The sequence below is a fragment of the Methylophaga sp. SB9B genome (genome assembly GCF_004832235.1).
GTDB classification, from domain to species: Bacteria; Pseudomonadota; Gammaproteobacteria; order Nitrosococcales; family Methylophagaceae; genus Methylophaga; species Methylophaga muralis.
The window spans coordinates 1-57,671 of record NZ_SSXS01000011.1; the positions used below are offsets into that span (position 1 = coordinate 1).

At 44.7% G+C, this 57,671-nt stretch carries 49 protein-coding genes, 1 pseudogene and 1 riboswitch (1 of these 51 running past the window's edge); of the genes and pseudogenes, 13 read left to right on the forward strand and 37 right to left on the reverse strand.

Annotation, left to right across the window (positions count from 1 at the left end; all coding sequences use genetic code 11):
- Positions 1-86: 86 nt before the first annotated feature.
- The gene (locus E8Q33_RS11665) at positions 87-1,211 is read right to left on the reverse strand and encodes a hypothetical protein (protein WP_136554926.1); all 1,125 of its coding nucleotides are present in this window, start codon (positions 1,209-1,211) and stop codon (positions 87-89) included.
- Positions 1,212-1,517: 306 nt separating this feature from the next.
- Here E8Q33_RS11665 and E8Q33_RS11670 point away from each other — a divergent pair, with 306 nt between their 5' ends.
- Positions 1,518-3,077 (forward strand): hypothetical protein, encoded by a 1,560-nt coding sequence (locus E8Q33_RS11670; RefSeq protein WP_136554928.1) that lies wholly within the window; start codon positions 1,518-1,520, stop codon positions 3,075-3,077.
- Positions 3,078-3,228: 151 nt separating this feature from the next.
- On the opposite strand, the gene dcm is transcribed toward E8Q33_RS11670, so the two are convergent.
- Positions 3,229-4,674, reverse strand: a complete 1,446-nt coding sequence (gene dcm, locus E8Q33_RS11675) for a DNA (cytosine-5-)-methyltransferase (RefSeq protein WP_136554930.1) — start codon at positions 4,672-4,674, stop codon at positions 3,229-3,231.
- A gap of 169 nt (positions 4,675-4,843) precedes the next feature.
- Between dcm and E8Q33_RS11680 the strand changes: the two genes are divergently transcribed.
- A complete protein-coding gene (locus E8Q33_RS11680; RefSeq protein ID WP_211116152.1) occupies positions 4,844-5,830 on the forward strand; it encodes an HNH endonuclease in 987 nt (328 codons plus the stop codon).
- 137 nt (positions 5,831-5,967) lie between these two features.
- Here the strand turns inward: E8Q33_RS11680 and pqqA (E8Q33_RS16555) are convergent, their stop codons facing one another.
- Positions 5,968-6,039, reverse strand: coding sequence for a pyrroloquinoline quinone precursor peptide PqqA (gene pqqA, locus E8Q33_RS16555; RefSeq protein WP_081443609.1), 72 nt, complete (start codon positions 6,037-6,039; stop codon positions 5,968-5,970).
- A gap of 231 nt (positions 6,040-6,270) precedes the next feature.
- Here pqqA (E8Q33_RS16555) and E8Q33_RS11690 point away from each other — a divergent pair, with 231 nt between their 5' ends.
- The gene (locus E8Q33_RS11690) at positions 6,271-6,963 is read left to right on the forward strand and encodes a plastocyanin/azurin family copper-binding protein (protein WP_247870074.1); all 693 of its coding nucleotides are present in this window, start codon (positions 6,271-6,273) and stop codon (positions 6,961-6,963) included.
- A 132-nt stretch (positions 6,964-7,095) separates the two neighbouring features.
- Here E8Q33_RS11690 and E8Q33_RS11695 read toward each other — a convergent pair whose 3' ends face one another.
- From E8Q33_RS11695 to pqqA (E8Q33_RS16560), 3 genes are all read right to left on the reverse strand, one after another.
- Positions 7,096-8,970 (reverse strand): PAS domain-containing sensor histidine kinase, encoded by a 1,875-nt coding sequence (locus E8Q33_RS11695; RefSeq protein ID WP_136554934.1) that lies wholly within the window; start codon positions 8,968-8,970, stop codon positions 7,096-7,098.
- A 10-nt stretch (positions 8,971-8,980) separates the two neighbouring features.
- Entirely contained in the window at positions 8,981-9,193 is a 213-nt protein-coding gene (locus tag E8Q33_RS11700; protein WP_136554936.1) for a hypothetical protein, read from the reverse strand.
- Positions 9,194-9,791: 598 nt separating this feature from the next.
- The gene (pqqA, locus tag E8Q33_RS16560) at positions 9,792-9,863 is read right to left on the reverse strand and encodes a pyrroloquinoline quinone precursor peptide PqqA (RefSeq protein ID WP_081443609.1); all 72 of its coding nucleotides are present in this window, start codon (positions 9,861-9,863) and stop codon (positions 9,792-9,794) included.
- Positions 9,864-10,380: 517 nt separating this feature from the next.
- On the opposite strand from pqqA (E8Q33_RS16560), the gene E8Q33_RS15675 reads away from it, so the two are divergent.
- Both E8Q33_RS15675 and E8Q33_RS15680 read left to right on the forward strand, forming a co-directional pair.
- Positions 10,381-14,925: a glucoamylase family protein gene (locus E8Q33_RS15675; protein ID WP_211116153.1), complete on the forward strand. Its 4,545-nt coding sequence runs from the start codon at positions 10,381-10,383 to the stop codon at positions 14,923-14,925.
- A gap of 8 nt (positions 14,926-14,933) precedes the next feature.
- Entirely contained in the window at positions 14,934-18,989 is a 4,056-nt protein-coding gene (locus E8Q33_RS15680; RefSeq protein ID WP_211116154.1) for a GH36-type glycosyl hydrolase domain-containing protein, read from the forward strand.
- Positions 18,990-19,070: 81 nt separating this feature from the next.
- Here the strand turns inward: E8Q33_RS15680 and pqqA (E8Q33_RS16565) are convergent, their stop codons facing one another.
- On the reverse strand, positions 19,071-19,142 hold the full coding sequence (gene pqqA / locus E8Q33_RS16565; RefSeq protein ID WP_081443609.1) for a pyrroloquinoline quinone precursor peptide PqqA: 72 nt from the start codon (positions 19,140-19,142) through the stop codon (positions 19,071-19,073).
- A 121-nt stretch (positions 19,143-19,263) separates the two neighbouring features.
- Positions 19,264-20,340, reverse strand: coding sequence for an NAD(P)-dependent alcohol dehydrogenase (locus tag E8Q33_RS11725; protein ID WP_069296692.1), 1,077 nt, complete (start codon positions 20,338-20,340; stop codon positions 19,264-19,266).
- Between the two features lie 734 nt (positions 20,341-21,074).
- Between E8Q33_RS11725 and E8Q33_RS11730 the strand changes: the two genes are divergently transcribed.
- The 6 genes from E8Q33_RS11730 to E8Q33_RS11755 all read left to right on the forward strand — a co-directional run bounded on the left by E8Q33_RS11730 (position 21,075) and on the right by E8Q33_RS11755 (position 28,956).
- A complete protein-coding gene (locus E8Q33_RS11730) occupies positions 21,075-23,249 on the forward strand; it encodes a glutamine synthetase III (RefSeq protein WP_069296691.1) in 2,175 nt (724 codons plus the stop codon).
- Between the two features lie 173 nt (positions 23,250-23,422).
- Complete coding sequence (locus tag E8Q33_RS11735; RefSeq protein WP_136554938.1) at positions 23,423-23,671, forward strand: type II toxin-antitoxin system Phd/YefM family antitoxin; 249 nt, start codon at positions 23,423-23,425, stop codon at positions 23,669-23,671.
- Complete coding sequence (locus tag E8Q33_RS11740; protein ID WP_136554940.1) at positions 23,661-23,960, forward strand: type II toxin-antitoxin system RelE/ParE family toxin; 300 nt, start codon at positions 23,661-23,663, stop codon at positions 23,958-23,960. The genes E8Q33_RS11735 and E8Q33_RS11740 overlap by 11 nt, the downstream gene beginning before the upstream one ends.
- A gap of 101 nt (positions 23,961-24,061) precedes the next feature.
- Positions 24,062-24,283 carry a hypothetical protein gene (locus tag E8Q33_RS11745; RefSeq protein ID WP_136555048.1) on the forward strand — a complete coding sequence of 74 codons (222 nt, stop codon included), beginning with the start codon at positions 24,062-24,064 and terminating at the stop codon, positions 24,281-24,283.
- A 321-nt stretch (positions 24,284-24,604) separates the two neighbouring features.
- Complete coding sequence (gene amt / locus E8Q33_RS11750) at positions 24,605-28,030, forward strand: ammonium transporter (RefSeq protein WP_136554941.1); 3,426 nt, start codon at positions 24,605-24,607, stop codon at positions 28,028-28,030.
- Between the two features lie 250 nt (positions 28,031-28,280).
- Positions 28,281-28,358: riboswitch (cyclic di-GMP riboswitch) on the forward strand.
- A gap of 13 nt (positions 28,359-28,371) precedes the next feature.
- Entirely contained in the window at positions 28,372-28,956 is a 585-nt protein-coding gene (locus E8Q33_RS11755; protein ID WP_136554943.1) for a VPLPA-CTERM sorting domain-containing protein, read from the forward strand.
- Between the two features lie 286 nt (positions 28,957-29,242).
- Here the strand turns inward: E8Q33_RS11755 and E8Q33_RS11760 are convergent, their stop codons facing one another.
- The 29 genes and pseudogenes from E8Q33_RS11760 to E8Q33_RS11895 all read right to left on the reverse strand — a co-directional run bounded on the left by E8Q33_RS11760 (position 29,243) and on the right by E8Q33_RS11895 (position 56,711).
- Entirely contained in the window at positions 29,243-29,962 is a 720-nt protein-coding gene (locus E8Q33_RS11760; RefSeq protein ID WP_136554945.1) for a hypothetical protein, read from the reverse strand.
- 120 nt (positions 29,963-30,082) lie between these two features.
- Positions 30,083-30,745 (reverse strand): DUF2971 domain-containing protein, encoded by a 663-nt coding sequence (locus tag E8Q33_RS11765; RefSeq protein ID WP_136554947.1) that lies wholly within the window; start codon positions 30,743-30,745, stop codon positions 30,083-30,085.
- 44 nt (positions 30,746-30,789) lie between these two features.
- Complete coding sequence (locus tag E8Q33_RS11770; RefSeq protein ID WP_136554949.1) at positions 30,790-31,596, reverse strand: hypothetical protein; 807 nt, start codon at positions 31,594-31,596, stop codon at positions 30,790-30,792.
- A 98-nt stretch (positions 31,597-31,694) separates the two neighbouring features.
- Complete coding sequence (locus E8Q33_RS11775) at positions 31,695-32,327, reverse strand: cold shock and DUF1294 domain-containing protein (RefSeq protein ID WP_136554951.1); 633 nt, start codon at positions 32,325-32,327, stop codon at positions 31,695-31,697.
- A gap of 82 nt (positions 32,328-32,409) precedes the next feature.
- A complete protein-coding gene (locus tag E8Q33_RS11780) occupies positions 32,410-32,811 on the reverse strand; it encodes a hypothetical protein (protein ID WP_136554952.1) in 402 nt (133 codons plus the stop codon).
- A gap of 115 nt (positions 32,812-32,926) precedes the next feature.
- Positions 32,927-33,385 (reverse strand): ATPase, encoded by a 459-nt coding sequence (locus E8Q33_RS11785; RefSeq protein ID WP_247870075.1) that lies wholly within the window; start codon positions 33,383-33,385, stop codon positions 32,927-32,929.
- Positions 33,386-33,418: 33 nt separating this feature from the next.
- Entirely contained in the window at positions 33,419-33,664 is a 246-nt protein-coding gene (locus tag E8Q33_RS11790; protein WP_247870076.1) for a hypothetical protein, read from the reverse strand.
- 109 nt (positions 33,665-33,773) lie between these two features.
- Positions 33,774-36,722 carry a DUF748 domain-containing protein gene (locus tag E8Q33_RS11795; protein WP_136554954.1) on the reverse strand — a complete coding sequence of 983 codons (2,949 nt, stop codon included), beginning with the start codon at positions 36,720-36,722 and terminating at the stop codon, positions 33,774-33,776.
- 129 nt (positions 36,723-36,851) lie between these two features.
- Positions 36,852-37,502 carry a hypothetical protein gene (locus tag E8Q33_RS11800; protein ID WP_136554956.1) on the reverse strand — a complete coding sequence of 217 codons (651 nt, stop codon included), beginning with the start codon at positions 37,500-37,502 and terminating at the stop codon, positions 36,852-36,854.
- A gap of 141 nt (positions 37,503-37,643) precedes the next feature.
- On the reverse strand, positions 37,644-38,522 hold the full coding sequence (locus E8Q33_RS11805; protein ID WP_136554958.1) for an MOSC domain-containing protein: 879 nt from the start codon (positions 38,520-38,522) through the stop codon (positions 37,644-37,646).
- Positions 38,523-38,638: 116 nt separating this feature from the next.
- The gene (locus E8Q33_RS11810) at positions 38,639-39,595 is read right to left on the reverse strand and encodes a response regulator transcription factor (protein WP_069295854.1); all 957 of its coding nucleotides are present in this window, start codon (positions 39,593-39,595) and stop codon (positions 38,639-38,641) included.
- Complete coding sequence (locus tag E8Q33_RS11815; RefSeq protein ID WP_247870077.1) at positions 39,588-42,173, reverse strand: ATP-binding protein; 2,586 nt, start codon at positions 42,171-42,173, stop codon at positions 39,588-39,590. Before E8Q33_RS11815 ends, E8Q33_RS11810 begins: the two co-directional genes overlap by 8 nt.
- Positions 42,174-42,192: 19 nt before the next feature.
- Positions 42,193-42,993: a cytosine permease gene (locus tag E8Q33_RS16165; RefSeq protein WP_247870078.1), complete on the reverse strand. Its 801-nt coding sequence runs from the start codon at positions 42,991-42,993 to the stop codon at positions 42,193-42,195.
- Positions 42,994-43,192: 199 nt separating this feature from the next.
- On the reverse strand, positions 43,193-43,762 hold the full coding sequence (locus tag E8Q33_RS11820; protein ID WP_069295853.1) for a HupE/UreJ family protein: 570 nt from the start codon (positions 43,760-43,762) through the stop codon (positions 43,193-43,195).
- A gap of 24 nt (positions 43,763-43,786) precedes the next feature.
- Positions 43,787-44,395: an urease accessory protein UreG gene (gene ureG / locus E8Q33_RS11825; RefSeq protein WP_069295852.1), complete on the reverse strand. Its 609-nt coding sequence runs from the start codon at positions 44,393-44,395 to the stop codon at positions 43,787-43,789.
- 18 nt (positions 44,396-44,413) lie between these two features.
- On the reverse strand, positions 44,414-45,118 hold the full coding sequence (locus E8Q33_RS11830) for an urease accessory protein UreF (RefSeq protein ID WP_247870079.1): 705 nt from the start codon (positions 45,116-45,118) through the stop codon (positions 44,414-44,416).
- Positions 45,096-45,605: an urease accessory protein UreE gene (gene ureE, locus E8Q33_RS11835; RefSeq protein ID WP_136554959.1), complete on the reverse strand. Its 510-nt coding sequence runs from the start codon at positions 45,603-45,605 to the stop codon at positions 45,096-45,098. Before ureE ends, E8Q33_RS11830 begins: the two co-directional genes overlap by 23 nt.
- 8 nt (positions 45,606-45,613) lie before the next feature.
- Entirely contained in the window at positions 45,614-47,332 is a 1,719-nt protein-coding gene (gene ureC / locus E8Q33_RS11840) for an urease subunit alpha (RefSeq protein WP_136554961.1), read from the reverse strand.
- The gene (locus tag E8Q33_RS11845; protein WP_136554963.1) at positions 47,332-47,637 is read right to left on the reverse strand and encodes an urease subunit beta; all 306 of its coding nucleotides are present in this window, start codon (positions 47,635-47,637) and stop codon (positions 47,332-47,334) included. The genes ureC and E8Q33_RS11845 overlap by 1 nt, the downstream gene beginning before the upstream one ends.
- A gap of 11 nt (positions 47,638-47,648) precedes the next feature.
- A complete protein-coding gene (gene ureA, locus E8Q33_RS11850) occupies positions 47,649-47,951 on the reverse strand; it encodes an urease subunit gamma (RefSeq protein WP_069295847.1) in 303 nt (100 codons plus the stop codon).
- A gap of 25 nt (positions 47,952-47,976) precedes the next feature.
- Positions 47,977-48,867, reverse strand: coding sequence for an urease accessory protein UreD (locus E8Q33_RS11855; RefSeq protein WP_136554965.1), 891 nt, complete (start codon positions 48,865-48,867; stop codon positions 47,977-47,979).
- 62 nt (positions 48,868-48,929) lie between these two features.
- A complete protein-coding gene (gene urtE / locus E8Q33_RS11860) occupies positions 48,930-49,619 on the reverse strand; it encodes an urea ABC transporter ATP-binding subunit UrtE (protein ID WP_136554967.1) in 690 nt (229 codons plus the stop codon).
- Positions 49,620-49,640: 21 nt separating this feature from the next.
- On the reverse strand, positions 49,641-50,387 hold the full coding sequence (urtD, locus tag E8Q33_RS11865) for an urea ABC transporter ATP-binding protein UrtD (RefSeq protein WP_069295845.1): 747 nt from the start codon (positions 50,385-50,387) through the stop codon (positions 49,641-49,643).
- Positions 50,384-51,574: an urea ABC transporter permease subunit UrtC gene (gene urtC / locus E8Q33_RS11870; protein ID WP_247870080.1), complete on the reverse strand. Its 1,191-nt coding sequence runs from the start codon at positions 51,572-51,574 to the stop codon at positions 50,384-50,386. The genes urtD and urtC overlap by 4 nt, the downstream gene beginning before the upstream one ends.
- A 13-nt stretch (positions 51,575-51,587) precedes the next feature.
- Positions 51,588-52,510 (reverse strand): annotated as a pseudogene (gene urtB, locus E8Q33_RS11875) (urea ABC transporter permease subunit UrtB).
- Positions 52,511-52,631: 121 nt separating this feature from the next.
- Positions 52,632-53,882 carry an urea ABC transporter substrate-binding protein gene (urtA, locus tag E8Q33_RS11880; protein WP_069295842.1) on the reverse strand — a complete coding sequence of 417 codons (1,251 nt, stop codon included), beginning with the start codon at positions 53,880-53,882 and terminating at the stop codon, positions 52,632-52,634.
- A gap of 67 nt (positions 53,883-53,949) precedes the next feature.
- Positions 53,950-54,306 (reverse strand): FmdB family zinc ribbon protein, encoded by a 357-nt coding sequence (locus E8Q33_RS11885; RefSeq protein ID WP_069295841.1) that lies wholly within the window; start codon positions 54,304-54,306, stop codon positions 53,950-53,952.
- Positions 54,307-54,322: 16 nt separating this feature from the next.
- Entirely contained in the window at positions 54,323-55,546 is a 1,224-nt protein-coding gene (fmdA, locus tag E8Q33_RS11890; RefSeq protein WP_069295840.1) for a formamidase, read from the reverse strand.
- Between the two features lie 46 nt (positions 55,547-55,592).
- Positions 55,593-56,711, reverse strand: a complete 1,119-nt coding sequence (locus E8Q33_RS11895) for a porin (RefSeq protein WP_136554969.1) — start codon at positions 56,709-56,711, stop codon at positions 55,593-55,595.
- A gap of 200 nt (positions 56,712-56,911) precedes the next feature.
- Here E8Q33_RS11895 and E8Q33_RS11900 point away from each other — a divergent pair, with 200 nt between their 5' ends.
- Together E8Q33_RS11900 and E8Q33_RS11905 are read left to right on the forward strand one after the other, a co-directional pair.
- Positions 56,912-57,406 (forward strand): hypothetical protein, encoded by a 495-nt coding sequence (locus tag E8Q33_RS11900; RefSeq protein WP_136554970.1) that lies wholly within the window; start codon positions 56,912-56,914, stop codon positions 57,404-57,406.
- A gap of 114 nt (positions 57,407-57,520) precedes the next feature.
- A protein-coding gene (locus tag E8Q33_RS11905; RefSeq protein ID WP_136554972.1) for a circularly permuted type 2 ATP-grasp protein crosses the window boundary here: on the forward strand, positions 57,521-57,671 show its 5' end (the start). Its footprint extends 1,310 nt past the window's final position; 151 of the gene's 1,461 nt are visible here — the first part of the coding sequence; the start codon lies at positions 57,521-57,523; the stop codon falls past the right edge of the window.

Consider the following 57,671-nt stretch of genomic DNA (forward strand, 5'->3'; position numbering starts at 1 on the left):
GGCTGCAGGGTCTGTTCAACTGCACCACGTTTGAACTCCGGACTGTATTTTCTTCTCTTCGACATAAACACTCCTTTTGCCCATTATCAGGCTTCTTTGAAGTGTCCGCAAAATCGGGGTAGAACCCCACCGTCTAAGATGATATGCGGGATTTCATGATCCAGTTTAACCTTTGTCCGCTCTAATCTGAGTAGTTCAGTGATATGTGTTCCCGTCTGAATCATCAGTAATAACATCAACTCTTTGTAAGGCTGATAATCATTTCGGCTGCTGTCAGAAATACGATCAATTAATAGCTGTTGCTCCTCAGCGGTAAACGTATGTCTTTGCGTTGGTTGATGATCTAGCTTGATGTCAGGGCGTTCAATAGTTATACCGAGTCTGTTTTTCTTTATACCAACCCTAAAAATTGCCAGTAAAGTATTTAGCTCTCTTGTGATCGATGAAGGAGAAGGCTTAGCAGTTAAACCTTTCAAAATATTATTCTCACGAGCTAACTCCCTAACATCCACATATTTATGCAGAGCATCATTCAAAGCTTCTTGTGTAAGGACTTGATCACCTGACAAAGTAATAAATTTATCAAAACAAGCTTTAATGCGCTTATCTTCCCGCTTTGATAAATCTAGGCCCTTCTTGCTCTGATAAGATGTCCAGCAGTCACTGAATAGACATTGTGCTTGATATTTTTTGGCTGGCTCCGTCAGTAATTTCCATGCCTGCTTTTGAATTTGTAAATTGGCAGGCAATTCTTGTTCTGAATAATATGGATTAGCTAAAGCGTGATAACTCTCAGCACTGCCATGGTCAAATAACTCTTCAAACACTCCTGCCTCTTCTATCATGGAAGTAACAGCGTGTCTGAACATTGGTGTGTTATCCATCATCACAGATTCATCATCCGCCAGCATGCCAGCTTTTAACTTATTAACTCTTAGATATAGCTCAGCCTTTTTGATTAACTCATTACGTTCGATGATAGGTAAATTAAGCTGTTTGAGAGATGAAATGTATTGTTCATAATCAGCATGTGCCTGTTTCCAAGCGTTAAACAACTGCTCTTCTGTTGCAGCTGAAGAAATAAGCTGCCTTCTGTAGTTCTTTTTACCTTTAAATGTTGGATGACCTCGAAGCTGTTGTGGGATGGAACGGACATATGCCCAGGTTCCATTATTTTGCGTAAGTCCTTTCATCAATATGTTTTTTCCCATTTGTATAAATCCTACTTAAAAAGCTACTTAAACTGGCCTTTAAATTTGCCAGAAAAGTAAGTTATCTATCTGATTTATATAGACATTATAAAGATGAAAAGGTTCCGGCCCCGGGCACCATCAGAAAATATTTAAGCCTCGATACTGAAAAGTGTTGGGGCTTTTTTGTGTTTAGGGATTCACTGTTCGAGACATAGAAGAAGTATCGTTTTATTCATGACTTGCATTTCAATTGCAAAATCGTCTTAACTTAATTTGCTGTATCTAATACACTGCAACTATTTTTCATCAGAATGGCGGCACAACATGCCAATTTTAATAAGTAATAAAATCAAGTCAAAGCTTCCACCTCAGGAAAAATCAGAAATTGAAAAAACTCTCTGGAACAAGTCTAGCGAGATATGTTTCTTGTGCGGTTCTAAGCTAATTGAATCCACGGACAAAATTGTTGCTGACCACGATAACCCTGAAGCTGAAGCTGATGGAGTTACTAATAATACAACGGTCGACAACCTCAACTTGGTTCATGATTCTTGCAATAGCTTCAAAAGAAATCATCCAACAATAGATGTCAGGCCGTATTTAAAACTATTAGTTAAGATCCGTGAGATCGGCTCTGCGGTAAACTACAATGCGATCTGCAATATCTTCGGTTTCGACGTAAAACCTTTAGATTTGGTTGAAAATAATTTAGAGGTAACAATTACGACGGCGTCTGTGGAAAGAACATATCCCGTTTTTACTGAAACAAACAAATCCGGCATACATCGTTTCATTTTTGCCGAATTACCGAGAGCAAATATTTTTAATGATGATGAATGTCAGCCTAGAAACATAAACACTCAACATCTGTGGCAAATTTACAATGATTTAAATAGGAATCCGCTTCATGAAGCTCCTGCATGTCGGATAGTTAAGATCCCGGGATCACAACAAACCTATAAAGCTTTGATGTTTGATGGACAGCATAAAACAGTCGCGTCTTGGATCTCGGAAAAGGAGTTCATTGTTGTCAAGATTTATCTAAATCTGACTAAAGACTCGGCTGTCCGGCTAGTTAACTCAGTACAAGCAAAAATAAAAAAACTACCTCTCTCGCCTTTCGAATTGTCTGCAAAAATGGCAGAAGAATGGCAAGAACGCATTGAAAAATATGAATCAGTTATTGGCACTGATAAAGCTTCTGAAAATGGGTTTATTGCTTGGGTAGAGCAGGATGAGCGCAATAGGGCAAAAGCTGCTTTCACTGATGCTCTATTCCAGAACATATTAGATAAAGATGAATTGCAATTTAAACAGAAAGTGCTTAAACCCGGTCAAAAGCAATCTAGTTCTGAGAAGTACATAACTGAAGCAGCCTTTAGGAATAAAATCCTACAACCTTTATTGCACATAGCACCACTCAAAGAATATTTCGTTGAGAGCCAAGTACTGAGAAATAGAGAAACAGACAATATCATCAAATTACTGAATCTTGTCTATTCTGTTCTCTTCTTAGGTGAAAATGACGGCAAATTAAGCCCTCAAGAAGAAATCAGACTAAAAAGAGCACTCTATCAATCCTCACTTAATTATGTCGCATCATTATTACGCTCGTTGGTTGGCCATCTACTTGTAGTAGAACATCCAAGACAATTACTTGAAAAATCTATAACTTCTGATAATTGGGCTCGAATAGAATCCAGTATTCAAAGACTTTATAAACATCCAGTTTGGACTGCAAGTGAAGATTTAAGCGATAAAATGGCGGCAGTTATGACCTCGCTGAGTAAAAACCAAAATGCTGAAAAAGCTTTCAGCGATGTCGAACTCAAACTTGGTTATGTTGTTGGAGCAGATAATGTTGACGCCAGCTGTTTACAATAACTAATCTACACATTAAGTTTCTGAGTGGCTAACTAACTGGGTTATAGTCCGCCTATCTGATGGTCTTATGGCGAGGTAAAACCAATCTTAACTCTGCCTATAAAGTAGGCTAACTAGTTTTCTTAGTGAAGGTCACACTGATATTTTTTAACTAACTTTTTGAAACAGCTTCCATGATTTTTGGATACATCATTTTTGCTAATGAAGAAAATACCGGCACAACTACTGAGTTTCCGAACTGCCTGTAAGCCTGAGTATCTGAAACCGGAATTTTCCATTCTGAGCAACCTGGCTTATCAAAGCCCATAAGCCTTGCACATTCTCTAGGTGTAAGTCTTCTCGGGCGCTTGTTTTGATTCTGTTTATTCCAAAAATCATCTTCCGCTTGCTGTAGATTCCACCCCATGTGGTTCACAAGAATTTCAGAACCGTCCTTGTGATATCGTGCCGATAATGTTCTGGCAACAACATTTTTATCTTCAGGATCAATCAGTCCGTAACCAAAGCCGTTACCTTTTGCAGCGTGCTTTATTGCGTAGTTATACAGATACTCCCAAAGCTTAGGGGTCAATTGATACTTAGATATATTCACTCCTTCGGAAATCTCATCTTCACTGTGAAGTATAGATTTAAACGAAGGCCTATTTTTGGGCACAAACTGATTTATGGCTTTTAAAGTAAAACCCTCATGCACATTTAGATCTTTACGAAATCCAACGAGAATAATTCGCTCTCTGTGTTGCGGTGTGAACAAGGCACCATCTACAATTTTTGGATCATTACCCTTCGGCGCATCGATATCAGCAACCCAGTAACCTAGGCGGTCCAATGTTTCCGTGATAATTGCAAATGTTTTACCCCCATCGTGACTTTTCAGGTTTTTAACATTTTCCAGAACAAATGCCTCAGGACGCTTGGCCTTGATAATCATCTCAACGTCAAAAAATAATGTTCCCTGTGTTTTGCATTCAAAGCCATGCGCTCTTCCTAATGCATTTTTCTTTGATACACCTGCCAATGAAAATGGTTGACAGGGAAACCCTGCTAATAGGACATTAACCTTTCTAGGAATGGCGTTTCGGATGTGTTCTATTGCCTGAAGCTCAGCAACCTCACCATACTTTTCCTTATTGCTGAGAGTGACGTCCCTAATGTCCGTATTGAAAATATGATTTTCATCATCACAATACCAATTCGCCTTATAGGTCTTTACTGCGTATTTATCCCACTCGCTAGTAAAGATACATTCTCCACCAATGTCTTCAAACCCCTTTCTAATTCCACCAATTCCTGCAAACAGGTCAATGAATGTAAAGTCAGGATTGCCATAATGTTTTGGTTTTGCAGGTAGAATTTTTTTGATGAATTTAACTTCCATCATAGTTAGCGGCTTTAGCAAGCCTTCTGAACGTAGCCAATTCCTGAGACTATCTCTATTCCATTCATCATTAATACTCTCAAGTAGTAATGCTGTACCTTTGAGATCATGAATATCTACAAGCCGACAAACCAAATCAAAATTTTGCTTCGCTTGTTCAATCCTGTGTTTTTCAGCTTCAAGCTTTAGATTTTCAGCTAAGGAGTGGTAAGTGTTCATTCTCATCTCGCTGGGAATTTTAAGCTGAAATTATCACACATTTCACCCAGAGGATGGAAGGTTATTTGGGAAGAAATCCAAACATCATTGAGACCATTTCCATGTCTGAAATCAACTCAGTCATTAAACATGGATTTGTACAATTTTATTATATAAGATGGCCACTTTAATGTTGCATGGATGGGTAATAATGATCCCGAGTTGTCTTTTTTCATCACCTGATTGGGATTTTCCTATATATAAGGTTTTAGCTGACAACGACACTGGTAATTCATTAGGTCATCAAGGTGGAGTGCTAATACCTAAAGATCTAAGACCTTTTTTCCCTGGCTTACTTGGCACTACATCAGCCAGTAGTCCAACTATTGATAGCCGTATCCAAGCTGAACTGTTCTTGGAAAACACTTACTTATCAACAGTTTCTACTAGGTATCAGTTTCAAACATGGGGTGGCACACGAAGTCCTGAATCCAGATTAACGGATCAACTGACTACGCTTTTAAATATAGCCTCAGGTGGAGACATACTCCTAATTCAGCGTCACATAGACTACGTTAACTATTACAAACTTACCTTGGTGCGTAAATCCTCCGCTGAGTATGAGCATTTGCGTGCTTTCATTCTGGGAAAGAAATGGGGGCCATTAGATTACAAAAAACTGCCCGTTTCTGATGAAGACCTAGCGGTTGCTGAAGATGAACAGGCAGATTGTGAGTCGTCAAAATTCAACCTCTTCGATACTGGAGCGAGCATTTCACACTCTCAAACAAAAAAAGTGGCAAGGGCGGTTACTTTTCGCAAGGGAATATTGAGTCTCTACGATGAGAAATGCGCGATCTGCTCTCAGTCTTTTCGGACTCCGGCGGGGCTGATAGAACTTGATGCTGCGCATGTTGTCCCTAGGGGCATGTTTGGTACTGATGATTCAAGAAATGGTTTTGCCCTCTGTAAGCGTCACCACTGGGCATTTGACAAAGGGTTATTTGGTGTTGGGAATGACAGGAAAGTGGTTGTCCCCCATATCGTTGCATCCATACTAGAAAACCATGAACTCGCGGTTATAAATGGCGCTTACATTAACGAAGCAAGTGATAAAAACTTAATAGTTCACCCTGATGCATTCAGCTGGCATAGAAATAATCTACTTATAAACTAGTTATACTGAGATACATATTCAAGCAGATATGTATCTCAAAATGCTTTGATAAAGAGAATATTGATTAATAAATTCAAAATTCCACCCACAAAAAAAGCCCCCTTTCGGGGGCTTCTTCTTTTGCGTTGTTTCAAATCTTAACGATTACAAATGTACATCGTTACTTCAAAACCGAAGCGCATGTCTGAATATTCTGGTTTAGTCCACATGATAATCACCTCCTGATTGTTTCGTTAACTTACGATTCAAATATTACGCCGACATTTAAAAATGCCATAAGGTGAAATGCTGGTCCGGGCTCAGGATTTTGCTTTATGTCTTTGTCCGATAAAAAGCGGGTTGGGTGAACTTATTTAGTGATTTAGTGGGATATCGAACGGACGGTCGTTACTCAGTGTCCTAAACTTGAACAAGATTTTTTTATTAAGAGAGTACACAAGATGTTTAAAGCAACTTCGATATCTACACAGACGAGAAAAATTACCCTTGCACTGACTATGACGTTCGCGGCTGCCACGCTGTTTACGGCTTGTGGTAGTGATGACAATTCGGAAAACACACAAACCCCAGAAACTGAGATGAGCTCAGAAAATCAGAGCAACATAGAGGCGATTGAAACCACCCCACAAAGCGAACCCGAAACTGAAGTGGTTATTGAAGATGAACCTGTCGCTGAGCTTGATCAAACTGATAACACCATGGCAACTGAAGAAAACGAAGCAACTGGTGCATCAGATAACACAGCCGCTCAAGCTGACGAGCCAAAAAGTGAAGGACCACAAACTCACGTCGTGACTGCACAAGGCATGATATTCAATCCGCTGGTCGTCAAAATTAATCCTGGTGACTCTGTCTCTTGGCGCGATATGAGCACACATAACTCTGAATCAATTGATGGTTTGATTCCTGAAGGTGCCGAGAAATGGAATTCGCCTATGAGTGAAAATTACCAACGGACCTTCACCCAGGAAGGTATTTACGTATACAAATGCACACCGCATATTGGTACCGGTATGGGTGGTGTGATCATCGTAGGTGAACCAGTGAACCTCGAACAGATTAAAAGTGCCAATGTGACTGGCGGCGCTGGTCGATTGGTCAGAAGGGCTATATCTGAAGCAGAAAGTATGTAATTTCGCGATCAGTCGTCTGACCACTAGAAGCACCGGATGCAGACTGACATTAGCAAATAATTGTCAGGGTTCATCCCCGGCACCATTTAAAAAGGCACTTGAAATAAGTGCCTTTTTTATGAGTAAAACCGTTCAAGGTTTTGAAGCTACCGATCCTTGAATTACCAAACGTACCTTGGTTGCCAGCTCCAGGCGGGTATAGGGCTTGCTTAACAATTCCACATCCGGCTCCAAATGACCATGATGATCAATAACATTCTCATTGTAACCAGAGGTAAACAGCACTTTCAGTGACGGATTTATTGCCCGCGCCTGATCAGCGAGTTCACGTCCGTTCATACCGCCAGGCATCATGATATCCGTGAACAATAAATCGATATCGTTCTGTGCTCGGAGTATCGCCAAAGCTTCATTACCATTTCCCGCTATGCGCACCCGGTAACCCAGGCTGCAAAGCTGGTTTGATACAAAGGTTCTCACCAGCTCGTCATCCTCCACCAGTAAAATGAGCTCATCACCACCATTTAGATAAGTCGAAGACTCTTCTGTGATAACGATCGGGTCAGCGGAGGCTGGCAGATACATCTTGATGGTCGTACCCACGCCCGGTTCGGAACTGAGCTTGATATGGCCTTTGGACTGTTTGACGAATCCGTACACCATGGACAGTCCCAGTCCGCTGCCCTTACCCATTTCTTTGGTGGTATAAAAAGGTTCGAACACCCTCTCAAGAAATTCAGGGGCGATCCCAAAACCAGTATCCGTGACTGCCAACATCACATACTGACCGGGCTGCAATTGTGTATCTCGGGAGGCGTCTTCGGCATCCAGTTCGATATTTGCAGTCTCGATGGTCAGCATTCCCCCATTAGGCATGGCGTCGCGAGCATTAATAGCCAGATTTAGTAGCGCGCCCTCCAGTTGTCCGGGATCGACCATCGCCGACATTGGATCATCACCTAAGGCTAATTCGATCTCTATATGCTCGCCCAGCGATCGGTGTAGCAGCCCCTTCACACCGACTATCAAGCGATTGACGTCGACGGCTTTCGGGTCCAGCGTCTGCTTGCGGGCAAAGGCCAGCAAATGGCGGGTTAGTTCAGCTCCGCGTTGGGCTGCTCTGGAAATCATGTCAGCAAGTGAATGCAGTCGCGAATTCGATGCCAGTTGCTCGCTCAGCAATTCCGCATTGCCGAGAATTACCGTCAACAAATTATTAAAGTCGTGGGCCACCCCACCGGTCAATTGCCCCACTGATTCCAGCCGTTGGGATTGACGCAGTTGTTCTTCAAGCGCATTGCGCTCGGTAAGATCGATGTCGATGCAAAACAGTTCCGGAGGTTGGCCGGGCCGGCGTACTACCGAATGGCTGGAATACACCGACACCCTTGAACCGTCCTTGCACATCAGGCTTAACTCACCGCTGTCGATGCCACCCCCAGCGGCAACGTTCTTGAGAGCTTCGCGCACAGTATCGCGCATCTCAGGGGGGATGATCAGCGTGAGTAGATTTCCTTCCAGTGCTTCCTGCTCGCTGTAGCCATACAACATCTCTGAGGCTTTATTCCAATAATGCACGCCGCCGTCCAGTCCGTACCCCTGAATGGCTACGTTGGGCACATCCTGTAGCAGACTGCGAAAACGCCCCTCGCTCTCGCGTAAGGCTTCAGCAATCAGCTTGCGTTCGGTGACATCCCGCAGGGTAACTATCCAGGCAGCATTCCCATGCCACTCGGCTGAGCCGACACACACCTCTGCGAATCTTGCTGCCCCAACCATTCCAGGCAATTCCATCTCTGGCTGATCGCCCGGTTTGATGGAGATGCCGAGTGGAGCGCCTATTAACTCACTTTCTGTCTTCTTGAATAACTGCTGCGCTGCTGGATTTGCATAGCGAATCATACCTGCCTGATCGACTACCAGCACACCATCCGGTAAGCGGGCGATCAGATCACAAAACCACGAATCACCGGTTGGAGCGGGTGAATTTGAGTCATCTGCAGACATATTAGAATCCCTATCCCTGATTGGGAACAGGAGTAAACGATGAGGGCTTCAGAGTGAAGAAAAACGTGTTGTCTTCGCTGATTTCACTGCTGATCTGTATATAAACGTAGCGGATTTCGGAATGGCTTACTTGATCCGGGATATAAGCTTGGGGTGACTTGGCAGCATTGTTATCCACCACCAGAATCGTGACATCTTTTTGACAGGCCGCTGTATTAAGCATCAGTGATGCCCCCTTTGTAAAAGTGATGGTGTTCTTCACAATTACACTAGACGAGAAGGATTAGATTACCTTCAGGCCACTATAGCAAAATCAATATCTATCATCCATGAGCTTGCTTCTCTGCAACGAACGTTAAAGACGATGAAAAACAAGGGGTCGTATTTCTTGAGCACCAACTCACTCATCGTCCTAATCGCTTATTCGATAGCTAGTACTACGCCCACCACCAGTATTTTGTAAAAATATATCTCTTGTCAGCAGCTCCTGAATATCACATAAAGCCGTGTCATTAGAGCAATTCGCTAGCTTGGCATATTAAGGTATTCATATGCCTTTCAAAGTCCCTTTCGCAGATGATTGATGATTTAGCGTTGCCGCGAGTCTTGATAATATTTTCAGTTTTACTGTAACTAAAAGCTTATTTAACGCATTTTATGCGGCGATTAGAGACATTATTCACCGCAAATATACTTTCGCTATTCAAGCAGATAAATGTCTCAAGATGCTTTGTGCAAGAACATCATGATCAATAAATTCAAAATGCCAGCCACAAAAAAGCCCCCTTTCGGGGGCTTCTTGTTGTGCGTTGTTTCGAATCTTAACGATTGCAGATATACATCGTTACTTCAAAGCCAAAACGCATGTCTGAATATTCTGGTTTAGTCCACATGATAATCACCTCTTGGTTGATTGATTTGCTTACGGTTCCCATAGTACGCCGTCACGCAAAAATGCCATAAGGTGAAATGCTTGTCCGGACTCAGGATTTTGCTTAACTTAAATCAAGTACATCTGAGACAAATCTCTCTACTCTAATAATCAACTACAGCGTTGAAGCAATGCTGAATTAGTCGGCGTAGCAAAGTTTAAGGAACAACGAATTTCAGGCGTTAAGTCAGTTGTATTGGGGGTTCAGTTTTGTCGCTCAGATCCTAGTCAAATTCATCATACATAACATCGGTATTGAGCCCATACTGAGATAGTCCCCACTAGATAAGCGAGACGACACCCCGCCTATTTTCTACAAAACTATAGGGACTGTTTATCTTTCATAGCCGCCTCTGTTGTGACTCTGAAAGATAAACAGACCCTTATGATGCACTTGCAGCTAACGGTTGCAGTTGCTGACATCACATTCGAACGAGGAGATCGACATAGATATCAAAGAGTTCGGATCGGCAGCACGCATGCGACATGTCCTTAGAAATGACAAGGACACGGAGTTGTTACGCTCAGAGTTATTAAGCATCGAACAACTCAAACGCCATGCGATGACCTTAGCGCATGAACATCAAATAGATCCAAAGCTCGATTCAGATAAGTTACTCCCTCGTTTAGCCGATAACACACGCGTATTGCACACCGCTTATGACGTGGTGACTAAAGCGGCGACTGCAGGGCAAACCATGGTGCCTGCCGAAGCGTGGTTACTGGATAATTTTTATCTTATCGAACAGCAAATCCTATTAGCCAAAAACCATTTACCGCGTGGCTACAGCCGAGAATTACCCAAACTCGCTAACGGCTTGTCGGCTGGTTATCCAAGAGTTTACGACCTGGCCATTGAATTAATTTCGCATATGGATGGCCGCCTGGACAGCGACAACGCCAGCCAGTTTATTGCCGCTTATCAAACGGTTGAGCCGTTAAAATTGGGTGAGTTGTGGGCGTTTCCAATTATGCTGCAATTGGCTTTATTGGAAAATTTACGCCGGGTGGCTGTACGCATCGCCCAACGCCGTGAAGAACGCGACGCCGCGATCACCTGGGCTGATCGTATGCTGGCGATGGCGGAAGATGAACCAAAAAAACTGATTAATCTTCTGGCTGAGTTTGCCGATGCTGATGTGCCTTTAACTGCGTCTTTTGTGGAAGAGTTTTATGCCCGGCTTCAAGCGCAAGGCCCGGCCATGGCCTTTGTGCAAACCTGGGTTGAACATAAATTATTAGAGCAAGGTGTCACAGCCACCCAACTATCTGAATCCTCTGGTCGCGTGGCGGCTGCTAATCAAATCTCCATTGCCAACAGTTTCAGCAGCTTGCGCTTCATCGGCATCATGGACTGGAAACAATACGTCGAATCACTCAGCGTGGTTGAACAGGCGTTACGCGAAGGCGATCCTGACATTTATCCGCAACAGGATTTTGCAACGCGCGATCGTTACCGGCACGTTATCGAAGATATTGCCCGTCACAGCAGTTGCAGTGAGCTGGAAGTTGCCCATGGCTGTCTTCAGCTCGCAGCACAGGCAGCCTTAGCTGTCGGAGCTGATCATCGTAAAGCTCATATTGGTTTTTATTTGATTGATGACGGCCGTAACTTGCTCGAACAATCGGTGAACTGTGAAATCTCCTGGAAGTTAAAAGCCAGACGTATTATTAAACGTTCACGATTAACACTGTATCTTGCGCCGATAGTCATTCTGCCAGTGGTTGCAACGTTTCTAATATTAAGCTGGCTTTTACAGCTAAATGTCCCTGGCTGGCAGCTTGGCGTATTGGCACTTCCGCTTTTGATCAGTGTGTCAGCGTTGATCATTCCACTGATTAATCACTTTATTACCTTATTACTGCCGCCCCGTGTTTTGCCAAGGCTGGATTTTTCTCAAGGTATTCCTCAGCAACATCGCACCATGGTCATCGTGCCAACGTTACTGGCAAGCACTAAAGATGTCGATGAGCTGATTGAGGCTATACAAATTCGCTATCTGGGCAATCGGGATGCCAATCTGTTTTTTGCCCTGCTGACCGATTTTCATGATGCCGCTACCGAAACTTTGCCAGAAGACTCGGCGATAATCAGTTATGCAACCAAAGCGATTGAAACGCTTAATACAACTTATCGAAATGAAGATCGGCCGTGCATTTTTTACCTGTTTCATCGGCCCCGAGTGTGGAACCCTTATGAAAAAATCTGGATGGGCTATGAACGTAAACGTGGCAAGTTAGAACAATTTAACGCCCGGCTACGTGGTGAAGCGTTAAATGCATTTTCGACTATCGTCGGTGATACCGATATTTTACCAACCATCCAATATGTCATTACTTTGGATACCGATACCCAATTACCCCGTGACGCAGCACATGCATTGATCGGCAATTTGGCTCATCCACTGAATCGGCCGGTTTTTGATGCCAATGTCGGCCGTATTGTCGATGGCTATGCGATTTTACAACCGCGAGCATCGATAAGCCTTGCCAGCGCCAACCAATCAAAATTCAGCAAATTGTTTTCTGGTGCTTCCGGTATTGATCCTTACACGCGTGAAGTGTCCGATGTATATCAGGATATTTTTGGTGAAGGTTCGTTTATCGGAAAAGGCATTTATGACGTTGATGCGTTTCGGCAAGTGACCGAAAGCCGTTTGCCTGAAAATCTGATTCTTAGTCATGACTTGCTCGAAGGGGGCTACGCTCGCTCAGGTTTGATTACGGATGTCGACCTCATCGAGTCGCACCCTGCTACCTATACCAGTGAAGCGAGTCGTCGTCATCGTTGGATTCGGGGTGACTGGCAACTCATTGGCTGGTTATTACCCAACGTTTTATGCTCAAACCGGACGGATGACAGCTTAACGCCATGGCGGAAAAACCCGCTTTCTCTGTTATCAAAATGGAAGCTTTTGGATAACCTGCGTCGCAGTTTGGTCGCGCCGGCATTATTGGCTATGTTAGTGATGGGGTGGTTTTTTACCACTGGAATAGTCTGGTTTTGGACCGTACTGTTGCTGGCCATCATTTTGTTGCCAACAGTGCTGTTCTCGCTGATCGCAATGGTTAAAAAACCTAAACAAAGTGACTGGTTTTTGCATTTAAAAATGACGGCTAAATCCACCGATCATCCGATTATGCAGGCATTAACGACTTTGATATTTCTGCCGTATGACGCGCTGATAAATATCAGTGCCATTGCGCAGTCTGGCGTTCGTATGTTGTTTACCAAAAATGGCTTATTAATCTGGCAGCTGCCAAGTTATGCCCGACGTAACAAATGCCAAACGCTGCTGAATTATTTCCGGGAAATGTGGATTGCCCCCCTGCTGGCCATTGTATTAACACCGAGCTTGTTATCGATTTATGCGCTAAACCCATTGGTTGTCTGGTTGTTCTGCTTATCGATATTGGTGTTATGGCTGATATCGCCGGTAATAGCCTGGTGGATCAGTCAACCAGCTGTTGAGAAGACAAAATCTTTAACACCAGAGCAACAACAGTTTTTACGGATCTCAGCACGCAAAACCTGGCGCTATTTTGATGACTTTGTTAATGCTGAAGACAATTGGTTACCACCTGATAACTTTCAGCAATATCCGGCCCCGTTAATTGCGTCACGAACCTCGCCAACCAATATGGGCATGTCGTTATTAGCCGATTTGGCTGCCCATGATTTTGGTTATCTCACCATCCGCCAAAGCATCGAGCGCATTGATAAAACCTTAACCTCGATGGAAAAGCTGGAACGCTATCGCGGGCATTTTTATAACTGGTATGACACTCGCACGTTACAAGTACTGCCACCGTATTACATTTCATCGGTAGATAGCGGCAATCTGGCAGGGAGTTTACTGACCTTAGCAGCGGGCCTCGCCGAGTTTAAACATCAGCCCATTTTTTCTGCCAAGACGTTTGAAGGTTTGCAGGATACGTTTCAGGTATTCGTTGAGTCACTTGATATCACAACTAAAAAATCATTGGCCAGTGAAATTAGCAATCTGGATGAGATCCTAAAATCATCTACCTCACAACAAAAAGCCAATTCCATCGGCGAAATGGCCAGCGTTTTAGAAAGCATCAAACGTAGCACTGAAGTCATTGCTGAAACGTTAGCGGCAGATTTCGATCCAGGAAATCGTTACTGGATACAAGCCTATATCAAGCAGGTCAGAGCCTTACAGGATTCACATACGAATTTGCTGGCTGAATCATCGCTAGCAGATCCGATCCCGACGCTGCATGCATTAGCTGCCAGTCAAAATGTTCGGGCTTTGTTAGAGCTGAACCAGATAGATGCGTTAATCCATCGGTGCCATACCGCAGCGATTATGGATTTTGGCTTTTTATATGATGCTAAAGCCGAATTATTAACCATTGGTTTTGATGTCACTGAAAGACGCCGGGATCTGTCGTGTTATGACCTGCTGGCCTCGGAAGCCCGACTCGCCAGCTTTTTGTTGATTGCTCAAGGTCAGGTTCCTCAAAAACATTGGTTTGCTTTAGGCCGATTATTGACCAGCCACGGTGGCGATATCAGCTTGATCTCCTGGAGCGGCTCAATGTTTGAGTATCTGATGCCGCAATTAATGATGCCAAGCTATCCCGATACATTATTAGATCACAGCTGTAAGGCCGCCGTGTCACGTCAGATTCAATATGGCCGGCAACGTTCGGTGCCATGGGGAATTTCCGAGTCGTGTTACAACACAACCGATTTAAATCAGGTTTATCAATATCGTGCGTTTGGCGTTCCAGGTCTTGGTTTTAAACGTGGCTTGGGTGAGGATTTGGTGATTGCGCCTTATGCCACCGCGTTAGCGTTGATGGTCATGCCTCGCGAAGCCTGTCTGAATTTACAATCCCTTGCAGAACAGGGTTTTTCAGGCGATTACGGTTTTTATGAAGCCATTGATTACACCCCGCTGCGGGTGCCTCGGAATAAAAGCTATGCCATTGTGCAGGCCTTTATGGCCCATCATCAGGGCATGAGTTTGCTGTCTTTTGCCATGTGTTGTTAGATCAACCGATGCAGCGGCGTTTTCTGTCTGATCCTCAGATACGTGCTACCGAGTTGTTATTACAAGAACGCGTGCCAAAACAAAGCGCCACCTTGCATCCGCATGCGGCAGAAGTCAGCGCGACAGCCAAGCCACCGATTGCTGATAGTCGATCAATGATGCGAGTATTTAGCCACAATACGCCTATACCCGAAGCGCATTTGCTGTCGAATGGTCGTTATCACGTGATGGCCACCAATTCGGGCGGCAGTTATAGCCGTTGGAATAATCTTGCCATTACCCGTTGGCGTGAAGATGTCACCGCCGATAACTGGGGCACCTTTATCTATTTGCGTGATATGGATAATGGCGAATATTGGTCGACTGCCTATCAACCAACATTACGCCAAGCCGATCACTACGAAGCAATTTTTGTACAGGCACGGGCCGAATATCGCAGATTGGATTTAGAGATTGAGGCACACACTGAAATCAGTGTTTCGCCAGAAGATGATGTTGAAATCCGTCGGGTCACCTTAACCAATCAATCGGATGAGCTACGCCATATTGAAGTCACCAGCTATGCCGAAGTGGTTCTAGCACAATTAACCTCGGATCTGGCGCATCGTGCGTTCAGCAATCTGTTTGTTCAAACCGAAATTTTGGCCGATAGACAGGCGATTATTTGCACACGACGTCCACGAACCGCCGGTGAGAATGTGCCATGGATGTTCCATTTAATGTCTGCGCCAGGTGCTGACAGTGATGCTCCTTCATTTGAAACGGATCGCTCTAAATTTATTGGACGAGGCCGAACAACCGTTAACCCAGAAGTACTCACTAACAATGAATACACTGAATCAGCAACATATCGGCTATCTGACACTGATGGACCGGTACTGGATCCGATTGTCGCTATTCGCCGTACATTAACGCTGTCACCGGATATTTCTACAGTAGTGCAGATCATCTCCGGTGTCGCTGAAAGCCGCGAAGCCGCTTTGGCACTGGTGGATAAATATTGTGATCGACATTTTGTCGAGCGGGCTTTTGAAATGGCCTGGTTCCATAGCCAGGAAGTATTACGTCACATCAATATTAATGAAGCCGATGCCCAGATTTATGGCCGTTTAGCCAATTCGGTTATTTTCGGCAATCGACTGCGCCGTATCGCACCGGAAATCATTGCCCGCAATCAGTTGGGACAATCCCGTTTGTGGCGCTTTGCCATCTCCGGTGATTTACCTATCGTGTTATTAAGTATTGGTGATATCAATCGCATCGACTTGGTCAAACAAGCTTTGCAGGCGCATGCCTATTGGCGAATGAAAGGTCTGATTGCTGATTTGGTCATTATCAATGAAGACTATTCGAGCTATCGCGCCGAGCTTCAAGATCACATTATGTCCCTCATTAATACAGGTCCTGAAGCACAAGTGTTGGATAAACCAGGCGGTGTATTTTTACGCCGCTCCGATGAGCTGACTGAAGATGAGCGGGTATTATTACAAACGGTTGCCCGTATTGTGTTCAGCGATATTCACGACACGTTGATTGAGCAAGTGGATCGTCGGGTGTCAGTTACCCGACCATCAGACCAATTAACGATAACGGCAAAACCCACCTTATTACCCGTTAACTCGCTAGAGCCACGTGATGGTATTTTCAAAAATGGATTAGGCTGCTTTACGCCAGATGGCCATGAATACGTTATTAAACTCGAACCCGGCACAACTACTCCTGCACCTTGGGTGAATGTGATTGCCAGTCCACATATTGGAACTGTAGTCAGTGAAGGTGGCGGCTCATACACTTGGGTGAAAAATGCCCATGAGTTCCGACTCACGCCTTGGTTGAATGATCCGGTCAGTGATAGTAGTGGTGAAGCGATTTACATCCGTGATGAAGCAACGGGTGAATTCTGGTCACCTACTCCACTACCGGCGCGTGGCCGTACCGGATATGTCTGTCGCCATGGTTTTGGTTATAGCGTATTTGAACATCATGAAGCGGAAATCACCTCTGAACTCACCACCTATGTGGCGATGGATGCAGCGGTGAAATTTGTAGTGGTGAAGCTCACCAATCAGTCAAAACGAACCCGTAATTTATCCTTAACCGGTTATTGGGAATGGGTGTTAGGTGAATGGCGCCATAGTAATTTGATGCATATTGTCACTGAAAGTGAGCCTCATTCAGGCGCGATATTTGGTCGTAATGCTTATAGCCGTGAATACGCAAACCAAGTGGCTTTTGTGCATATCAGTGAACAAAAACAATCAATGACCGGTAATCGCACGGAATTTATTGGTCGTAACGGTTCGTTGGCAAATCCAGCTGCGATGGCGAAACAACATTTGTCCGGCAATACGGGCGCGGGGTTTGATCCCTGTGCAGCGATTCAAAGCAAAATTGAATTAGCAGCCGGACAAACACGTGAGGTGGTGTTTATCATTGGTTCAGCAACCAGTGTGTATGAAGCTAACCAACTGATTAATCAATACGGCGGGCCGGTCGGTGCCAAACAAGCATTGGAATCAGTCTGGGAATTCTGGAATCACACCTTGGGCACCATTAATGTCGATACCCCAGATCCGGCATTGAATGTACTCGCCAATGGTTGGCTGGTTTATCAAACCATTTCTTGTCGTCTTTGGGGACGCAGCGGCTATTACCAGTCTGGTGGTGCTTATGGTTTCCGTGATCAATTACAGGACACCATGGCGTTAATTCACGCCACGCCTTGGCTGGCACGTGAACAGATCCTGCTGTGTGCTGGACGGCAGTTTATCAAAGGCGATGTTCAGCATTGGTGGCATCCACCTAATGGTCAGGGTGTGCGTACGCATTTTGCTGATGATTATCTGTGGTTACCATATGCCACCTGTCGCTATGTGATGACCACCGGTGATACCGGCATTCTTGATGAGCAGATTCATTTCCTTGAGGGCCGTGAATTAAGTGCTGATGAGGAAGCCTATTACGACCAGCCACAACGTTCGGCAGAAATCGCCAGTGTCTATGAGCATTGCGTAAGAGCACTTAAACATGGTCTGCGTTTTGGCGCACATCAACTACCGCTAATGGGTTGTGGTGACTGGAATGATGGGATGAATCTGGTCGGGCAACATGGCAAAGGCGAAAGTGTCTGGCTGGCATGGTTTTTATATGACAATTTGCGGCAATTTTCACAGCTCGCCATCACGTTCAACGATGCTGAGTTTGCTGATAAATGTCAGCAACAAGCAGAATTACTGCGTTACAACATCGAAGAAAATGCCTGGGATGGCGAATGGTATCAACGCGCCTGGTTTGATGATGGCACACCGCTGGGTTCCGCCAGCAATGATGAATGTCAGATCGATTCGATCAGTCAAAGCTGGTCGATACTCTCAAAAGGTGGTGATGAAAATCGTGCCAGCCAAGCGATGAGTGCTGTTGATAAACGTCTGGTACGCCGCGATGCACAGCTGATTCAGTTACTAGACCCACCGTTTGATAAATCGGATCTGGAACCGGGATATATTAAAGGTTACGTGCCCGGTGTTCGTGAAAATGGCGGTCAATATACTCATGCGGCTATCTGGACCACCATGGCATTTGCCGCGATGGGCGATAAAGCGCGGGCTTGGGAATTTTACGGCATGCTCAATCCTGTTAATCATGGTGATACGGCTGAAGCAATAGCCCGTTACAAAGTTGAACCGTATGTGATGAGCGCCGATATTTATGGTTCTGAACCACATACCGGCCGAGGCGGCTGGACCTGGTATACCGGCGCAGCAGGCTGGATGTATCGACTGACGGTGGAAACCTTATTAGGCATAAACTTAGAAGACGGCCATCTCAGAATTGCCCCTTGTGTTCCGGATGACTGGACATCGTTCAAGGTGCACTACCGTTATAACGAAACGCTGTATCACATCACCATAAACTGCCAACCAGGTCAGCCGAAACAAGTGACACGTTTATTGTTGGATGATTTAGAAATAGATTCTGCAAGCGAAGTGGGCGCTAACAATGGTAAATTCCCCGTTATCAATGATCAGCAGGTTCATCATGTGGTTATTGAGCTTAATAGTTAGGCTCTAGTTTTCACCAAACTTTAAATGGCAACCACAAAAAAGCCCCCTTTCGGGGCTTTTTATTTTGCGTTGTTTCGAATCTTAACGATTGCAGATGTACATCGTTACTTCGAAGCCAAAACGCATGTCTGAATATTCTGGTTTAGTCCACATGATAATCACCTCTTGGTTGTTTAGTTGACTTACGATTCATATATTACGCCGCCTCTTAAAAATGCCATAAGGTGAAATGCTTAACTAGACTCAGGATTTTGCTTGTTATAAAAAACTATACTCAGGCTTCAATAGCGACTTTTAAAACGCCGTCTCTCTGATGCGAAAACAAATCATAGGCTTCTGTGATATTTTCCAGTTTGAAACGGTGCGTCACCATCGGGCTTAAATCCAACCTGCCATGGGAAATTACATCCATCAAACGCCGCATCCGTTCTTTACCGCCAGGACACAATGAGGTGATGATTTTGTGGTCGCCTAATCCTGCTGCAAATGCACTAAGTGGAATCGTCAGATCCGAGGAATAAACCCCAAGACTCGACAAGGTTCCGCCGGGTTTCAAGACACGCAGTGCTGCTTCAAAAGTGCTTTGTTGACCAAGTGCTTCAATGGCCACATCAACACCTCGTCCACCGGTCAATTTCAATATTTCGGCGACAATATCATCTTTCCGATAATCCAAAGTCACGTCCGCGCCCATTTGTTTTGAGATCGCCAGCCGTTCATCTACACCATCTACCGCAATAATCAGACTGGCACCTTTTAAGCGTGCACCCGCTGTTGCACATAAACCTATTGGTCCTTGAGCAAATACGGCCACTATGTCACCAATTTTGATATTGCCAGCTTCGGCTCCAGCAAATCCGGTGGACATAATATCCGGACACATCAGAACCTGTTCATCCGTTAAATTATCTGGAACTGGAGATAAATTCGCTTGGGCATCGGGGACCAGAAGATATTCAGCTTGTGCACCATCAATGGTGTTACCAAAGCGCCAGCCGCCCATGGGTTTGTAGCCATGAGAATGTGATCCGCCATCCTGTGCTGAACAATCGTCCTGACAGGCATAGGAAGTAAAACTGGGACAAATTGCTCCCGCGATGACTCGCTGTCCTTCATGGTAGCCCAAAACATTTTTGCCTAGTTTTTCAATCACACCAACCGGTTCATGACCAATCGTCAGACCTTTTTCAACGGGATATTCACCTTTGAGAATATGCACATCGGTTCCACAGATGGTCGTCGTGGTAATTTTAATAAGTGCATCGTTATCGCCAATCTCAGGGATGGGTTTGTCATCAATCTCGATCCGACCTGGCTCAACAAAAATAGCTGCTTTCATCATATTCGCCATGATTCTTCTCCTCATAAATGCATAGGATGCCCTCAAAGCAAGGTTTATATGAGAGCAATAAAACCAGCATAGACCTTTTAGGAGTGTCAGACATTGACCTAAATCATTCCAAGTGAACTTGTTCCTCGGCAAAGCAGATTTGGAAGTGAATATTTATGGCGACAGATAAAAAAAATGTCAGGCCTAAGCCTGACAAAAAGACAACGAGAGAGATACTGAATCAACCAACAGAAGCTTCTTCTGTTGAGATCACTTATCCGCTTAAATCATCGGAAAAACTGTGTATCAATTCAGATATTTATACACAACGTAATTACCTCTATTAAATATTGTTTGGCTTTTCACAGATTTAACAATCTAACGGCTCGCCGGATAATTTTGCGTTGCCAAATGCCGCTAAATGAAATTGTTCTTTCGCTAAGCTCTTGGTAAATTCATCGCTCCATTTTGGTGCGTCCGCACCTTATTCGCTCGTTCCCTGAGTCACTTCTGATCCCCCCAGCAACCTTAAACTCTAGGGATCACACGCGTGTTCTAGTTTTGCTGAATATTACGTTTTCTATGATAATTGGACTGCTTATTGCTTATGACTGTGGTTGGACAAAAAGAACTTATTGATCGTGTTCTGTTTCGTCGTTCTGCTCATGATCAATCTTTACTGAATTAAGCTTCTTTTAGTGTGTTCATAAAAAATAAAACACGAATTAACTATCACCGCATACAAGGATATCGAAATGAGTGGAAACGAATCGCGCCTGACAGCCATTTCACAAATTACTAACCGTGAAAAGATGACTGTAAAGACGCCTGAGCCTTTGGATAAAATCTGGGCAACAGATGTATTCAACCTGGCGACAATGGAACAGGCGTTGAATAAATCGGCCTTCAAAGCGGTTAAACAAACAGTGCAAACTGGTGCGCCGCTTGCGCCAGCCGTAGCGGATGTTGTGGCTGCAGCGATGAAAAGCTGGGCTTTATCTAAAGGCGTTAAGTTCTTTTCACACATTTTCTACCCAATGACCAATATCACCGCCGAAAAACACGACGGTTTTATCGTGACGAACTCTGAAGGTAATGCGATTACCGAATTTTCTGGCAGTTTGTTGATTAAAGGTGAACCGGACGGTTCATCATTCCCGAACGGTAGCCTGCGCATGACCAATGCAGCACGTGGCTACACAGCTTGGGATCCAACCAGCCCTGCATTCATCATGCACACCGAAAATGGTTCGACTTTGATGATCCCAAGCGTATTTATGTCTTGGACTGGCGAAGCACTCGATAAGAAAATCCCATTACTACGTTCTAATGCCGCAATGGATAAAGCCGCCCGCAAAGTACTGAAATTAATGGGTGAAGAAGAAATTGCCACATTGAATTCAAGCTGTGGTGCGGAGCAAGAATACTTCCTGGTTGATCTTAACTTTGCCAATGCCCGTCCAGACTTATTGTTAGCTGGTCGTACATTGTTTGGTGCATCACCAGCCAAAGGTCAGCAATTTGATGATCATTATTTCGGCGCAATCCCTGAGCGTGTGCAAGTCTTCATGCAGGATTTTGAAGATCAACTGTATCGCTTAGGCATTCCAGCCAAAACCCATCACAACGAAGTTGCTCCGGGCCAGTTCGAAATCGCACCGTATTTTGAATCTGCCAACATCGCTGCCGACCACCAGCAGTTGATGATGACCTTAATGAAATGCACAGCGAAAAAACATGGCTTTATGTGTCTGTTACATGAAAAACCATTCGCTGGCGTTAATGGTTCTGGTAAACACGTTAACTGGTCTGTCGGTAATGCCACACAAGGCAACTTGCTGGATCCAGGCAGCACACCACACGATAACCTCAACTTCTTATTATTCTGCGGTGCAGTCATCCGTGGGGTTCATAAATACGGACCTCTGCTGCGTGCCGTTATTGCATCTGCATCAAATGACCACCGCTTAGGTGCGAATGAAGCACCTCCAGCAATCTTGTCTGTATACCTTGGCGACCAATTGGAAAAAGTGTTCCAGGATATTAAAGACGGCAAAATTGCTACATCGTCTAAAGGCGGCGAAATGGACTTAGGTCTTTCGCAGATCCTTAAATTCGAACGTGATCCAGGTGATCGTAACCGTACTTCTCCATTTGCCTTCACTGGAAACCGTTTTGAATTCCGTGCAGTCGGCTCATCACAATCAGTATCTGGTCCATTGGTCGCAATGAACACCATTCTGGCTGACTCGTTAGATTGGATTGCTGGCAAACTGGAAACAGAATTGGCTAATGCAGGCAGTAAAACAGAAGCTGTGTTATCCGTACTGAAAACCTTAATGGAAGAACATGGCAACGTTGTGTTTGGCGGTGATGGTTACTCTGCTGAATGGCACAGAATGGCGGTTGAAGAACGCGGCTTGAAAAATCTGCCGACTTCAGCTGATGCACTGCCATACTTGCGTGATGAATCGATTCGTGAACTGTTCTCACGTACTGGCGTGTTTTCACCAGTCGAGTTGGAAAGCCGCTTTGAGGTTTATGCCGAGCAATACATCTTATCGATTGAAGTTGAAGCCAAACTGGTTATTGAAATGGCCAAAACCATGATTTACCCAGCTGCAACGCAATACCTGGCGGAGTTATCAATGGCCAATAATGGTATGGCTGAGCTGGGCATTGAAATGGATAACGCTATCGCCCTTTCAATTGCCAACGAAACCAACGCCATGGTCGCAGCAGTTGCCGAACTTTCTTCAGCAATTAAACAACATGACTTTGATTCAGTCGAAGCACACATGAATTACTGTGCGCATGATATTCGCGGCTTAATGGTGAAAGTACGTACTCACGTTGATGCATTGGAAGCGGAAGTAGCTGATGACTTATGGCCACTGCCGAAATACCGTGAAATGCTATTTATTAAATAAATAAACTTCTAAGTTACACGCAACAAAAAAGGCCAGAGAATTTTCTCTGGCCTTTTTTATGGCTTAAGCAGTTAGATCACCTTGATTGACACTTTGATTTTAACGTCTTTACAAGACTATTTAACAGGTCTACCATTCGGTCTCATAGTTACTTAAAACATCAAGGTATAACGATGACACACCAAATACTGACTGACCTGGCTGCCAGCATTTCTGAGCTGAAGGCTAACCCCATGAAAGTTGTAGCCAGTGGTGAAGGAATGCCAATTGCAGTTCTAAACAGGAATGAACCTGCATTTTATTGTGTTCCGGCAAAAGCCTATGAAGCGATGATGGATCTGATTGAAGACAAAGAGCTTTTAGCGCTTGCCAAAAGCCGCATGGATGAGGAAAGCATAAAGGTTAATGTGGATGACCTATGAGTTAGCATTTAAGAAAAGTGCTTTAAAGGAATGGAAAAAACTTGGCCCAAGTGTAAGGGAAATTTTCGTTAAAAAACTCAAAGAGCGACTTATCAATCCACACGTTCCATCTGCAGCAGTAAGCGGCGGAACAAACTTATACAAAATAAAACTCCGCCAACTCGGATACCGTCTGGTCTATTCAGTATCAGATACCACCGTAACCGTCACTGTACTTGCCATCGGTAAACGAAATCGAAATGAAGTTTATGATTTAGCACTTTCCCGCGAGAAAGCCGACAAATCATAGTGGCATGTTCATGAAACCGGCCAAAAGCAATCAATATGGTAAGAATCGATTGGTTTCTAATGACCTATTGCTACAATCCTGAATCGATTGAGGAGAGAAAAATGGCTACTAAAAACATTCAGTTAGATCAAAATCTAATTGATACGGCCACTGTAATGGCCAAAGCGCTTAAACGAACTCCGTCAGAGCAAATAGAGCATTGGGCAAAGATTGGAGAAATGTTGGAAGCTAACCCAGATTTGCCTTATGAGTTTGCAAAGCAGGCAATCTTTGCCAAAGCAGAGCGAGAAGCAAGAAAACTGGAAGCTTATAACTTTGGCTGAAGCCAAGAGAATATAAGTTAAAAATGAGCAAGCAACTCACTTTACTCGGCCCCAGTTTTTATGAATGTCTTCGCTACCCCATCTGCTGCAGTATCTTCCTTAAAATGATTTTTGCCTGCCTAGGCATTTAATTATCCTGAGCAAATCAACCATACTAAATCTCTCCCTTTTTTTCAGGGTAGTTATCCTAGCTGAACTGGCACAAATTCTGCTCATTGAAGACCTAACGACACTCTATACGAGGCAGGCTGGCGCTTTATCTCCAGCGAAAGCAAAGCTCTCGCACCGATAGAGTGCCGACTTCATTTTCGGAGGGTGTCAATGTCAGATATGAGTGCACTAGATACATTATGGTTGTTAATTGCAGCGATGCTAGTGTTGATCATGCAGGGTGGATTCCTCTGTCTGGAGTCGGGTCTTACCCGCAGTAAAAATGCGATTAACGTGGCACTTAAAAACGCGTTTGATTTGATTGTTGCTGCCATGCTCTTCTGGCTGTTTGGGTTTGGCATTATGTTTGGTGCCCATGAAGGTCTGACACTCGATACCCACTGGTTTATCGCCGATTTTTCCAAAGACGAATTCTGGCACGCCAGTTTTTTCTTTTTCCAATTAACCTTTTGTGCCACAGCTGCAACGATTGTCTCCGGTGCCATCGCTGAACGCAGTCGGTTTGTGGTTTACATCATCATCACGGCCTTGATCAGTTTGCTGCTCTATCCGGTGTTTGGTCACTGGGTTTGGAGTAGCGCCGTTAATGAGTCTCCTGGCTGGTTGGAAGCCATGGGTTTCACCGATTTTGCTGGCAGCACCGTGGTACACAGTGTCGGTGGTTGGGTAGCACTGGCCGCTGTGATTGTTATTGGGCCACGTGCCGGACGTTTCATTCGAGGCCAAATACAAAACATTCCGGGTAGCAACCTGCCACTTGCGATCCTAGGCATGTTGTTCTTTATGATCGGTTGGATAGGTTTTAACGGTGGCAGTACATTGGCTTTTACCACCGCCATTGCTGGCATTATCGTCAACACTATTATCGCAGCAGCATCCGGAGGTATCACCGCGATCCTGCTATCCAAAACGCAACCGGATAATAGCCAAACCACCTCTCTCACTATTAACGGGACATTGGCCGGATTAGTTGCCATTACCGCCGGCTGTCATGTGGTTTCAACTCCACAAGCAGCAATGATTGGAAGCCTTGGCGCGCTAGTGATGTTTCTGGCTGAAAAACAAATGCACCGGATGCAGTTGGATGATGCCATTTCGGCTGTGCCAGTTCATTTGGCTGCCGGTATCTGGGGTACTTTGGCCGTCGCTATTTTTGGTGATTTGCAACTGCTTGATACTGGCTTAAGCCGCGCTGGGCAATTGCAGGTTCAGCTGCTTGGCATATTCTCCTGCGCACTGTTTATTTTCCCGCTGTCACTCACTTTTCTTTTTTTATTAAATCGTTACATACCTTTACGCGTCAGTTTTGAAGCCGAGCAACAGGGGCTGAATGTTTCAGAACATGGTGCGAGAACCGAACTAAGCGATCTGCTTTCAGCCATGCAAACTCAAGAACGTAGTGGCGATCTAAAACAGCGCGTGCCGGTTGAGCCTTTTACAGAAGTCGGTCAGATTGCATCACAATACAACCGGGTGATTGCTAACTTGAACCGTATGGTGACCCGCACCCGATTAATTGTGCGTGATATGCGTGACGGGGTTATCACCTTTTCCAGTCAGGGGATTGTGACCAGTGCCAATCCAGGAGCAGAAATTCTTTTCGGTCTACCTGCCCACCAGTTAGTGGGGCAACCAACTGAAGTGTTGCTCCATGAACAAAATAAACAAACGTTTACGGGCACACCACCTGAGCATTTATTTGTCACCCTAGCCAGCAGTCAACAGCCAGGGCCTTATGAAATTGTTGCTAAAAACAGTGAAGGTAACGCCTTCACACTAGAGGTCACCACTACCGCCAGCCCAACCGAGGAAGGCGTGCAATACAGCGCGATGCTTAGGGATATCAGCGAAAGAAAAAAGATGGAGGCTCGACTGCATCGTCATTCGGAGCTGGCTCAAGTCACACTGGAAGCTATCACTGAAGCAGTTGTCACCTGTGATGCAGCCTATAACATCGTCTACCTTAACCCGATGGCCAGTGAACTACTGGGGCAGACATCTGAACAAGCATTCGGCAAACCGATTGACGAGATTATTCTCATTGAAGACACTGAAACGACACAAATTAACATCACGGCTTTGTGTAAGGAATATTCAGATAAATCACCTAACACCAGCCAAAAGCGCCTATTTCTGCTGAAAAATAAGCAAGGTGATGAATTTGAAGTACAACTGAACTGTGCGCCCTTGCTCGATACTAACCGCCAGAATATAGGCTGGGTTGTTGCACTACAGGACATTACCCAAAACAGCCGTTTGGAGAAGATGCTCACCTTCCAAGCGGTGCATGACACCCTAACTGGCCTAATCAATCGACGTGAATTTGAAAAGCGTTTGGAATCACTGATCTATGAGGCACATCATGATAAAGCGGAGCACCTGCTCTGCTATCTGGATTTAGACCAGTTCAAATTAGTGAATGATACCTGTGGACATAGAGCCGGTGATGTTCTGTTAAAGCAACTATCAAGTCTTCTGAAACCCGTACTTCGCCAAAGCGATACCTTGGCTCGGCTGGGTGGGGATGAATTCGGAGTTCTGCTGACTCATTGTCCTATTGAAAAAGGTTTGGACATTGCCGAGACACTGCGAAAAACCGTCACTGCTTTTCGTTTTTCCTGGGATGGTCAGGTGTTTTCTGTCGGTGTCAGCATCGGCTTGGTCAGTATTACAGAAGCCAGTGGCAGTCTCGATGAAGTGTTGAGCCATGCTGATGCTGCTTGCTACGCGGCTAAGGATCGCGGGCGTAACCGGGTGCACCTGTTTCAACCGGATGACATTCAGGCCCAGGAACGCCAGGGTCAAATTCAGTGGGCCAGTCGGTTACAGGAAGCACTCGATAAAGACCTTTTCCGGCTCTATTTTCAGACTATTGTCCCGCTTGAAAACAGCGATAACACCTTGCCGCATTATGAAATTCTGACTCGCATGATCGGTCCACAGGGAGAAATCATTCCACCAGGTGCCTTTATTCCGGCGGCCGAACGTTTTGGGTTAATGCCCAAGATCGACCAGTGGGTCATTCGTAACACACTGGCTTGGATGGGCGATCAACTTCGCCAGAACCAGCAGCCCGTGTTTTGCTCGATTAACTTATCTGGTGCCTCAATTGGTCGCGAAGACTGCCTGCAATTAATTCAGGAACAACTGGAGAAACGCAAAGTACCGGCAAATAATATTTGCTTTGAAATCACCGAAACCGCCGCCATCGCTGATCCAGCCAATGCTGCTAGATTCATTACGGAGCTGAAAAGCTTAGGTTGCCAGTTTGCTTTGGACGATTTTGGCAGTGGCCTGTCGTCATTCGGCTATCTCAAACAATTACCAGTCGATTACTTAAAAATTGACGGTATTTTCATTCAGGAGCTAGCCAACAACCGGATTGACCAAGCCATGGTGGCATCGATTAACAACATCGGCCATATCATGGGATTAAAGACCATTGCCGAATTTGTTGAAGACGCTGCAACACTGAATATCCTGCGGCAGATTGAAGTGGATTATGTTCAAGGGTTTTATCTGTCACGACCAGAACCCTTGGAATCACTCATGAGTGTCCGGGTAATGCCGCGCTAAATGGAGGATATTTAGGACTAAAGGTTGGGGCATACCCCAAATGCTCAAAGTTAATTGACTGAAAATATTGGCAGGGGATCGTTCACTGGCTGACCCCTTGAACTCTTCAATTAATAAAAATTAAATATACTCAGTTCTGATCAAACGACTTTAGTGCCAATAATTAGACCTGAATATTGAAAAATAATAACAAAATACAATACAACTCAAACAGTTCGTGGAGCTATAATTATGTGAGATTAAAGTTCTTATTTTTGACTGCCAAACTTAGTGTGAGCCAAGGACGGAAAGCCTACAGCTGTTAAACCAACAGGGCTGGGTTGCAAAACATGGAGTGATTTATGAAAACCTTTATTAAAGCAACAATGTTTGCAGTTTGTTTACTTGTATCAACAGCATCTAATTCTGCATCAATTGATATCATTGATAATGGTGATTATACGACCGACAGTATTTCTGGATTGGATTGGTTAGATCTGACGATTACGAGGGGTATGAGTTACAATCAAGTGATTGCAGACATTAACTTTGAAGGTACTTTGTCAGGCTGGCGTTATGCTACCGTCACGGAGTTAACTGCATTAATCACCAACTCACAATGGCGGACGGATAGTAACTCCCAACTTTGGTCATACTTAGGAGGAACATTGGCGATAGGCTATGCTGACTTCATCAACGGAATTTATGGATCAGTTATTAACTCAAGTGTACCAAATGCACAATTGTATATAATTCGAAGCAATGGAAATCGTTATTTCCGACCGTTAAACAGCTATCTTGATCCGGATTTTGCTAATGAAGGTTTAGGCTCATTTTTGGTCAGAGAAACACAATTATCAGCGGTACCAATTCCAGCAACAGCTTGGCTACTAACATCTGCTTTGCTAGGTTTTTTTGGTTTACGTGGTAGAGCTAAACAACGTTAAAACAAACACTTGACCCGTCCTAATATAAGTTGACGGTTTAATTAAGCCAGTTGCCACTCGCAACTGGCTTTTTTATTCACCTCATCCGGTGTTCTCATCCAAAAATTCAGGTACGTTCTGGAATATTTAGGAATATTTAGGGTCAGTGTAAAAAAAGAATCTTTTTTGGTTTTCACACTGACCCTAAATATCGGACCCTAAATATCGCTTCTTGGAAGCTTTTCAAGTTGACCGACACCTTAATAGTGAGTTGCCAGCCGCGAAGTTGTTGTTAGCTATTTTGCTTTCACGCAAACCATAATGCTGCCGACGTTACAACATAACCAATTACAAAAAATCCAGTTAGATGATTTTTTGACCAATATATGTCTAAGACCTTAGCTAAGTATACAACCGAGCCAACAACTCCTAGAGAGACTCCAGCTATAAATCCCAAATAAACCGAGCTGATCACCCAATAGCCCAAGAGAATAAATACATAAAATGCGAATAGAATCCCTGCTTGGTATATTGAGTTCTCTGTGAGGGGAAAATCAAACCCGAACAATAATGCATTAAATGTGCTTATTTGATTATAAAACAATGATGTCATATTTGTTTTCGCTAAAAAATCAAGAACCGGCATTAGTAAGATGAATGAAAAAAATTTCAGAGCGTTCACGAGAAAATTGAGTGCGTAGCTCTGAAATTTAGTAAACCACTTTATAGAAAACCACATTATTGCAGCCCATAAAGTTACCAACGAGCCATAAAATTGCCATGCTCCATCACCAAACAATCCCTTTCCTACAAAAAAGAAAGTCAGATAAATTAAGGCCATCCAACCAAAAAATGAACCGATTTTGTCTAGGGTGTTTTTCAAACCTAGCTCTTTAATTTTAGAAACTACACCAGAAAACCCCTGATCAAAGACTTTCATTGATTCATGAGCGGAATCATTAAGGAATACCGCATACCTAGATATCCCCAGCCCAAATAGAAGATTAAGAATCTTCAAAAAAAACATATATATTCATCCTGATAGCGGCATAACGACGTAACCAAATAGGGCCAGAGAATTTTCTCCGGCCCTTTTGTTTGAAATGCTTGATCAAACTAAATCAAGTTGGTTGACGCCTTAAATTTGTTAGGGACGATGGACATAGACTCGCGCTGCTTTATTTTGAACAACCTCATACTTGGTAAAAGCTATTCTCGACCTCATAACTTTGACTTCATTTTTATAAACGTGGAGATGCTGAGCAACGTTATATATTTTCAGGTCAGATCTAGGGCCCAAAATCACCTCTTTGAGCTCCATATTGCCTTCAAAATCACTAAAGCATAAACCAGTTGAGTCTTTTGTTTCTAGAGGAACAATAACTCTGACTTCATTTTCGTAATTCCATCCGATGTACTTCGCACATAGTAAATTTTCGGTGAATTCTTTAGTAAGACCTCCAAATTCTTGATTCATCTCTGCAACTGCGGTCATTCTCTCAGGGTAGTATGTAACTTCTTTAATAAGTGAGCCATGAATCTCGAATCCCAAACAGATCCCTTTATGCTTATCTCCGTAGTGTGCCCATAATAAAGGATTATTCCAACTTCTAGAGAAGCTGATAATACCGAATTCTTTAGCCACAGCATCCCTTCCCGCCTTGAAAGCCTCTCGGAATTCTTTATCTGAGAGGTCAACTCCAAGAAATTCGAATGGATCATTAAGCTCATTTAGCAAAGAAATCTTTATGCGTTTATTGATAATATTTGAGAGCCCATGCTGCTCTGAGGTGTAGTAGTAAACTCGCATATCCTTCGCCTAATTTTAATCAACTGAATGTCTTTTGGTGACCTCTAGAAGGGTATATCTTTATCGTAATAATCATCGCTAATTACTTGCTTCTTGACCTCTAATAGATTTTTATTTTCTTGTAGCCATTTAATGGCTGCATTTGTAACAGAATATGCCTTATATTCTTCGTTGTTATAATCCGTATCTATCAATAGCTTTTCATTTAAATAGCCTTTCTCAACCAAACCTGATACACCTAAAGCTAGAGCGATTTCTGTAAAGTTCATTTCCTTGAGCTTTTGCTCAAGCTGCCAGTGGCCAATGCTGCCACTAGTTGTTGGCCAAAATGCAAAAGCCAAAGAAAGAATCGCAACTTCATAGTCTTCAAAATCTGTTGCTTTTTCACTTCCGGGTTTAAGCATTCTAATATTGCTAATTCTTTTTGATGAATCCAGCTCGTTCCTTATCCATTTCACGATGCTTGATTCAAGTTCTTCGTAACCACTTCGTGAATCAGTGCGATAAAAAATAATTGGTCTATGTTGGATATCGAAAGGCAGTTTTTCTCTTTTTGATTTATCACAAAGTATTACTGTTGGACGGTCTAGCGCTAAAGCATATCCGAGCTCTAACCATACATTTGGATTATCTTCACTTACCTCTGCAATACAAATAGAGGCAGATTCAATAGCTGTTTCAATTTTGTCGATAACAGGATTTAGACCAAGAATTTCATCTGCGCGTTGAGGTTCAACTTCAGCCTTTAACAGAGCAGGCTTGATTGTTTCCCTATAGCGGCGATCATAAGTACCACCATCAAATGACTGGATCACAAAGCAAGTAGGTTTTGGTCGTTTATCTTCAGTCATTCATGGCACCTTTCTAATTTAAAATTGAGTTGATTAAACCAAGATTACAGGCGGTTGAAGGGCAATTGCTCAAGAGTAAAACCAACTTGATTTCCTTATTAGCCATTAAATAATGTAAGAACCACATTATTCATGAAGTTTGCCCCTTTCTCCGTATGAAGCCAAACCAACCCAGCTAAATTCAACAATACCGTTACCCAATAAACATTAATAAACGCTTTCTTAATTGATTTATGGCGTAATTTCTTCTGGGCAACATAGGCACCTGGCCAACCTCCCATTAGAGAAAGTAAGTGCAAAGTGCTTTCTTGGATTCTCCATTGGCCATTTTGAGCCGCGGATTTATCCATCGCGTAGGCGATAAACGCAATTAGGCTCATGATTAGATACAGACCGACAATAACTAGAGATAACTTCCCACTGAAGACGGATACTAATAGTCCAATGAAAAAGATAATGGTAAAGACACCACCGAAGCCTCTTTGGCTTTTTACTTTGTCTCGTTTTTTTGACTTGTGGACGTCACGAGCAAATTGGATGTTTTCAGCTTTATAACGATTGTCATTATCGCGAACGATTTCGTAGATAATGACTTCGCCATTTACTGGTCTACGGGATGGTGGGTTAAAGGCTTTAATATGGACAAAAGCACGCTCTCCACCACCATTTGGCTCGACAAAACCAAAGCCTCGATCATCATTCCAATTTGAAATTTTCCCTTGTAGCTTCATGCCTTCCCTTGATTTCTTAGCTGCCAACGTGCACTAGCAATAACCATATTCGTTTGCGAATATTGTTGACCCGTACTTTCCATCAGTATTTTTGGTTATCTCCTACATGAGGAAAGCGTATTTTTATCTCATTTAACTTATCGTAGATAGAAACAACCAATGCTTCGGTTTCCTTGCCTCCCCAACTTTCCAGGTCGGTGCCTTTAAGAGATGGGTAATTGGAGATTTTTGATTTCTTGAGGTTGTTGAAATTGAAGCCTTCTCTGGACAAGCGTTTATATTCAATAATACTTAACTTTTCTACCACATCACCTATTGCCACGCCGTCGTTTGCGATCATATCGAGATATTGCAGATTATCTTTAAGCTCGCCAATGAGTGCCCGAGAATCTCCTTTAGATTTTTTCCACCACGAAGTAATTGACTGCATTGCAGAACCACCGGCAGAGAGTGTTTTGAGCGCTGTTGGTATGGTTATATCCATGATTATTCACTCATCTAACAACAAGTTAATGGGCAACGACTATTTATAACCGATCAAAACAGACTTCGAATATCAAAGAGCAAATATGTGATTGATTCTTTGAAATTTTTCAATCTTAAATATCTTCCAATCGATTAGCTGACTGTGACATCACCATGATTTCATGCTCTTCAAAAGATCTGAGTTCTTCCATCAAGTCTTTTGCTGAATCTATATCCGCACGATCATGCAGGTAACGATAAAGGTCAATGATCTGCTGATGTTGATGAATGATTACTTGCATAATGTCGGTGGTCGAGAGTTCAGCAAATGGTGCATCACAATGATGATGTTGCACGATAGGGTTTTTATCAAAGTACTCATAGCACCAGGTATTTAATGCATGTTCATTACCTGTGACTTCGAATTGGTGCACAGCATGTCCGAGCTTTTCTTCATGCTCTGACAAATAGTTAAGCAGCATTTGTGCTCGCGTATTTTCAGTTTTATCGGCACCACGTTTCAAACATTCCGCGAGGTGTTGATGGAACTCGCTTGTCCAGTGAAGGACATCTCTTAACGTTTCAACTTTCATAATAAATTCCAGTATTTTTGTTTGCTGCTGTTATTAGGAATAGTTTGAATGACCAAAAGAACAGCCTCTATTCCTCGCCGATATCTTCGTTCCAGATTTCAGGATTTTGAGCAATGAAATCGCCAAGCATTTGAATACTTTCCTGCGAATTAAGATCGATAGCTTCCACGCCATTTTATTGAAAACCGCAGCACCAATAGGAATACCACTTTCAGCTAATCCTTGATGGGCTTCGTTGTTCGCCACTTCCAGCATTGCCTTATAGTCTATGGTTGTCATGCCAGTGATCCTTTCTCAGGGTGTGTCATTGGGGACACGATCAAAGGAGCCAGATAATATCTCCGGCCTTTTCATTATGACGTTCTAACTACCTATTCAAAACACTTATTTAGATCGTTTCCAGATCAAACTTCATGTTCAGCCAGCCATCATCCAATTTAGTAGAAACACTGTCTGTGGTTTGCAGTTGGTCATCGTTTAATTCACCGTTTTGTTTAATGAAGTCGATAACGGCTTGCTGTCTTTGCTGAGCTAATTGTTGCAACTGAGCATCGCTAACGGTTTCGGCTTCAATCAAGCGTTTTTTGAGGCTGTCGTTATAGGCCAGAACATCCAGTTCAGCTTGTGATTGCTCATTCGCATCTTCGGTTGTTGAAAATTCCTGCTGCAGGGTTTGCAAGTCGGGGCTTAGGCCTGCTTGAAGATATAAAGCTTCCAACACTTGCTGACGTTTTTCATTAAGTTGTTGTGTGGATTCTGTTTCATTCAGACGTGTATCAATTCGTGATTCCACAGCAGTTACTTGCAATCTCTGCCGATCAGCAGCCTCATCAAACGGTGCAGGGATCTGCAATGCCAGTTGTGGTCGTTGTACTAATGCTTCGACTAACTTATGCAGCTTTTCCTGCTCGGGAGGTGCCAGATCAGCTCGTCCGGCACGAAAGCGAATCTCATCAATTGATTCATCATTACCAATGCCAATCAGGCTGCCCAGAAAACGGAAAGGTGCCGACACGATATTGCGTAGTGCATTACCGATAGCCCCTCGAATCACCGGGCCCATCGCGAATTGTGGGTCGTTGACATTACCACTCACGGGTATGTTGAGTTCGATTACACCTTTGCTGTTTTTAAGTAATCCCACTGCCAGATCCAACGGTAAATCCATAGCACCTGGCGTTTCGACCCGTTCGCCTAATTTGATATCACGGATCACGATGTTGTTAGAGGCTGTTAACTCACTGTCGACAACCTCATAGGTCAGATCAATATCGCCCTTTCCTTCGGCGATCTGCCGTCCGGCAAACTTGACGGTGTAAGGACTCATTGCAGGCAAATCCAGATTACTGAATGCTAGTTTGATAGAGGTCTGAGCCATAACATCCAATGGATTCATCACACCATCAATTTCCACCATGCCATAGTCGTCAACCTGTCCTTCTAGCGCGATATCGACTGGTTGTTTTGAGCTGGTTGAAAAACCACTGATTTCGCCATTCAGGTTCTGCATAAGTGCATCAAATACAATCGGCAGATTCTGATCAGTAAACCGTGAACTGGCATTGTTAATTTTCACTCGGCCAAGCGATACGTCATAGCTGCTCGAGGTTTCTGAATTGGCGTTATCCGTTGGGCTGGCCTCAGATTCCGGCTGTTCTTTTATCAGCAATGCCAGATTGGTTTCGCCGTTTTCGTTAATTAATACCCGGCTATAAAGCGCGTCGATAATGACTTCAGATATCGCCACGCGTTGCTTGCTGAGTGAGAAATCTATGCTGTTTACAGACAGGTTATCGAGGCCTAACAACTTTTCATCAAGCTGCTGGTTATCCAGCTGCATATCTGAAAGCGTCAGGTTGCCCTGGATCGCAAAAGGCTCTTGTGGATTGGATGTGATGCTGGCGGCAGAGTCGATTTTGCCACTGACCATTTCGATATGGGCAAACTTATTTAAGTAAGGCTGCACAGGTATTAATGACAACTGATCGATGCCTGTTTCGGCTTGAACGGCCAAGCTGGGGAATAACTGCAGATCCCCTTCCGCCGTGATTTCACCGCCAGAATCCAGACTGATCAGCGTGGTAAATGGCATCTGCTGATCTTCTGTCAGACTGAAGTTTTGCAGAGTAGCAGTGAGCATCAAAGCCAGATTGGCAGCTGAGGCAGGCATTTGATCTTCCACTGCTAGACGAGTGTTATTTATTTCGATATTGGCAATATTCAGTTGTAGCGGTGCCAATTCACTCTCTGTTGGCTCGTCATCAGTATTGCCTTCCAGCAATGGCTCAAACAGCTGCAGCCAATTGAATTCGCCCTCGCTATTTTGTGTAGCAGCAATTTTGAAGTCATTAAGCGCCACATCATCAATCGTTAGCTGGTTATCGGGAAACACAAATTGGCCGTTGCTGACTGTTAGCGAGCCGCCTTGTAATAAAGCAGCGGCTTCGCCCGGTTGATGCAAACTGAATCCGGACAGGCCCAGATTGATCTCACTCAGTTCAACGTTTGCGGTATCGGCCAAATCAATATCATAGGCCAGCTGTAAATCCAGCCTGCCTTGTTGCAGTTCGAATGGCAGCTGAGCCTGCAGATATCGATACGGTGTCTGCAAGCTGAAATTTTCGAGGTTAACCTCGCCAGTAAACTGCAGCGGTGATAACACCATTTTGCCGTTTAAAGTCAGCTTTGCATCATTTTCCAATGCAAAAACCAGATCCTTATTCGCCGTTTCACCGGCCGCTGTTGAAAAATGATCCAAATGAATATTAATCGGGCTCAGCAGCGTTTCAAAACGAGACGCTGGCACATCATCACGATAAGCAATTTCACCATTGGTGTAGTTGAACTCGCCGATTTCCAGCGTGAATAACGGATCAGATTGTTCGTTGTCTTCTAAGGGAGCAGCATCTCCGGCAACATCCGTTCTGGCAGTCGCATTCCACCGTTCTGCTAATCGGGTCAGTGTGTTTTCGCTAGAGGAATAACGTTGGAAATAAAGCTTCGGTGCATCAATGGTGATTTCTTCAATTCGCAGTTTAAGTTGAAACAACTGCAGAGGCTGCAGATTGAAATAAAACTTGTCCCACGCGGCTAGCGGCTCATTCTGTTCATTTGCCAGATGCAACTTATCGACGGTTGCTTCAAAGGTATACGGATTAAAGTGTATTTTTTCGACGCTGGCCTCAACACCCAGTCTCTCATGCAGTGTTTTGACCAATTGACGTTCGGCCAGCCAAGGCAGCAGAAAGAAGCCTATCAAGGTATATAACAGCAAAATACTGACAACCCAGATCAGCAGACTTCGAAATTTCAGAAAGGTGTTTTTGGCAGATTCCATTGCTGACAGCTCATCTCAGAGGTAGAGATGAATCAGTTTACCGAAATAAACCGCTTGGGCGTAATTGAAGGCCTAATTAATAGCCCATTTATTTCGGCCAACGATTTTGAGTCGTTTTTTTTTCACAATCTACCAGCCAAATGTACTTTCCCAATCTTCGGCCTTCACAAAACCGAGTAAGCGGGGCTTGCTGCCTGATGAGCGATTGATAGCAAACAGCGTCGTTGCATAAGTTGGGGTGTCACGACTAGCGCCCAGATTCTTTTGAAATTTGCTTATGCAATCGCCATACACCACAAAAACCAGATTCCTCTCAGTGCGTTTATTTTCCATCGCGGCGTTCAACAACTGATTATCGGCATCGCATTGAGCCAGGCTTTCATCGGCAACGCCTTCATAGCTAAATAAGACTCGCGAGGTTTCTTCACTGCGTTGCTGCGGACTGTAATAGATATCGGCTTTATGCAGACCTAAAATCTGCAGGTCTTCTGCCAGGGCGTACCCCATTCCCAGCGATCGTTTGGTGATGCCATTTTCGTTTTCTGTGTTCCAGCATTGAACATCCTTGCCTTCACAGCTCTCAAGGTGATGAATGACCGCAATCACTTCGCCGTTTTCCCAACTGGATTTGAGTGAAGCCACTTCCGTTTGGTTATTGTCAGACAAATCGAGCAGAACTGGCTGTTGCAGCAGCAAAAACATCAAACTGAAAAAAGAGAAAGGTAACAAGCTGAACAACAAGACTCTTTTATAGATCAATGCTTTAGAGCGTGACGCCATACGGATTCCTTACGAGGTATTTATAGCAATTGCGAGCAATGATTTGTGCCACTCACAGCTTGATTAAACCGTGACCGGACAATTTTTTTGCGGATGAAGCAGTTTACTTGATGCAGAAATGGGATCAAGCCTAACTTGCTTTTAACAGTCACTATTTTGCAGAAAAACCTCATCGCCCAGACGGATCACCGCACTTTGTTTAATTGCCCCGTACACGCCCAAATTTTGATCGGCTTTTTGCACGATGGTTCGCAGAATACTGTTGTCAGATTCCAGCGATTGTTGAGATCGGGTTACTGCCCCACAACGTGGTGTGGTGCTATTGCATTCAATGGTGGCACGGCCGATTCGCAGTTTATTATCTACCCACGCCTGTTCAACTAAACCTTCCATACTAGGCAGGGTTTCGATAACCAGATTTGGACGAAAACGTTGTACATTCCAATCGGCTTCAGGATTGAGTTGTTGCATATGAGCCAGCGTCGCGGTGGTGAGTAAGTGAAAAGGTGTCACCAGAAAAAACGTACCTGGGATAGAAACAAAGTCCTTTGCTGCTGAAGGCAAGTCATCGAGGATCTCGGGCAAAGGTTCACCCTCTTCCCGATCAAATGTCGCTTTTAGTTCTTCCAGCCAGGTATGGTCATCTTTTTTGTGACGACGGTAAAAATCCAGTTCGGCTAATGGCCGAAGTGATTCCAGAGTCGAATCGTGGCCGGTTAATTCTGTTAAGGCTTGGTGAATCAGCGGATCGTCACTACCCATCACTCGGCCGTCTGGAAACAGAATATCTACTTCATCATGCGGGCCAGTCATCTGCGGGCTTCGACAACGCGCTACACAACGTAATAATTGTGGTCTGAATTTGCAGCTTTGGATTTCTTGTCGTGCGGTATCCTGTAGCGCCCAGATTCGATCGCCTTGCAGGCCCATATCACCAAGGTGGCAATAATTCAGACTCTCACCTGCCATGCCTTTCACCGGGTAACGCCAGATTTGTTGCACAGTGCCGACTTTAATCATGAGTACTCCTGAAATAGCTCAAGGCTGTTAAAAGCCTTTTCAGTGTTATTTCATGATCACGCCGTTGTAATACACGAAAGTTGTTAGAAAATTTGCCTGGATTAGCTGCGATCGTTTTATTCGTTTACGCCAAAACTATTACTGCCGCTTATAGAGCGTAGTTTGTTGACCGCAAGCGAAGCCGCTGCAGTGCGGGTTTCGACGCCAAGTTTGGTAAACACATGCTCCATATGTTTATTCACGGTCCGTGGACTGGTGCCGAGGATTTCACCGATACTTTTATCGGTTTTACCCAAAATCACCCAGTGCAATACTTCGGACTCACGATTAGTCAGGTTGAATATGGCGCGTAATGCTTCAATCTGTGCGGTTTCGGATTCTTCGCGTAACAAAATCAACCACTGCTCTTCGCTTTGCAGATCGGCGGCATTAAAAATAAGTCGTCCGGTAGGTTTGTGCACAATATAAGGTCGCAATCGTCGCTCACCACCCTGATGTAATTGCATCACCCATTCCTGCAACGCATCCGGGGTATCTTGAATCAACAAATCGTCTTCGTGACTCATGTATTTTTCGATCAATTGCCTGGCCAACGGGGTTTGCCAAACGATCTTGCCGGTTTTCGGTAACACCGCGATGGCCGCCTGGCCAAACGCATCTAATGCGCCTTGAGTTTGATTGATTAAACGTGAGTTTTTAAGGTGAGTATTAATTCGGGCTATTACTTCGACGGGGCTTAACGGTTTGGTTACATAATCGATACCGCCAGCCGAGAAGCCAGCAACTACATGCTCGGATTCGGTCAGACCTGTCATGAAAATCACTGGAATATGCCGGGTATTCAAATCCTGCTTCAAAATACGGCACACCTCAAAACCATCCATACCGGGCATTAATGCATCCAGCAATACAATATCCGGACTCGCTTCCAAGCTGATTTTTAAAGCCGATAATCCATTATCTGCCACCAAAACGGTATAACCGGATTCCACCAAAGCGTCGTGCAAAAGTGCCAAAGTATCGGGTGTGTCATCGACCACCAAAACGACTGCGTTGATCAAACTTTCAGACATCAGCTAATTTCTCTTCTATAAAGGTTTTCATGGTGCCCAATTGAAATTTTTCAGACATTTGGCGAAGTTCCGCAACAAATTGCGGGCAGGCCAATTGTTGTTCATCAATCTCATTGATCAGTTTTCTTACACCGACCAAATACCCCATATTAATCATCCCTAATAGCTCGTTCATCACCTCATGCGAAGGCAACACATAGTCTGACGCAGCAGATTCAATCGCCAGGTCCTCCTTATTTTCTATCCATTCTAGATTCAATCTTTCGCCAATCCAGGTAATTAACTCATATAAATTGACTGGTTTTAAGATGAAGTCCTTGTCGGTGATGCCCGAGGAGTTTTCCAGGTTTTTATCAAACGCATTGGCAGAGATAATGCCGATTTTCACGTCTGACTTATGCACATTACGGATCAGATGACAGGTTTCCCAACCATCCATTTCCGGCATTGCCAAATCCATAAAAATGATTTCCGGCTGAAACTCAGGATAAATGCGTAAACATTCCGCTCCCGATGCCGCTTCTCTGACTTCAAATCCTAAAGGCTCAAGAATATTTAATAACAGCTCGCGATCCACCGGTTCATTATCAACCACCAGCAATTTACGACGTGGACCTTTGTAACCGACGGGCATCCGCGTGGACAAAATTGGTAAATCTTCTTCCACACGGACGGAAGGTAAAAACAGTCTGACAAAGAAAGTTGTGCCCTTGCCCACCTGACTTTCGACATGCAACACACCGCCCATCAATTCAGTGAGCAATTTGCTGATAGTCAAGCCTAACCCAGTTCCACCAACGCCTTGGGCCGCACTGCCTCGCACGAATGGTTCAAATATTTTATCTAATTCAGCCTGCTTAATTCCTGGACCGGTATCTTCGACCTCTATCGATAAAAACTCCCGTGCATGGGTAAAGCGAAGGTGAATCGAGCCTTCACGGGTATATTTCACCGCATTGCCGATGATATTGATCAAAATCTGGCTTAAACGTTTGTGATCGGCCCGCACAATTCGTGGCAGATCCGAGCTGATTTCATATTCAAATTTCAGCCCTTTATTAATCGCCTGTAGTTCAAACATGCTGATAATTTGCTGGATATATTCAGGAAAACGTAGCGATTTGATGTCAAATTGCAGTTTTCCACCTTCAATACGAGCAATATCCAGAGTACCTTCAATTAATGACAATAGATGCTCACCACTACGCAAAATTACCTTGATGGCATTTTTGTTTTCGGCGGTCACATCAGTATTGTTATCCATCAACTGGGCATAACCCAGAATACTGTTTAGCGGGGTGCGTAATTCGTGACTAATTCCCGTTATATAGCGACTTTTCGCCTGATTGGCCTGCTCGGCAACCACCCGGGCTCGTTGTAAGGCAACGTCTGTCTGTTCATGCAGCATAATCTCGCGTTGTAACAAACTGGTTTGATGGTTGGATTCCTGTTGTGCCACATTACGACTTTGTGATGTCAGAATCAGCCACCAGACAATAATGCCACTTACTAAAACCAGTGCAAAAAACGCTTTTAAAAAGCCTACCCTGATCTCTGGCAGGATTTGCGCGGCATTGCCGGTCAGGGTTAATGAGATATGCAGATAAATCAAACCGAATATCGACGCCAGCAATAACACCGTCATCCCCATCAATAGGATGTAATGTCCAACGCCATTTTGGATATAACCCCATAACGACTTAGGCAGTAATTTGGTCATCGCGGCTTGCCACTGTGAATCCAGTTTGGCATGCGGTTTACAGGCATCGTTGCAACGTGCGTCCAGGCAACAACATAACGAACAAATTGCCCCTTGATAAGCCGGGCAATACGCCACGTCATCAATCTCGTATTCACGTTCACAGATGCTGCAGGTTTCTTTGGTTTTTCCTGGATGAAACTTATACGGCTGGCGCGCCAGATAATATTTCCCTTTGGTCCACCAGGCAATTAATGGTGAACAAATCAATGCAGCAAACATGGCAATAAACGATGAGAAAGACTGGGCTTCCAATCCAAACACGCCGACAAAGCTTAATACTGACAATATTGAAGCAATCACCATAGCTCCGACACCGACCGGGTTGATGTCATAAAGATAAGCTCGGCGGAATTCGACACCTTTCGGGCTTAAGCCCAACGGTTTATTGATGATTAGATCGGCGACCACTGCCGTGATCCAAGAAATCGCAATATTCGAATACAGCCCCAAAATCTGTTCAAGTGCCTGAAATACATCCAGTAGCATCAACATGGTGGCTATCAATACATTGAATAATAACCACACCACGCGGCCTGGATGGCTATGAGTCAGACGGGCAAAGAAATTAGACCAGGCCAGAGAACCTGCATAAGCATTAGTGATATTGATTTTGACCTGCGACAACACCACAAAAAATACCGTGACGGCGAGCAAAACATCCGCGTTGGAAAACACATAGCTGAATGCGACGTGATACATATAAGTCGGGTTAACGGCTTGTTCAACAGATTGAGCCCCCATCAACACCAGATAAGCCAATAACACCCCGGCAAACATCTTGATCATGCCGATAAAGATCCAACCAGGACCGGCCATAATCACACCAAAATGCCACCTAAACCGTTTTTTGCGTTTTTTCCGGCATAAATCGCAGAAAATCCACCTGTTCACCAACTTGGGGAATTAATGCCATACCAATCGCTATGGCTGTACCAAACATGTAAATATTAAAACCGCCGTCAAACCCTGAAGCTCCGGCAAAACTCATCAAACCTCTCACCGCATCTGGTTCTTTGGCAAAAATAAAGATGAAAGGCAGCACCATTAAAAACAGCCATACCGGCTGGGTGATCATCTGAATTCGGCTGATTAAGGTTACCCCGTGAGTAACCAGCGGAATAATCACCACCGCGGAAATTAGATACCAGACGTAGATTGGTAAGTTGAAATACATGCTGAGCGCATAGGCCATAATGACGGCTTCCAGCGCAAATAGAATAAACGTGAATGTGGCGTAGACAAACGACGATATGGTCGACCCGATATAACCAAAACCCGCGCCACGGGTTAGCAGATCCATATCCAGGCCGTATTTGGCAGCGTAATAACTGATAGGCAGACTGGTCAGGAAAATAATCAGACTTATGGTCAGAATAGCCCAGAAGGCATTTACAAAACCGAAGTTAACCGCCAAGGCACCGCCGATAACCTCTAAAACCAGAAAGGAAATAGCGCCTAGAGCGGTATTGGAGACACGAAAAATCGACCACTTTCGAAAAGAGTGAGGTGTGAAACGCAGTGCATAGTCTTCCAGCGTTTCGTTGGCGACCCAGGTATTGTAATCACGGCGAAGTTTAACAATACGTTGCGGTGCGTTATGTTCTGATGAATCCATCAAAGCATCGTTGGTTTTCAACTTCTATTCCCGATAAATTTAGCCCGATAGATTGAGCGATGTCCGAGCTCCAAATTTATCGTGAGCTGGATATAACTTATCCAATCACAGCATAACGTATGAGCAGTTTACTTTTATCTACGTAATATTACGTATTGGTTTTTGTAAATCCAAATCTGGCAGGGGATTATCATGCCCCCTGCCATGCTTGAGTGATGTATTACGCAATTAGCAAATACAGCCCACTAAATGTTAACAATGCGGCTAAACCACGTTGTAACAACAAGCCGATTTGATCTTTAAAGCTAGCGAGATATACGCCTAAACTTAATAAAATCGTCGTCGCCAACAACATACCTGCTACAGCCGCTAAGCCATTGCCTGCTGCAACCAGTTCCTGACCGTGAACAAAGCCATGTAACAGAGCAAATACGGTGGTCAAGGCAAGTTGCCAGATCCAGTTAATCGACGTGTTTAATAAAATCACTAGACCCATCGCCAGAACGCTAACAGCTATCGCCACTTCAACAAATGCCAAGCCAGAAATCATCGCACCTAACACCACGCCGCCCAACATAAACACGACAAACTGCATAGGCACCTGCCAACGGGCTGATGATTGAGATTGTCCTGCCCAATAGCCCACAGCCAACATCACCAGTAAATGATCAATTCCGGTAAACGGATGCGTAAATCCACTGGCAAAATTAGCCATATCGTGTCCCGGATGGGCAAACGCAATGGCTGGGAAAGCCAGCATGCCCAATAGCATTAACATCATTTTTTTCATGTCATTTCCTTGTTTGAAATAAGATTAATTCAACATTAATCCCTGCTTTTCAATAAAAGCCACAATAGTTTCCAATCCGTCTTCCTGCTTCAGGTTGGTAAACACAAACGGTCGTTCACCACGCATACGTTTTGAATCGCGATCCATAACTTCCAATGACGCACCTACCAGCGGTGCTAAATCGGTTTTATTGATCACCAGCAAATCGGATTTGGTAATTCCAGGTCCACCCTTTCGTGGAATTTTCTCACCAGCAGATACATCGATAACGTAGAGGGTCAGATCGGATAATTCCGGACTGAAGGTGGCAGCGAGGTTATCCCCACCACTTTCCACAAATACGATATCTAATGGGTCGAAGCGTTTACTCAACTGGGCAACTGCTTCCAGGTTCATTGACGCATCTTCACGGATGGCGGTATGCGGACAACCACCCGTTTCTACCCCAATAATGCGATCTGCTGACAGCGCTTCGTTGCGCGTTAAAAACTCGGCATCTTCTTTGGTGTAAATATCATTGGTCACCACCGCAATATTATATTTATCGCGCAATCGCTTACATAAAGCCAGCGTTAATGCCGTTTTACCGGAACCAACTGGACCACCAATGCCTACTCGTAAAGGTTCTTTCATCTTACGTTTCTCTATAATTTATGAGCGAAATAAACGGGAATATTGGGTTTCATGGCGGCAAGCGGCAATGCTCAGCGCCGGACAAAAATTCTGGAGCTCATCATCTGGCAACTGCATGGCTTTTTCTACCAGTGTGGGAAGCGTCATAGCTAATTCTGACAAAATGCGTTGCCCGGCCACTTGACCTAACGGCACAGCTTTCATGATTGCACTTACCTGATTTTCCAGAAACGACCAGGCATAGGCATGCAACATATCACTGAGTGAAATCTCCCAACACAACGCTGTGACCGAATAGATAGTTGGAAAGGCCGGTTGCTGCAAAGTACCACTGATTAGAACGATTTGCGGTGGCCAGGTAGCTAAATCACGTTGCAATCGTAATAATGAATACGCCATCTGCCGGGTTTCTGCGAGCGCTTCGCTGCTATCGCGACCTGCCTGATAATATTCATCCCAGTACTGAATTTGCAAGCCATCCATCTGTTGCCAGGCTTTATACAACCTCATTAATACCGGTAATTCAAAGTTAGCAAAATAAATCGACAGCACATCACCAATCCACTGTTTCGATGAGTCGATATCCTTTACATCACCAGATTCAATTGCCCATTCCAGACCCTGCGAATAACTGTAGGCACCGACCGGTAGCATCGGGCTGGCCAGTTGTAACAGACGGGACAGTGAGGCTGAACTCATCTTAGTGACTGTGGCCGTGTTCATGGGTGTGACTGTGATCGTGTGAATGATCATCGTCATGATGATGGTGATGTCCGCCACCGCCAGCATAAGCACCAGATTCTGGTTCAAACGGTGCTTGTAATTCTTCAACCTCAACGCCTAAGCCCAGCAACATATCTTTTAGCACTGAATCGGTTTCCAGTTTCAGCCAGCCATCGCCGATTTCCAGCGGAACATGACGATTCCCCAAATGATAAGCTGCTCGGGTTAAAGCTTTTGAGGTGGTAGCAGTTACTATCATTACCGCCTGATCGGCGGCAATTACCTCAACTACCTCGCCACTATCGGCACGCAAAAAATCGCCACCGCGTAATATCGTTCCACGCTGCATATATAACGCGGCTTCTTTACCGGATTGTAAGGTCACACGAATACGGCTTTTCTGCCGTAAATCAAAACTGAGACTGACCACATCATCTATCACCGTATCGGTGTGGATGTGATCAAGCTTGGTGGAAATCGATAACATTTTAAAACCTAGAATAAGAAGTAACGCTGTGCCATCGGCAGTTCGGTTGCCGGTTCACAGATTAATAACTCGTCATCGGCCAGCACCTGATAGGTTTCCGGATCCACCTCAATCTTGGGCGTGGCATCGTTGAATACCATATCTTTTTTGCTGATATTTCGGCAGTTTTTCACGGCGACCAGTGGCTTTTGTAAATCCAGTGCCTTGACCGCCGGATTCGATAAAGCGGCTTGCGAAACAAAGGTTAATGAGCTTTTCAAGGCTTTACCAAAACTGCCAAACATGGGCCGATAATGCACGGGCTGTGGTGTCGGGATAGACGCATTGGGATCGCCCATCGCCGCTGCTGCAATCATGCCGCCTTTTAATATCAGGGTCGGTTTTACCCCAAAAAACGCCGGACGCCATAACACTAAATCAGCAAATTTACCGGCTTCAATGGAACCGACTTTATGCGAAATACCGTGGGTTATCGCCGGATTAATGGTGTATTTGGCAATGTAACGTTTAATCCGGAAGTTATCGCAATCACCCTCTGCGCGTTCGGCATCCTCTTTCAGCGGACCACGCTGAACTTTCATTTTATGCGCGGTCTGCCAGGTGCGAATCACTACTTCACCAACACGCCCCATCGCTTGAGAGTCCGATGACATCATCGCAAACGCACCGGTGTCATGCAGAATGTCTTCTGCGGCAATGGTTTCGCGGCGAATACGTGATTCGGCAAATGCCACATCTTCGGCAATCGACGGATCCAGGTGATGACATACCATCAGCATATCCAGATGTTCATCCAGGGTATTGATGGTAAACGGTCTTGTTGGATTGGTTGATGAAGGCAATACATTGGAAGAACCAATGGCTTTAATAATATCCGGTGCATGGCCGCCACCGGCACCTTCAGTGTGGAAAGTATGAATGGTGCGGCCTTTAAAAGCGGCCAGGGTGGTTTCGACAAAGCCCGACTCATTTAACGTATCAGTATGAATTGCCACCTGAATATCCATCTCATCCGCTACGGACAAACAGTTATCAATCGCCGCGGGTGTGGTGCCCCAGTCTTCATGTAATTTCAGACCGATAACTCCGGCTTCTACCTGCTCTCTGGCTGGTTGTGGCTGAGACACATTGCCTTTACCGAAAAACCCCAGATTCATTGGAAAAGCTTCGGCAGCTTCCAGCATCCGGTGAATATGCCATGGTCCGGGTGTACAGGTGGTTGCATAAGTACCTGTTGCCGGACCAGTTCCACCACCCAGCATGGTGGTAATACCCGACATTAAGGCTTCTTCAATCTGTTGCGGGCAGATCCAGTGAATATGACTATCAATGCCGCCAGCAGTGAGGATCATGCCTTCACCGGCAATAATTTCGGTACCGGCACCTATCGGGATGGTGACATTGGGTTGAATATCTGGATTACCGGCTTTGCCAATAGCCCAGATATGGCCATCTTTAATCGCCACATCGGCTTTGATAATGCCCGTCACCGCATCAATAATCAGTGCATTGGTAATCACGGTATCGGCCACTTCACTGGCGACTAACTGGGATTGCCCCATACCATCACGAATAACTTTACCGCCACCGAACTTTACTTCTTCACCATAGGTGGTCAGATCCTGCTCGACTTCAATCCATAATTCGGTATCGGCCAGCCGGACTTTATCACCCACCGTGGGGCCAAACATTTCGGCATAGGCTTGCCGGTCAATTTTTAGACTCATCACAATGCTCCCATAACGCGGCCGGCAAAGCCGTAAACCTGACGTAACCCGGATAACGCGACCAATTCAACAGTGCGGGTCTGGCCAGGCTCAAACCGGACAGCGGTACCAGGGGCAATATTCAAGCGAAAGCCATAAGCCAGTTGCCGATCAAACTGCAACGCATCGTTGACTTCAAAAAAATGATAGTGAGAACCAATCTGTACTGGTCGGTCGCCGCTGTTAGACACATCAATTGTGACCCGGTCACGATCTACATTCATCTGCAAATCGCCCGCTTTTACTCGCATTTCACCTGGAATCATTGTCAGTGTCCTCAGATAATTGGGTTATGCACGGTCACCAGTTTGGTGCCATCAGGGAAAGTGGCTTCGACCTGTATTTCCGGCAGCATTTCAGCAATACCATCCATCACATCATCCCGTGTCAGCAATGTCGCGCCAAAATCCATCAGTTCAGCAACCGTTCGGCCGTCTCTAGCGCCTTCCATAATCGCAGCAGAAATATAGGCCACCGCTTCCGGGTAATTCAGTTTCAAACCACGGTCTTTACGGCGTTCAGCCACCAACGCCGCGGTAAAAATCAGTAATTTATCTTTTTCTCTAGGGGTCAGTTCCATTGTTTTTCCAACCTTTTTTATCAGTCTAGGTGGCCCATATGCGTGGTCGAATGGCCTGGCGGTTGCCATACCAGGGACGCAAGCAGTGCCATAGTTTTTCAAAATAGATTTTGGCTTCCTGAGCACAAGGCCCGATGTAACGCGCGGTAAAAATATCCGGTAGCGCCGAGACACCGTAAGTCGCTGTCGAATCCAGCGTTATCTGTTGGCAATCCTTCAGGATCTCTGCGGGAGTATTGCCTGCTGCCACTACTAAACTGCCAAACACCACTTGGGATCGTAATCCTGCAATCGACGTTAACAATGCACTGTCGGGTTTTAATAATGCCGTTTCATTCCAAATCAGTTTGCTGTCACGCTTAATAGATAACTGTTGGCGAAAACGTCCGCTATTCCAACGTTCGCCACTAGCTTGCCGGCCCAGACAAACCACTTCCCATCCGGCAAATACGGCATTTTCAGTGAGTTGAATTTGAGTATTCAACGCCACATCAGCGCCATCAAACACGATATTTTCCTGTGGTAACCATTCCAGCTGACTATTTTCAGCCACTGTCATTGCAATATGTTGACTGGCCCGCCGACCAGCAGATTTATACCATTTAGTCGCACCGGGAGTAGTTAATAACGCAGATGAATCGCTTTGCATTTCTACCGTTAGCTGCAGGCTATCGCCACCTGCAACACCACCGGGAGGATGAATAATAACCCCATGAGCCGGATTGTTACCTTCGGGGTAGAGAATTTTTTGAATGACTAACGGGCCATGATGCTGGCGGCGAGCCAGAATAGTTTTAGCGGAGCGGCTATCGAATATCAGTTTCAGACTGGCATCCCAGCCAGTCATCAACTGATTAATTGCAGGTTTTTCAATTTGTTGGGTTATCGGTAAAACTGGTTCTGAGCGCACATTCATGCCAACACACTCCTTCATGTTGGGTAAAGAGCAACACAAACCATCATCAAAAACAATTTTTTTTAAACCGTCAGATACTTTTTGATCATCGCCGCATCAACGTCAGCACGCATATCCTCATGAATAAACTTGCCTTTTTCAATCACGATAATCCGGTCAGCGATTTCCATGGTGAAACTCAAAACCTGTTCGGAGACGATAATAGTGATTTCACGCATTTTGCGGATTTCGTTTAACACCTTGGCAATATCTTTGATGATCGACGGTTGAATACCCTCTGTTGGCTCATCAAGTAATAAAACTTTTGGGTTGGTAACCAATGCCCGAGCGATGGCCAACTGTTGTTGCTGACCACCCGACAAGTTACCACCCTTACGATGCCGCATATCATGCAGTACCGGAAACAATGCAAAAATCTCATCCGGAATCGATTTCATTTTAGAAACCTGCAAACCGGTTTCGATATTTTCCTGCACCGTCAGATTCGAAAAAATCATCCGGCCTTGTGGCACATAGGCAATGCCATTCGCCACACGTTGATGACTTTCCATGCCGCCAACACTGACCCCTTCAATACTGACCTTATCCGCCTGACTCGGCAGAATGCCCATCAAGGATTTGAATAACGTGGTTTTACCCATGCCATTGCGGCCCATAATCGCCAATGTTTCATTTTTGTCGACTTTAAAGCTGATGTCATGAATAACCTGGCTTTGGCCATAACTTACTTGTAAATTTTCTACTTCAAACATGGTTAATCTCCCAGCTTAAAATCAATGCCCAAGATAGACTTCAATGACCTTTTCATCCGCCTGCACCTTCTCCATCGTACCTTCAGCAAGGATTTTCCCTTGATGTAGTACGGTGACTTTGCGGGCGATCTTTTTGACGAATTCCATATCATGTTCGATAACTATTACCGAACGGTTTTCGCAGATTCGGTTAAGTAACTCAGCCGTTTCGTCACGTTCCTTGGCACTCATGCCGGCCACTGGCTCATCGAGCATCAATAATTCCGGGTCCTGCATCAGCAACATGCCAATCTCCAGCCATTGTTTCTGACCGTGACTGAGAATCGCCGCCTCGGTATCGAGAAAGTTTTCCAGCTGAATTTCCTTAGCCACTTCATTGACACGCTTGATAACTTCATCGGTAGTTTGGAAAAACAAACTGCCAAAAACGCCACGACCTTCTGGATAAGAAACTTCCAGATTCTGATACACCGTCAGGTTTTCATAGATTGATGGCGTTTGAAACTTGCGGCCGATACCGGCACGCACAATTTCATGTTCTGCCATTTTGGTCATTTCTTTGTTTTTAAAGCTGATTGAGCCGGAACTGGATTTGGTTTTACCGCAAATCAAATCCAGTAACGTGGTTTTACCGGCACCATTAGGGCCGATAACCACTCGCAACTCATTTTTGTCGATATACATGGTTAATGAATCAACCGCCTTGAAGCCATCAAACGAAACCGTGAGATCTTCAATCGCCAATAAAAAATCGGTAGTGGTGGTCATGATTTGGCTCCCTCAGTTGTCGATTCAGGTTCAATGGTCGATTCAGATTCAATTTTGGCTGGTGCGGATTTTGTTTCCGCATTTGTAGAACTGTTCACTAATGGCCGCAAAAATGGCACTTTCGGTGCATATTTATTCCAGATACCCGCCAGTCCGTTCGGGAAGAACATAACCACTGCGATAAACAAACCGCCCATCAGGAACAACCACATTTCCGGGAAGGTTTCTGAAAAGCCGGTTTTACCAAAGTTGACCAACAAGGTGCCGTAAACCACACCGATTAATGACATGCGTCCACCAACAGCGGCAAAGATAACCATCTCAATCGACGGCACAATGCCGACAAATGAAGGTGACATAAAGCCAACCTGCAGCGTAAACATCGCGCCACCAATGGCTGCAATTACCGCAGACACACAGAACACAAAAATCTTGAAGTTAGAAACGTCGTAACCGGAAAAGCGCACCCGATCTTCTTTATCTTTCATCGCCAACAGCAATTGGCCGAACTTACTGGTCAGGATGAACTTGCTCAGCATGATGACGCCAAGCAGCAATAAAGCATTAATAAAGTAGAGCGTTAACTTGGCTGAATCAGTACGAATATCCCAGCCATTAAGGGTTTTTAAATCGGTAATACCATTAATACCACCGGTATAACCTTGCTGACCGACGATTAACACGGTCAGGATCACCGCGATAACCTGAGTGATGATCGCAAAGTACACCCCGCCCACCCGACGTTTAAACATTGAATAACCAATGATGAAAGCAAAGATCGATGGCACCAGAATGATCGCTAGTAAGGTAAAGGTAAAACTCTCAAAAGGTATCCAGAACCATGGCAGTTCATACAGCTGATTCCAATCCATAAAATCAGGAATACCCGGTGTAGTCTGGATCTTGGTGCTTTCAGGATCGGAAGCTTCCAGTTTTAGGAACATGGCCATGGCATAACCACCCAGACCAAAGAACACACCTTGTCCCAAACTTAAAATACCGCCGTAACCCCATAACAACACCAGACTGACCGCCGCAAAGGCGAAGGTTAAATATTTACCGACCAGATTCAACCGGAAGGCATCCAGAAACAGCGGGAAAATCACCAAAATCAGGATGGCCAGAATGGCAATGGCCAACGCCCCGTTCTTACCGCCCAAAAATCGCTCATAGACAAAATTCATCATTATCTCCTGCTAATTATTTACGAACTTTGGAAGAGAACAAACCTTCAGGGCGAATCATCAAAATGATGATTAGCGTCAGCAGTGTCAGGACTTTCGCCATTGAGCTGCTGATGAAGAATTCAAGAATGGATTGTGCCTGTGCAATGGTAAACGCTGAGGCAATGGTGCCGAACAAGCTGGCTGCACCACCAAACACCACGACCATGAACGTATCAACGATATATAAGGAACCAGAGGTCGGCCTGTTGAAGCAATGGTGGTAAAGGCTGCACCGGCAATACCGGCAATACCGCAACCTAAAGCAAAGGTCAGTCGGTCAACCCGTTTGGTGTTGATTCCTACTGCTCCACTCATTACGCGATTTTGTGTAGTGGCACGCACATTCAGCCCCCATGCTGAGCGATACATCAGCAGAAATACACCAAGTGTCACGAAACCAGTTAGACCCAATACAAACATACCGTTAATTGGAATAAAGATAGAATCGGTTGGCATCCAGGACCCCATTAACCAGTCCGGCAATGTTGGGCTGACTTCGCGTGCTCCAAAAAAGGAGCGAAATGATTGTTGCATAATCAGACTTAAACCCCAGGTCGCCAGCAGCGTATCCAAAGGTCGTTTATAGAGATGCCTGATTAATACATATTCTGTTAAATAGCCGAATGATCCCGCCACAATGAATGACGCAACGATTGCTATTAAAAAGTAGTAATTCATTAACTCAGGAAAATACGTTTGTGTCATGACTGAGAGTAGATAAGTCGTATAAGCCCCCATCGCCATAAATTCGCCATGGGCCATATTGATGACGCCCATCTGCCCAAAGATGATTGCAAGACCCAGCGCCATTAACAGCAGTACGCTGAACAAGCTAATCCCAACAAAGCCTTGCATGGCCAGAATTGAAGTCAATTCTTGTAATGAAAAGTCACCCATAACGGATACTCCGATGCATTTTCCGATTAATCAAAGAGTGGATTCACACTCTGTCCTTCTTTCACCCAGACAGGCTGGTCAAAATTGACCAGCCTGTGTTTAGCGAATGGTTTAATTCGATCTATTGGTAACCTTCTGGGAATGGGTTTGGCTCAATCAGATCTGATTCAAATACTACGGTTGCCTGACCATCACGATTCCATTGACCGATGCGGGTTTTACTCCACAAGTGATGATTAGGATGCAGCTTGACGTAACCTTCTGGTGCAGTGTCCAGTTCGATTTCACCAGTTCTGGAAACTTCTACGATTTTGTCGATATCGAAGCTGCCAGCTTTTTCAACCGCTGCTTTCCATAACCAAGGGCCAAGGTAAGCCGCTTGAGTTACGTCACCGATAACGCTGTCTGCACCGTGCATTTCTTTAAATGCTTTTACAAACTCAACGTTGTTCGGGTTATCCAGGCTTTGGAAGTACTTCATTACTGAGTAGAAACCTTCCAGGTTTTCACCGCCGATACCCAATACTTCATCTTCAGTAACCGACAGAGTCAGCAAGGTTTGGTTTTTAGAGGTGATACCTGCAGCATTCAGCTGTTTGAACCAGGCAACGTTACTGCCACCAACTACTGCAGCAAAGATAACGTCAGGTTTTCTCAGACGGATACGGTTGATGATTGAACCGAACTGAGTGTCACCTAAAGGTTTGTACTCTTCACCAACCACTTGACCGCCCAGCACTTTTTCAATGTGGATACGCGCAATTTTCATTGAAGTACGTGGCCAGATATAGTCAGAACCAATCAGGAAGTATGTTTTGGCACCTTTTTCTTCAGCGACCCAATCCAAACCTGCCAGAATTTGTTGTGTTGCTTCTTGACCGGTGTAGATAACGTTTTTGGATTGTTCCAAACCTTCATAGAAAGTCGGGTAATACAAAATGCCGTTTTCTTGCTCAAAGATTGGTAATACCGCTTTACGTGATGCAGAAGTCCAGCAACCAAATACCGCTGCTACCTTGTCATTACGTAACAACTTGCGTGATTTTTCAGCAAAAGTCGGCCAGTCACTGGCGCCATCTTCCTGAATGATCTTGATTTGACGGCCGAGGATACCGCCGCTTTCATTGATCTGTTTAATTGCCAGTTTCTCAGCTTCCTGAGCACCGGTTTCACTGATCGCCATGGTGCCGGTCAATGAATGCAAAATACCTACTGTTACTGTGTCATCGGTTACTGCCAGACCCGTGGTGTTGACTTCAGCAGTCGGATAATCCGCCGCCATTGCTGTGCTGGTAATAAAACCAGCCGCTACCATTGCACTAAGCAGTGCGCCGGTTTTGCCTAAAAATTTTCGTCGACTAAAGTAGCTCATCGTGTATCTCCTGTTAACAAATTAGAGTGAACAGCATTGTTCCGAACGGTTTTGTTTTTTTGGGGGCTCAATGACCGAGCATCCAGGGTCTTGCGGTTTTCTTTGTCTGCATCATCAAGCCATTAGGGTTACTTTTGGCTTGTGCTGCCGCTTTGGATTTGTCGGCTGAATCCGTTTTGCAAGTGTGGGTTCCTGAGCAACCACAGCTGGAACGTCGCACTTGTTTGGGTTCATGGGCCGATTTTTCATTGCGCTCTTTAGCCACTCGAGTGTTACGGTCCATCAGCGCGAGATAGGGTGCGGTAATAATCCGCACCGCCATCTCGCCACATTCAACACATTCGACGGATTCACCGGCTTCGCTCATTTTGCGAAGAGCGCTGAAGTCGCCACAGTGTTCACATCGGTAGTCATATATCGGCATAACGTAATGTCCCGTCTTAAGATGTAGAACTTAAGTCAAAGCCCTGAGTGACAAATTGCGATGGGCCATCTGCCGTCGGGTTAATGTTGAAATCAAAGATTTCAGTCGGGATCCACAACGTGGCACAGGCATTCGGAATATCTACCACGCCGCTAATATGACCTTGAACTGGAGCGGTACCTAAAATGGATAGTGCTTGCTCACCTGTGTAGCCGAATTTCTTCAGATACTCGATGGCATTGAGACACGCTTGACGATAAGCAACATGTACATCCAGGTAATGCTGTTTGCCCTGTTCATCAACCGAAATACCTTCAAACATCAAGAAATCACTGTAAGTCGGTGTTAAAGGACTGTTTTTGAACAGTGGATTTTTGATGCCGTATTTCTTCACGCCATCTTTGATCAGGCTGACTTTGATATCGAGATAGCCGGCCATTTCAATGGCACCACAGAAAGTGATTTCGCCATCACCTTGAGAAAAGTGAAGGTCGCCCATTGATAAGCCACCATCTTTCACATAGACCGGGAAGTAGATTTTCGAACCTTTGGTCAAATCCTTGATATCGCAGTTACCACCATGTTCACGAGGCGGTACGGTGCGAGCACCTTCTTTTGCTGCTTTGGCTGCTTCATCACCTTTTAAACGGCCCATTACTGCAGCTTGTTCATTAGGTGGCAATGCTAAAGGCGGAACACGATCCGGCTCAGTTGCAATCAATTCCGCTTCACGTTTGTTCCACTCTTCCAGCATTTCTCGTGATGGCAGACAGCCAATCAAACCAGGATGCATAATGCCGGCGAATTTAACGTTCGGCACATGACGTGAAGTGGTGTAAATACCGTGGAAATCCCAAATGGATTTACGAGCTTCAGGGAAGTGATCGGTTAAAAAGCCACCGCCGTTCTCTCTAGAGAAAAAGGCGTTGAAACCCCATTGCGAATCTTCAAAGGTGCCGACATCCAGGATATCTACCACCATCAAATCACCAGGCTCTGCACCTTCAACCCCAATCGGGCCGCTGAGGTAGTGGACTTGTAATAAGTCCACATCTCGAATGTCATTGGCGCTGTCGTTGTTACCGATCTGGCCACCGGTCCAATCCATACATTCCACACGGAATTCATCGCCCGGTTTGACCATGGCAATCATCGGAATATCAGGATGCCAGCGATTATGGATTTGTCCGTCCTGTTCCCAGGGTTTTTTATCTAAATCAAGTTTTACTAAGGTTTTCATCTGTATCTCCTACGTTGAAGAAACGTTTTGCTATTGAATCCGGGAATTAAAATTGCAGCTGCATTGAAACGACGAATTGATCTTGATCAGCTAAACCTTCTCTTTCCAGATCGCGATAAACGGCGGTAAGGGATGCGTTGTAACCATCAATGATGTAGTTCACACCAAAATCTGTACGCTTGGTTTCGCCAGCATCAGAATCAAAATTTTGGTAACGAACGAATGGCATGAATTGACCCCAACCGACTTTTTCCTTGAAGATAAAACCAGTACTTACGTAATAGGCATCACCTTGTTCTGAAAGGAAAACATCATCAGTGTCATAGTCGAAGTAGGCGGCCTCCAGCGATACTGCACCTGGAGCAAATTTTTTCTCTACGAGTAAATCCACTGTCCACTGCGAGTAGTCACCCACTGCACTTGCTGATGCGGCGCCATCACCTTTGTAACGACCAGCCACACCAATGGTGAATATATCTTTGGTGCCCAGGTAGTTACCTGTACCGTAATAACCTGGCTCTTTATCCCAGAAGCTGTATTGCAAACGACCGGCATACATCAAATCATCATCTTGGTCGGAATTATTGGTGACATCGTCGACACCACTAAACTCAAAGATCTTGTCAGCTTCAAAGACACCGAATGAATAGGCTAAACGCTGATCAAATGCAGTGGCGACTAACGCCACACCATCATCACGGCCGATGGTGCCGCCATTCCAGCCATAGCGAGCAGTAATGTTTGCCCAATAACCGTCACCTGATGTGTAGTAAGGACCAGCCATATTGGCGCGGCTACTCGGCGAGAGGAACCGACCTGCCCAGATCGCCATATCAGGAGTGAATTGAAAAATACCTGCGGCATCAATAATCTGGAAAGAATCATTACCACCTGATTTTTCTGAGTTGAACATACCTTTGATGTATTTGTTTAATGAACCCGCAACGTATAAACGAGCGCTATCCAATTCAAAGTCGTTTGTGTTGCCACCATCATTTGCAGCATCTTCAATGTTGCTGTAACTGCCACGCAGGCCAAATCCAACACTGATGTACTGATCTTCACCAAAGGTAATAGTGCCTGCAGCATGAGTAGTGGCTATTGGAGCTAATGTAGCGGTTGTGGCCAAGGCGACCAGATATGCAACTTTGTTCAGTTTTTTCATTTTTCTTCTCCCGAAAATCTCACCAGAATAAAAAGCGTCGTTGTTGAATTCGCCCCGGTGCTCATCAACCATTAAGTTCGAGAGCAATATTAGTCAGCTGGGTCTGCTGCTTAAATACGTCAAATTGCGTACATGGGTTACGTAGGGTTTCAGTTACTCTTTGAGCAAGTGTTCAAACAACAGATCGTTAAGGAGGAAAAATGAAACACCAATCCATTCACACTATTGGCGCATTCTGCTTAATGAGCAGCGTTTTACTACTGTCAGGCTGTGGCGGTGAATTCAGCTATAAACGCGGTGCGACAGCGAAAGATTTTCAGAGTGAAAAACAACGTTGTGAAACCGTGGCGAGCTCTGAAAAAGAGATTGATGAATGTCTTCAGCAACAAGGCTGGCTGGTCGTTGGTCCAGATAAGCCATTTCTCCCTCTGAGCCGTGGCGAGAGTAAAACCATTGCTGTGGCCGGTGATGTTATGGAAGAAACAACAGACCAACCCGTCGATCCCATGGAAAAATTACAGGTTAATTCCTGGTGGCGGGCTGGCGCTGGTCCAGAAAAATTAATGAATGACAGTAACGCCTGTACCGCTGAATTAGGGGAGGAGCATTCACCCGAGGCCAATATGAGTCTAGTTACCCGAGGCTTATTAGGCTGTATGCAGAAAAAAGGGTGGGCTGTCCTTTTACAGCAATAAGGTTGTAGTGCTCGTTAAATATTGATGTGAGGACTGGAATACGAAGCTGTTTGGAATTAGGGCATAACTATTGCAGTCCCACCTTTATTACTATCCGAAGAAGGGGAAATGAGCATGATGCAGCTGTGGCGTGATTATGATCCCGGTGAGTTCTATGATGAGCTGATGTACGATCAGCATCAGCCCAGACACTTCAGTTACAAGTTGCTGGATTATCTGAAATCCATGCGTAAAGAGGCATTCGAACAACGCATTGTCGACTCTG

Coding starts and splice junctions, on each gene's coding strand:
- E8Q33_RS11665 (WP_136554926.1), bottom strand. CDS start 1,211: ATGGGAAAAAACATATTGATGAAAGGACTTACGCAAAATAATGGAACC.
- E8Q33_RS11670 (WP_136554928.1), top strand. CDS start 1,518: ATGCCAATTTTAATAAGTAATAAAATCAAGTCAAAGCTTCCACCTCAG.
- dcm (WP_136554930.1), bottom strand. CDS start 4,674: ATGAACACTTACCACTCCTTAGCTGAAAATCTAAAGCTTGAAGCTGAA.
- E8Q33_RS11680 (WP_211116152.1), top strand. CDS start 4,844: ATGTTGCATGGATGGGTAATAATGATCCCGAGTTGTCTTTTTTCATCA.
- E8Q33_RS11690 (WP_247870074.1), top strand. CDS start 6,271: ATGTTTAAAGCAACTTCGATATCTACACAGACGAGAAAAATTACCCTT.
- E8Q33_RS11695 (WP_136554934.1), bottom strand. CDS start 8,970: ATGTCTGCAGATGACTCAAATTCACCCGCTCCAACCGGTGATTCGTGG.
- E8Q33_RS11700 (WP_136554936.1), bottom strand. CDS start 9,193: ATGCTTAATACAGCGGCCTGTCAAAAAGATGTCACGATTCTGGTGGTG.
- E8Q33_RS15675 (WP_211116153.1), top strand. CDS start 10,381: ATGCGACATGTCCTTAGAAATGACAAGGACACGGAGTTGTTACGCTCA.
- E8Q33_RS15680 (WP_211116154.1), top strand. CDS start 14,934: ATGCAGCGGCGTTTTCTGTCTGATCCTCAGATACGTGCTACCGAGTTG.
- E8Q33_RS11725 (WP_069296692.1), bottom strand. CDS start 20,340: ATGGCGAATATGATGAAAGCAGCTATTTTTGTTGAGCCAGGTCGGATC.
- E8Q33_RS11730 (WP_069296691.1), top strand. CDS start 21,075: ATGAGTGGAAACGAATCGCGCCTGACAGCCATTTCACAAATTACTAAC.
- E8Q33_RS11735 (WP_136554938.1), top strand. CDS start 23,423: ATGACACACCAAATACTGACTGACCTGGCTGCCAGCATTTCTGAGCTG.
- E8Q33_RS11740 (WP_136554940.1), top strand. CDS start 23,661: ATGACCTATGAGTTAGCATTTAAGAAAAGTGCTTTAAAGGAATGGAAA.
- E8Q33_RS11745 (WP_136555048.1), top strand. CDS start 24,062: ATGGCTACTAAAAACATTCAGTTAGATCAAAATCTAATTGATACGGCC.
- amt (WP_136554941.1), top strand. CDS start 24,605: ATGTCAGATATGAGTGCACTAGATACATTATGGTTGTTAATTGCAGCG.
- E8Q33_RS11755 (WP_136554943.1), top strand. CDS start 28,372: ATGAAAACCTTTATTAAAGCAACAATGTTTGCAGTTTGTTTACTTGTA.
- E8Q33_RS11760 (WP_136554945.1), bottom strand. CDS start 29,962: ATGTTTTTTTTGAAGATTCTTAATCTTCTATTTGGGCTGGGGATATCT.
- E8Q33_RS11765 (WP_136554947.1), bottom strand. CDS start 30,745: ATGCGAGTTTACTACTACACCTCAGAGCAGCATGGGCTCTCAAATATT.
- E8Q33_RS11770 (WP_136554949.1), bottom strand. CDS start 31,596: ATGACTGAAGATAAACGACCAAAACCTACTTGCTTTGTGATCCAGTCA.
- E8Q33_RS11775 (WP_136554951.1), bottom strand. CDS start 32,327: ATGAAGCTACAAGGGAAAATTTCAAATTGGAATGATGATCGAGGCTTT.
- E8Q33_RS11780 (WP_136554952.1), bottom strand. CDS start 32,811: ATGGATATAACCATACCAACAGCGCTCAAAACACTCTCTGCCGGTGGT.
- E8Q33_RS11785 (WP_247870075.1), bottom strand. CDS start 33,385: ATGAAAGTTGAAACGTTAAGAGATGTCCTTCACTGGACAAGCGAGTTC.
- E8Q33_RS11790 (WP_247870076.1), bottom strand. CDS start 33,664: ATGACAACCATAGACTATAAGGCAATGCTGGAAGTGGCGAACAACGAA.
- E8Q33_RS11795 (WP_136554954.1), bottom strand. CDS start 36,722: ATGGAATCTGCCAAAAACACCTTTCTGAAATTTCGAAGTCTGCTGATC.
- E8Q33_RS11800 (WP_136554956.1), bottom strand. CDS start 37,502: ATGGCGTCACGCTCTAAAGCATTGATCTATAAAAGAGTCTTGTTGTTC.
- E8Q33_RS11805 (WP_136554958.1), bottom strand. CDS start 38,522: ATGATTAAAGTCGGCACTGTGCAACAAATCTGGCGTTACCCGGTGAAA.
- E8Q33_RS11810 (WP_069295854.1), bottom strand. CDS start 39,595: ATGTCTGAAAGTTTGATCAACGCAGTCGTTTTGGTGGTCGATGACACA.
- E8Q33_RS11815 (WP_247870077.1), bottom strand. CDS start 42,173: ATGGCCGGTCCTGGTTGGATCTTTATCGGCATGATCAAGATGTTTGCC.
- E8Q33_RS11820 (WP_069295853.1), bottom strand. CDS start 43,762: ATGAAAAAAATGATGTTAATGCTATTGGGCATGCTGGCTTTCCCAGCC.
- ureG (WP_069295852.1), bottom strand. CDS start 44,395: ATGAAAGAACCTTTACGAGTAGGCATTGGTGGTCCAGTTGGTTCCGGT.
- E8Q33_RS11830 (WP_247870079.1), bottom strand. CDS start 45,118: ATGAACACGGCCACAGTCACTAAGATGAGTTCAGCCTCACTGTCCCGT.
- ureE (WP_136554959.1), bottom strand. CDS start 45,605: ATGTTATCGATTTCCACCAAGCTTGATCACATCCACACCGATACGGTG.
- ureC (WP_136554961.1), bottom strand. CDS start 47,332: ATGAGTCTAAAAATTGACCGGCAAGCCTATGCCGAAATGTTTGGCCCC.
- E8Q33_RS11845 (WP_136554963.1), bottom strand. CDS start 47,637: ATGATTCCAGGTGAAATGCGAGTAAAAGCGGGCGATTTGCAGATGAAT.
- ureA (WP_069295847.1), bottom strand. CDS start 47,951: ATGGAACTGACCCCTAGAGAAAAAGATAAATTACTGATTTTTACCGCG.
- E8Q33_RS11855 (WP_136554965.1), bottom strand. CDS start 48,867: ATGAATGTGCGCTCAGAACCAGTTTTACCGATAACCCAACAAATTGAA.
- urtE (WP_136554967.1), bottom strand. CDS start 49,619: ATGTTTGAAGTAGAAAATTTACAAGTAAGTTATGGCCAAAGCCAGGTT.
- urtD (WP_069295845.1), bottom strand. CDS start 50,387: ATGACCACCACTACCGATTTTTTATTGGCGATTGAAGATCTCACGGTT.
- urtC (WP_247870080.1), bottom strand. CDS start 51,574: ATGATGAATTTTGTCTATGAGCGATTTTTGGGCGGTAAGAACGGGGCG.
- urtA (WP_069295842.1), bottom strand. CDS start 53,882: ATGAGCTACTTTAGTCGACGAAAATTTTTAGGCAAAACCGGCGCACTG.
- E8Q33_RS11885 (WP_069295841.1), bottom strand. CDS start 54,306: ATGCCGATATATGACTACCGATGTGAACACTGTGGCGACTTCAGCGCT.
- fmdA (WP_069295840.1), bottom strand. CDS start 55,546: ATGAAAACCTTAGTAAAACTTGATTTAGATAAAAAACCCTGGGAACAG.
- E8Q33_RS11895 (WP_136554969.1), bottom strand. CDS start 56,711: ATGAAAAAACTGAACAAAGTTGCATATCTGGTCGCCTTGGCCACAACC.
- E8Q33_RS11900 (WP_136554970.1), top strand. CDS start 56,912: ATGAAACACCAATCCATTCACACTATTGGCGCATTCTGCTTAATGAGC.